This window comes from Nonomuraea sp. NPDC059007, assembly GCF_042740555.1.
Classification (GTDB): domain Bacteria; phylum Actinomycetota; class Actinomycetes; order Streptosporangiales; family Streptosporangiaceae; genus Nonomuraea.
In genome coordinates this window covers 1-41599 of sequence record NZ_JBHYJD010000073.1, presented here as the reverse complement: position 1 = coordinate 41599, position 41599 = coordinate 1, and the positions used below count along the sequence as shown (strand labels likewise).

Sequence of the window (41599 nt, the reverse complement as noted above, 5' to 3'; positions counted from 1 at the left end):
TTGCTACGAAGGATCACGCGATGGCCGTTCTCATTTCACGACGCCACACCTGTTGACCAGGTCAAACTCGTACACCACTTCCGTGGACGCAACCGCTCCGGCAAGTCTGGTCGAGCGCCTGCCCACGTGGCTCAAGACCGCCAAGAACCGTGCCGAGATCTTGCGGACGATCGAACGTATGCGCTCGACGCTGCCGGGTGGCGGGATCCCGCAGCCGTAGTGGGGCGCCTACGACAGGAGTGGTAGACCCCTCACGCTCCGCCGCACCACTCCGCTCACCGAACACGAGACAGACCCCAGTCGTATCATCGATGGTGTGACTCAGCAGGTGTGGACTGTAGCGTGGTGGCGCTCCGGTTGGGGCGTCTGGCCAGGCGAAGAACCCGACATCACCACCGAGCCCGCATACACCACCCTCAACCTTCCGCACAGCGCATCAGAGGCAGCCGGACACTGGGCACTCGGCGTGATCCCCCACGGTTCAGGATCGGTTCGTTGCCAATTCGGCGGAGACCCCGACGGCGCAGCCAGATGGCAAACCTGGATCGAGGACCAACGCGCGATCCGCCGCCGACGCCGCCGCCGACTCTGGCTCTTCTAGACCGCCTACGTGATGTCCCGGGCGTTCTCGCAATCCACCGACTTGGTCTGTTGGTCGGTGGCCCGGAACTCCTTGCCCGTGTCGAACGTGCCCGCCTGCGACACCTCCGCCTTGTACCGCCCTGACTTGCACGGCGACAGCGCATACGAATAGACGTGCTCACGTCCTGGCAGCTCGTGGAACTGCTCGTAACCGGCCTTGAACCACTCCCCGCCGAACCGACCTTCCCGGTATTACACCTGGATGTCGGTGAGTTGAGTGGCGATGACGTCCGGCTTCGAGCACTTCTGATGAACCTGCACCCGTATCCGGGGAGCCGCACTGCCGAAGCGGACCGCCTCTATGGCCACCTCCTGAAAGCAGCCGACCGCCGTAGCCGGACGCGGCGGAGGCGGATCAGTCGTGCTACCAGCGCAGCTTTCCGGGGCCACGCCAACAGCGGCAACCGCCAGCACCAAGAACTTGAACCTTGCAACGGGCACAGTTCGCTCCCTTCCTGGGCTCAATGCCACCCCACGACTTCGCCGGGCAGGCCGCCAGGGCAATCCCCGGCCCGTGCACTCCCGCCTCTGCCGAACGTGACAGCGGCCCCGATGACGACCCCTGATCCAGCACCACCACAACCACCGACACCCGCCCAAGGCAGACCCGGCAGGGTCAGCTACATCAGCCGCGCGCAGCACTACCGAACTGGACGGCACTATCACGCCACCCGCTCAAGACGACCATCATCGCGTTGACGTCGAAGGCCCTCACTCCCAAGTCCGCGCTAGGACTCCAGGTGAATCACCGTTTCTTCACTGGATAGAGCGACCTTGACGCGCCGGTTGCTGCTCACACCGGGAGCTGTGAGGGTACGCCGCATGTTCCCGCGGGTGCACACTGAACCCGACGCCCAGCGCCTGGGGATCCAGCCCAAGACGACCTCATAGAGAAAGTGATGACCGAGCAATGGGCCTGACCAACGCTCAATGGCGCAAGGCCCGTCGCAGCGCCGACAACGGCGGCAACCGCGACGAGGTTGCCGTGATGAGTGGGGCCAAGGAAGGCCACACCGTTAGAACCCTGGCCCCGACAAGGTGCTGTTCTTCACCCCCGCCGGGTGGGACGCCTTCCGGCTTGGCGAGGGCGAATTCGACGACCTGAGCTGATCTCCCAGCTCAGTCGCCACCTTCCTCAAGAGATACTTGCGTCCTTTATTGGAGCCCTGAGACACCGACGGGGCTCTCGCATTGCGAGAACATCCCCACCGGGAGGTGTCACACGCGCCAGGGCCTACGGTGTTGAAGGAGCGATGCTGCCTGGGCACCTATACGCCCTGGCCGCGACCCTGCTGCTGTCGGTAGCGGTTCTTCCTGGCCGAGCCTCCTGACACACCGGGTGCCGAGGCCACTTCCTCAGGGATCGCCCGCCCCGGCGCAACAACAGGACGCCGGCCACGCGGGGAGCGCGAGGGTTCTCCCTCGCCCGGGGTGTGGGGCAGAGCCCCACTGTCACAGCCCGACCTCCAAAGCGCGAAGCGCTCCGAAGGGGAGGACCGCGCCCTCAGCCGGGCCCGAAGGCCCGAGCCTTTCAGCGACGCCGCCGGCGCCACAGCATGATGGCCGCCCCCACCACCAGTACCGCCCCCACCCCGATCAACACCGGCGCCAAGCTAGGCGGCTCGTCGTCCCACAGGTGGTCCGGGTCGTCCTCGATGCGGACCGGCCGGGCCGTGAAGCCGAGGGCGTCGCCGACGGACGTGGCGATGTGCCCGGCTCTGCTCCGAACGTCGGCCACCGTGCGTTCGGCGACGCGCTTGGGGCTTACCCGGTCGGCGATGGCGTCGACCGTACGCGCGAGCTCCGTGCGCGTTTGCGCGATCCGCCGCTCCATCTCGTCCGGGTCGGTGTCAGCCATGGCTCTCCTCTCGCAGGCGATCAGTCTGTCAGGTCAGGTCACCGTACGGCACGCCGGGCAGGCCGGTAGGTTCTGGGTCATGACCGAAACCAAGCTGGCAGCTGGTGACGCCGCGCCGGAGTTCGACCTTCCCGCCGCCGACGGCAGCACCGTCTCGCTCGACTCGCTGCGCGGCAAGCGGGTGATCCTCTATTTCTACCCTGCCGCGATGACTCCGGGCTGCACGAAGCAGGCCTGCGATTTCCGCGACAATCTGGGGCAGCTGACCGCGGAGGGCTTCGTGGTCCTCGGCGTGTCCAAGGACAAGACCGACAAGCTGGTCAAGTTCACGGAGCGGGACGCGTTGACGTTCCCGCTGTTGTCGGACCCTGAGCTCGCGGTGCACAAGGCTTACGGCGCGTACGGCACGAAGAAGCTGTACGGCAAGGAGGTCGTGGGCGTGATCCGCTCGACCTTCGTGATCGACGCCGACGGCAAGATCGAACAGGCCCTCTACAACGTGAAGGCCACCGGCCACGTGGCGAGCCTGAAGAAGAAGCTGGGCCTGGACTGAGGGGCGCGGAAAACCCGTGCTTCCGGTCGCCTTGGGGCAGCTAGAATACGGGAGTTCCGCTACTGCAGCAGGGACGCGGGCGTGGCGAAATCGGCATACGCGGCAGGTTTAGGTCCTGTTGGTGGAGACACTGTGGGGGTTCGAGTCCCCCCGCCCGCACACCCCACCACGGACAAAGATCGGGCCGGGTGGCGCTTCCTCTTCGCCACCCGGCCCGACGTCGTGATCATGATCGACCATCACGATCTCCCTTTACCCGCCTCTGAAAGGCGCTCCCAGGAAGAATCCTGCCGGAAGGCCGGTAAGGCGGGTGTTAAGAGCCGTTCATGTCAGACCTGGGTCGTACGGCGTGTTCCACCTCCAGGCGGACAGAGCGCCTGCGGGTGGTACGTATCGTGAGGATGTGTTCGGCAGGTTTCGCGCGTGGTCGCAGCGCCACGACAAGCTGGTCGATGCCCTGTGGGTGTCGCCTCTTATTGGCCTGTGTCTGTTGACGGCGGTGCCGTACAGCAATCTCAGACCTGAGGACCCTGGCGCCTACATCTCGATGGGCGGCTATGTGGGGCTGTCGGCGATCCTGCTGCTGCCGCTGCTCTGGCGCAGCTCGCGGCCGGTTCCGGCGTTCGCGGTGATCGCGTCGATCAGTTTCGCGCAGTGGCTGCTGAAGCTCGATCCGATCCCGGCCAACCTCGCGGTGCTGGTGGCGTTGTTCTCGGTCGCCTACCGGGCGCGTTTCCTGTGGGCGGCCCTGGCCGGGCTGGTGGCCGAGCTGGGGATCTTTCTGGCGCTGGTGCACTGGGACAGTCCGTCGCTGGGGATGTTCACCACCGGGACGATCTTCGTGGCGACGATCTGGCTCACCGGCATCTACGCCAACACCCGGCGGCGCTACCTCGTCAGCCTGGAGGAACGGGCCGAGCGGGCCGAGCGGGAGCGTGACCAGCAGGCCAGGATCGCGGCGGCGGCCGAGCGCACGCGGATCGCGCGGGAACTGCACGACGTCGTGGCGCACAACGTGAGCGTCATGGTGGTTCAGGCGGACGGCGCCGGGTTCGCGATCGACGCCGATCCTGAGCAGGCGCGGCTGGCCGTACAGAACATCTCCAGGACCGGGCGTGAGGCGCTCGCGGAGATGCGCAGGCTGGTGGGGGTGTTGCGGCAGGACGACGCGGCCGGCACCGACTACCTGCCCCAGCCGGGTCTCAACCAGCTCGAGGAGCTGGTCAGGGGCGCGGGCGTACCGGCTGAGCTGCAGGTTTCCGGCGCGCCCGGCGAACTGCCCGAGGGGCAGCAACTCGCGGTCTACCGGATCATCCAGGAGGCGCTCACGAACGCGCTCAAGCACGGCGGCCCGGCCGCCAAGGCGCTGGTCGAGCTGAGGTACGGCAGAGCCGAACTCGTGGTCAAGGTCACCGACGACGGCAGGGGCGCGGCGGCACCGGCGCGCGCGGGCGGCCACGGCCTGGTCGGCATGCGCGAACGCGTCACCATGTACGGCGGCGCCGTCACGGCCGCACCCAGGCCGGGCGGCGGCTTCGAGGTGCTCGCCCGGCTCCCGATCCAGACCCAGAGGGCGGCCTGAAGCATGATCCGGGTGATGCTGGTGGACGACCAGCAGTTGCTGCGCACGGGCTTCAAGATGGTGCTGTCGGCCCAGCCCGACATCGAGGTCGTGGCCGAGGCGGGGAACGGCGCGCAGGCGCTGGAGGTCCTGGAGCACACCGAGGTGGACGTGGTGCTCATGGACGTACGCATGCCGACCATGGACGGCGTCGAGGCGACGGCCAGGATCAGCGGCCCGAAGGTGTTGATGCTGACCACGTTCGACCTGGACGAGTACGCGTTCGCGGCGCTGAAGGCGGGCGCGGCGGGGTTCCTGCTGAAGGACGTGCCTCCGGCGGACCTGGTGACGGCGATCCGGCAGGTGCACGCGGGCGACGCGGCGATGGCGCCGAGCACGTTGCGGCGCGTGCTGGACAGGTTCGCCGCGCATCTGCCGTCGGGCGAGGTGGCGGCGGTGAAGGAGCTGACGCCGCGTGAGCACGAGGTGCTGCTGATGGTGGGGCGCGGCCTGTCGAACCTGGAGATCGCCGCCCGACTGGACGTGGCGGAGGCCACGGTGAAGACGCATCTCGGCCGCATCCTGGCGAAACTGGGGCTGCGGGATCGCGCGCAGGTGGTGGTGTACGCCTACGAGGCCGGCCTGATCGTGCCCTCGAATCGGCCAAAAGGCTGACCGCGGTCATCTCAGGGGGCACATGAAGTCCCTCCTCAGGGGTCATGGATCTCGAAATTTCCGCCCATAGCGTGGGTCGAGTTCGAAGAACCACGACCCAGGAGTGAACGTGACCCTCACGGAGACACGGCGCCAGGCCCCGCCGGCGGTGGTGGCCAGAGCCCTGACCAAGGTGTACGGCCAGGGCGACGCCCAGGTGCACGCCCTGAGCGGCGTCGACGTGTCGTTCGCGACCGGCGCGTTCACCGCGATCATGGGCCCGTCCGGCTCGGGCAAGTCCACGCTGATGCACTGCCTGGCCGGTCTGGACAGCGCGACCAGCGGCACCGTGCACATCGGTGACGTGGAGCTGACCGGACTCAGCGACAAGCAGCTGACGTTGCTGCGCCGCGAGCGCATCGGCTTCATCTTCCAGGCGTTCAACCTGCTCCCGACGCTGACCGCGGAGCAGAACATCCGGCTGCCGCTGGAGATCGCCGGCCGCCTGGCCGACCAGCAGTTGTTCGACCGCGTGATCGCGACCGTCGGGCTGAAGGACCGGCTGTCGCACAAGCCGAGCGAGCTGTCCGGCGGCCAGCAGCAGCGTGTGGCGGTGGCCCGCGCCCTCATCAGCAAGCCTCAGGTGATCTTCGCTGACGAGCCGACCGGCAACCTCGACTCGCGCAGCGGCGCCGAGGTGCTGTCGTTCCTGCGGACGAGCGTGCGCGAGCTGGGCCAGACGATCGTCATGGTCACCCACGATCCGGTGGCCGCCTCCTACGCCGACCGCGTGGTGTTCCTGCGCGACGGCGCCCTGATCTCGGAGCTGGCGCAGCCGTCCCCGCAGACGGTGCTCGACACCCTGATGAAGCTGGAAGGGTGAGCGGGGTGCTCAAAACGGCTCTGGCCGGCCTGCGCGCGCACAAGCTGAGACTGCTCCTGACCTCGCTGGCGATCACCCTCGGCGTGGGGTTCATCGCGGGCACGTTCGTCCTCACCGACACCGTCGACGCGGGCTTCTCGCAGAAGGTCACCGCGGAGGCCGACAAGGTCGCGGTCGCCGTACAGTCCAAGGACTCCGAGAAGCCGCTGCCCGCCGCGCTGCTCGGCAAGATCAAGGAGGTCCCCGGCGTCCGGGACGCGCAGGGTCTCATCCGTGGCTCCGCTCCCCTGCTCGGCAAGGACGGCAAGGCCGTCGGCGACCTGCCGACCACCGCCATCTCGATCCCGACCGGCGAGCTGGCCCGCGCCACGATCGTCAGCGGCACCGGCCCGGGCAACGACGACCACGCGGCCGTCGTGGACAAGAACACCGCCAAGGCGCAGGGCATCAAGCCCGGCGACACCGTCACCGTGCTCGACCACCGCCAGGCCAGGCACGACTTCAAGGTCATCGGCATCCTGGACCCCGGCCTCGACCAGGAGCTGGGCTTCACCGGCGCGGTCGGATTCACCACGGCGACGGCGGAGCGGATGACCGGCGCCAAGGGCTTCACGGAGATCGACGTGGCCGGGGAAGACCCCGCGGCGCTGAAGAAGGCGGTCGCCGCGGTGGCCGGCGGCGCCGTGGTCATGACCGGGCAGGAGCTGGCCGACCAGATGGCGAAGGCCGCGGGCGTGTCGACCGACATGATCACCGCGGGCCTGCTGCTGTTCGGCCTGATCGCCATGCTGGTGGCGGCTCTGGTCATCTACAACACCTTCAACATCCTCATCGCCCAGCGCACCCGCGAGATGGCGCTGCTGCGCTGCATCGGCGCCACCCGGCAGCAGGTGTTCGGCTCGGTGCTGTTCGAGTCGGTGATCGTCGGCGTGGTCTCCTCGGCGCTCGGCCTGCTGGCCGGCTACGGGCTCGGCGCGCTGGCGATGACGCTGCTGGCCGCCTTCGACGCGCCGCTGCCGACCGGCGCGGGCGTGTCGCTGGCGCCGAAGACGATCGCGATCGGCCTGGCGGTCGGCATCGTGGTCACCGTGGGCGCGGCGCTGCTGCCGGCCCGAGGGGCGACCAAGGTGGCCCCGATCGCCGCGCTGGGCTCGCAGGTGGAGGAGCAGACGTTCCGCGCCGGGGCGCTGCGCATGGTCTTCGCCGGGCTGTTCCTGCTGGCGGGGGCGGGTACGACCGCGGCCGGGGTGATGATGAAGCCCGGCGAGATGGTCTCGCTGTTCGTCGTCATGGGCGGCGGCGCGCTGACGTTCCTGGCGGTGCTGATCCTGGGACCGGTGCTGGTCAAGCCGCTCAGCGCGCTGGTCGGCTGGGTGCCGGGCAAGCTGTTCGGGGTGCCGGGCAGGCTCGCCGTGGACAACTCGGGCCGCAACCCCAAGCGCGCCGCCACCACGACGGTCGCGCTGACGATCGGGGTGACACTGATGACGCTCATCTCGGTGATCACCGCGTCCACGCGGGTGACGATGGACGCCAAGCTCGACAACCAGTTCCCCGTCGACTACATGATCATGACGCAGTCGCGCGAACCCACCGTCCCCCGGGAGGTCGCCGAGAAGCTGCGCGCCCTGCCCGAGCTGAGCGCGGTGGTCTCGATCCGCGAGGACACGACCAAGGTCGGCGGCAAGAAGTTCGACGTCGGAACCTGGTCGGGCCCGCTCAAGCCGGTCGTCAAGAGCGGCACCATGGACGGCTTCGGGCCGGGCCAGGTGGCCCTGACCGACTATCTGGCCACGGACCTCGGGGTGAAGACCGGCGGCACGATCACGGTGAAGGGCGAGCGGCTCAAGGTGGTGGCCCTCCTCGACGGCGAGGAGACGCCGCTGCCGAGCGTCACGCTGCCGGAGGCGTCCTTCGACAAGCAGTTCACCGGCGCGCTCGACTCCCGTGTGATGGTCAACATCAAGGACGGCGTCGCGCCCGAGCAGGCCCGCAAGCTCGTCGAGGCGGCCACCGCCGCCTACCCGACGGTCCAGGTGCAGAGCTCCACCGACGTGCGCGGGCAGTTCGACGACGCGCTCGACATGGTGTTGATGATCATCACGGCGCTGCTGGGGCTGGCCATCCTCATCTCGCTGCTCGGCATCGCCAACACGCTCTCGCTGTCGGTGCACGAGCGCACCCGCGAGTCGGCCCTGCTGCGGGCGCTCGGCCTGACCCGGCCGCAGCTGCGCCGGATGCTCTCGGTCGAGGCGCTGGTGCTCGGGCTCATCGGGGCGCTGGTCGGGGTGGTGCTCGGCGCCGTCTTCGGCTGGGCCGCGGTCAAGGCCATGATCGACGGCGCGGTCTACCAGCTGCCGATCGGGCAGGTGCTGCTGTTCGTGGCGCTGTCGGGGGTGGCGGGCGTGCTCGCCGCGGTCCTGCCCGCGCGCCGCGCCGCCCGCGCCTCGATCGTCGGCTCGCTGGCCGCCGGCTAGCTCATCGGGGGGTACGGCCCGGCCACTGCTCGGCGACCGTTTCCGGGTCGAGCAGTGGCCGGATCGCCACCTCTCCGGTGGCCCCGTCGATGACGATGCAGCCGCCGCCGACGCTCTCGGGCAGTTGGACGGGGTCGGCGGGTTCGAGCTCCCTGACCCAGGCCACATACCCCTCGCGGAAGGCGTGGAGCCCGACCGAGACCGCCTCGTCGGCCGGGCGGACGCCGTTGAAGTACTCCTCCGCGACCGCGCGGGCCTGGTCGAGGTTCACCGCGGCAGCCCCTGCCGGTCGACGACCACGCAGAACACGCCCGTCACCGTCGTGTACGGCGGCTCGACCGCCATGTGCCCACGCTGCGCGTCCACCCAGATCACCTCTCCCGACATGTTGACGGCGTTCCAGGCGTGGGCGCCGCCGCCCGGCCAGCGCACCACCAGCACCGCCGCCGCCCCGTGCCCGGCTTCCACCAGCCGCCGCGCGATCAGCGGGTAGGCGTGCCGTCCCTGTCCCGCGCACTCGAATCGCTGGCCGACCCAGCGCTCCATCCTGGCGATGCCGCCGTCCTCGCCGGTGAGCAGCGGACGGCCGACCTTGTCGTACTCGGGCAGCCGGGGCGCGGCCGCCGCGGGCTCGCCGTGCCAGGTGGACAGCACCGCCAGCGCGCAGTCCACGGCGTTGCCGGCGCGGAACGGGTCGTCGGCCGGGCCCTCGCCGTTGATCAGCCGGATCCAGGTGCCGCGCGGATCGGGGAACCGGCTGCCGGACGGGAGCGCCCGCATCAGGTCCTGCTCGACCTGCGGGTCGGGGTGCGCCAGCCCGCCCGGCATCCCGTACGGCCGGCACTCGGCCAGCTTGGGCGGCCGGTCGGGCAGGTCGAACCAGTCCTCCCCGGTGAAGTCGTCAACGCTGCCGGGCAGCGCCGCGTCGGCGGCCAGCTCGTAGTCGCGCCAGCGCACGCCGTCGGCGACCAGCGGGTTGTAGTGCCCGCCGGGAAGGCTCCACCGGTTGCCGGACTTTCGGTCGCGGAACACGACGCCCGATCGTAGAGGCCCGGTCGCTCTGAGTCAGCGAGTTGCCCGATTCTCTCGAACCCAGCTCGCCGGCAGCACGGCGCCGACCGGGCGCCCGGCGAGGAGTTCACCGTCCCGGACGAAGCCCTCGGGACGGCCGCGCAGCCGTTCCACCAGCATGCCCCGCCACGGCCCGCCGACCGGCAGCTCGCGCAGCTCGTCCGGGTCCTCGGCCAGGTCGAACAGCTGCTCGCGCCCGTCACCGCTGCGCCAGAGGTACTTCCATCGCCCGTCGGTCAGCCAGTGCACGCTCCCGGCCCGCGCGGAGATCACGTGCTCCCCGTGCAGGACCGGGCGGGGCGGCCCGGACACCGCGTCGCGCCCCTCCACCCCGGCCGGGACGGGCAGCCCGGCGGCGGTCAGCAGGGTCGGCATGACGTCGCGCAGTTCCACCACCCGCGTGTCCACTCCGGGCGCGATGCCGGGCCCGCCCAGGATGAACGGGATGCGCGCCGAACCCTCGTAGGGCAGCGACTTGCGGTAGAGGTGGTGGTCGCCCATCAGCTCCCCGTGGTCGGAGGTGAACAGCACGATCGTGTTGTCGGCCCCCTCCTCGGCGAGCACTTCGAGGATGCGGTTCACCTGCTGGTCGATGTGCGACATGTGCCCGTAGTAGCCGGCTCTGGCCCGCTGATGCCGTACGGCCGGCAGCTCCAGGTACGGCGAGGCCGGATCATACGGATTCCCGCTGTCGCCCCACATGTCCCGGGCCCACTCCCCCACCGGAACCGGCGGCATCTCGCGCCCCAGATACTGCTCGAAGGCCCAGGCGGGCGGGTCGTACGGCGGATGCGGCCGGTGGAAGCTGGCAAAGAGGAAGAACGGCCGCGAACGATCCCGGGTCCGCAGGAAGTCCACGGTCCGCTGGGTGACCCAGTTGGTCGGGTGCTGCCACTCGGGCTTGTCCCAGGGCCTGGCCACGGTGCTGTTGCAGTCGACGCCGTGCTCGGCGTAGTCCGCGTCGGCCCGGCCGGTGGCCGCGCGCAGCCAGGGCACGTAGTCATCGATGTTGGCCAGGTCGTCGGCGTGCCGGCGGGCGTGGTGGAGGTAGCCGTCGTGGAGTTCGACGCTTTCGAAGCCGAGGGTGTGCCGCTCGGGGTGGACGTGCATCTTGCCGATGGCGTGGGTGCGGTAGCCGTACTCGGTGAAGGCGCCCGCCAGGGTGGTCTCGTAGTCCCAGGGGACGCCGTCGGCGTACCCGACGCGGCCGTGGGTGGTGGCGCGCTGGCCGGTCATGAGGGAGGCGCGGGCCGGGACGCAGGTGGGGTTGGCGGAGTAGGCCCTGGTGAAGCGGCGGGCGCCGGAGGCCCAGCGGTCGATGAAGGGCGTCTCGACGACGGGGTGGCCGTCGATCGACAGGCAGTCGCCCCGCCACTGGTCGGTGAAGATCACCAGGATGTCAGGCTGTGCCACGGTGGACGAGACTCCAGTTCTGGAACAGGACCCGGCCGGGGCCGGGGTCGCTCAGGCGGTCGAAGAGCAGGTCGGCGGCGGGGGTGAAGTCCATACGATCGGGTTCGACGAACGTCACCCGGGTGTCCGGTTCGTGCACGCCGCCGACGGCGACGATCGCCACGTCGTCGGGCACGCGCAGGCCGAGGCTGCGCGCCGCCCAGCAGGCGGCGACCCCGGCCGAGTCGCTCAGCGCGAACACGGCGGTGGGCCGGTCGGGCCGGTCGAGGAGCGCGAGCGCGGCGTCGTGCCCGCGTTCCCAGGAATTGTCCGTGTACGGCATGAGCCACTCCTCGGGCAGCTCCCCCAGCACATTCCGATAGGCCTCGAAGCGCACCGCCCGATAGTCGTCCTGTCCCTCGCCCGGCCAGCGGCGCAGGCAGGCGATGCGCCGATGCCCGGCCCCGGCCAGGTAGCGCATGGCCTCCTCGCAGGCCTCCAGCTCGTTGCTGCGGACCACGTCGAAGCCGTCGGGTTCGATCCCGTTGCCGAACACCAGCAGCGCCAGGCCCATCCCGACGAGCGGTTCGAGCCTGGCCTGGTCGAAGCCGCGCCGGTGCCACAGGTCGATCGCGGCCCCGTCGGCGACGTGCCGGCGCAGGTAGCCCTCCCAGTCGCCTTGAACGAACATCGCGGTCGCGTACCCGTGGCGCTCGGCCACCGCCGACAGGTCGCGGGCCAGCGCGGCGGCGAAGGGCGAGCCCGGCCGCCGCGGCACGACGTACACCTGCTCGGTCCGCCCCCGCCGCAGCCCGCGGGCGGCGAAGCTGGGTGAGTAGCCGAGTTTCGCCGCGGCGGCGAGCACGCGCTCGCGGGTCTCCGGCCTGGCGCGGCCGTCGTCGCGTTTGTTGAGCACGTAGGAGACGGTCGCCACCGAGACCCCGGCCAGGCGAGCGACGTCACGGACGGTCGGTTTGGGCGGCACACCCCATTGTTAAACGTTTAACGCCAGGCCGTCAACGGCCCTCTCTCAGCCCACGCGCACGGAGATCGTGTGCCACCCGCTCGCGCCGTCCGGCGCCACCGGCGCCTTCTGTTCGGTCTGCGTACGGCCCGCCGCGTCGGTGGCCCGCACCTGGATCGTGTGCTCACCCGGCGTGGCCTGCCAGTCAAGCGCCCACTGCCGCCAGGTGTCGGCGGTCGGCGCCTGCGCCAGCCGCGCCTGCTGCCACGCGCCGCCGTCCACCCGCACCTCGACGGCGTCCACGCCGGTGTGCTGCGCCCACGCCACCCCCGCGATGGTCGTACGGCCCGCCGCCACCTTGGCCCGGTCCCTCGGCAGGTCGATACGCGACTGCGTCTTGATGGGCCCCTTGGCCGCCCAGCCGCGCGGCGTCCAGTACGCCTCGTCCCGGTCGAAGCGGGTGACCTTGATGTCGACCACCCATTTGGTGGCCGAGACGTACCCGTACAGGCCGGGCACGACCTGCCGGACCGGGAAGCCGTGCGTCAGCGGGAGCGGCTCGCCGTTCATGCCGACGGCCAGCAGCGCGTTTCTGCCGTCCATGACCACGTCCACGGGAGTTCCGCAGGTCCAGCCGTCGTCGGAGGTGGACAGCAGCATGTCGGCGGCGCTCTGGACACCCGCCTCGCGCAGGATCGCGGCCAGGGGCACGCCGAGCCAGCGGGCGTTGCCGGCCAGGTCGCCGCCGACCTCGTTGGAGACGCAGGTGAGCGTGACGTCGGCCTCGGTGAGGGGGCGTTTGAGCAGGTCGGCGTAGGTCAGCTCGATGGGGCGGTCGACCATGCCGTGGATGCGCAGCCGCCACTCCTTGGGGTCGATCCTGGGCAGGATCAGGGCGGTGTCGACCCTATAGAAGTCCCGATTTTTCGTGACAAAGGGGGTGAGGCCGTTGAGCCGGAAGTCCACGCCCTGCGGGAGCGGCGCGGCGGGTGTGGCCGCCTTCGGCAGGACGAGGCCGCCGCGGGCGGCGTCGATCGCCTCGGACCCGGACCAGGCCCGGCCCAGGAAGGTGGAGGCGCCCGCGACCACCACCCCACCGGCCGCCCCGACCAGCAGCCGCCGCCGGTCGAAAGCCATCTCCGGCCCATGAACAGTAGGCCACTCGGACGGCCCGTCACCTGCCGGTCCATCCCCCGCCGGCCCGCCACCTTCCGGTCCGTCCCCGGCCGGCCCGCTACCGGCTGACCTGATACCGGTCGCTCCGGAGCGGGCCGGGTCCCGTGCGGGCGCGGGGGCCATCGTGTAGGCCCGCCGTACCAGAAGGCCGAGTGCCCAGATCCCCACCCCGAGCCCGGCAACGGTCGGCAGCACGTCGGCCGGACCGGCGTCGGGACGGGTCAGCACCGCCCACACCCCGACGACGGCGAAGGCGGCCAGCCCCGCCTGGCCGTACCCGATCCGCCGGGTCGCCAGCACGCCGAGACCGGCGGCGGCCGCCGCGAGCAGCACGAGCACCCCCGCGACCAGGACGGTCTTGTCGTTCTCGCCGAACGTCGCGATCGCCCAGTCCTTGACCGGAGCGGGCGACAGGTCCACGACCGCGTCGCCCACGGCCACCACGGGAAAGGCCTCGGGCCGCACGACGGCCGCGACGAGCTGGGCCACGCCCAGCGCCACGGCCCCGGCGACGAGCCCGGCCAGCGCTCCCGCCCACGCGGGAACCACATTTCTACGCACACCCCGACGCTACGCCAGCGCGGGGGTGGCGGATCTTACGCCCTGGTTACGAGGAGTTCGCGGACGATCGGGTCGAGGGCGCGGAACGCGCGGCCCCGGTGGCTGATGGCGTCCTTCTCCTCGGGCGAGAGCTCGGCCGCGGTACGGCTGCCGCCGTCCGGCACGAAGATCGGGTCGTAGCCGAAGCCGTGGGACCCGCGGCGCTCGCGGATCAGCCGGCCGGGCAGCGTGCCCTCGACCGCGCGCGTCTCCCCGGTGGGCAGCGCGAGCGCCGCCGAGCAGGCGAAGTGCGCGGTCAGCAGCGGGTCGGGCACGTCGCCCACCTGGGCGAGCAGCAGGTCGATGTTGGCCTCGTCGTCGCCGTGCCGGCCCGCCCAGCGGGCCGAGAAGACGCCGGGCATGCCGTTGAGCACGTCGACGCAGAGCCCGGAGTCGTCGGCGACCGCGGGCAGCCCCGAGCCCTGGGCGACCGCGACGGCCTTGAGCAGGGCGTTCTCCTCGAAGGTGACGCCGGTCTCCACGACGTCCTCGATCTCGGGGAACTCCTCAAGACCGACGATGTCGAAGCCGGCGAGGATACGCCGCAGCTCGGCGATCTTGCCCTTGTTGCGGGTGGCCAGGATGATCTTCACGCGCGCAGTGCCTCCTGCTGGTGGAGCGTCAGCTCCTCGCAGCCGGTGACGGCCAGGTCGAGGAGCTGGTTGAGGGCGTCGCGGTCGAAGGGCACGCCCTCGGCGGTGCCCTGCACCTCGACAAAGCTGCCCTCGCCGGTCATGACGACGTTCATGTCGGTCTCGGCGGCGACGTCCTCGGTGTAGCAGAGGTCGAGCATCGGCACCGTGCCCACGACGCCCACCGAGACCGCGGCGACCGAGCCGACCAGCGGGTCTCCCGGGCACATCTTGCGCTTGCGCATCCACGCGACCGCGTCGGCCAGCGCCACGTACGCGCCGGTGATGGCGGCGGTACGGGTGCCGCCGTCGGCCTGCAGCACGTCGCAGTCGATCAGCACCGAGTTCTCGCCCAGCGCCTTGTAGTCGACGCAGGCGCGCAGCGAGCGGCCGATCAGGCGGGAGATCTCATGGGTGCGCCCGCCGATCTTGCCGCGGACCGACTCGCGGTCGTTGCGGGTGTTGGTCGCGCGGGGCAGCATCGCGTACTCGGCGGTGACCCAGCCCTGCCCGCTGCCGCGCCGCCAGCGCGGCACGCTGTCCTGGACGGAGGCGGCGCACAGGACCCTGGTGCCGCCGAACTCCACCAGCACGGAGCCCTCCGCGTGGGTGAGCCAATCGCGGGTGATCGTGATCGGGCGGAGCTGGTCGGGAGTACGGCCATCCTGTCGAGACATGCAGATCACCCTATCTCCGTGGGCGTATACCCTTGACCGCCCCCGGCCTAGACATAGATCCTTACCCAATGACAACGGGGGTGTTACGAAACCCGGACTTCCTCCGATTCATGGGCTCACATCTGGCCAACGAGTTCGGAGCCAACATCGCACGGGTGGCCCTCCCCCTGGTCGCCGTGCTGTCGTTGCACGCGTCACCGCTTGAGGTGGGCGCGCTCGCAGCGCTGCAGTCCGCCGCGTTTCTGATCGTCGGTCTGCCCGCGGGGGTGTGGGTGGACCGCCTGCGCAAGCGCAGGGTGATGATGCTCGCCGACGCCGGCCGGTTCCTGCTGCTGAGCAGCATTCCGCTGGCCTCCGCGCTGGGCGTGCTGAGCATGCCGGTCCTCTACGCGGTCGCCCTGCTCGCCGGGCTGGCCCAGGTCTTCAACGACATCGCCGACCCGACGTACCTGCCGGCGCTGGTCGGCAAGGAAGAGCTCACCGACGGCAACGCCAAGCTGGAGGTCGTGCGCAACGGGGGCGCGCTGGCCGGTCCGAGCCTGGGGGGCGCGCTGGTGCAGTTGCTGGGGGCTCCGCGCACCATGCTGGCCACCGCTCTGGCCGCGCTGGCCTCCGTCGTCTTCCTGGGCACGATCAAGAAACCGGATGCGGCGCCCGTACGATCGGAACGTTCCCGGCTCCTGCCGGACATCGCCGCGGGGATGCGGGCCGTATGGAGTGACCAGGTGTTACGCGCGTTCCTCGCCGCGACAGCCGCGACCAACGTCTGCGTGAGCGCCGTGCTCAGCCTGTCGGTGTTGTTCCTGGCCACGGTGGTGCACCTGCCGCCCGGGTTCATCGGCGTGCTGCTCATGTCGGGCGCGGTGGGCGGTCTGCTCGGCGGCGTGCTCGGCGCCTGGCTGTTCAGGAGGTACGGCCAGGCCAGGGTCACCTGGCTGGCCCTCGCCCTCAGCTCGCCCTTCGGCCTGCTGCTGCCGATGACCGAGGCCGACTGGCGCGTCTCCTTCTTCGCGCTGACCTCGGTCGCCCTGTCCTTCGGCGGCATCCTCTACAACATCGGCGTGATCACCTACCGGCAGACGGTCATGCCGGAGAACATGCTCGGCCGCGTCAACGCCACGGTCAGGTTCATCGTCTGGGGCACGATGCCGGTCGGCGCGCTGCTCGGCGGCATCGTGGCCCATGAGATCGGCGTGCGCGAGGCGCTGTGGGTGTTCATGGCGGGGCGGCTGGTCTCGTTCGCGCCCCTGCTGTTCTCCCGGCTGCCGCGCATGCGGGACTTCGTGAAGGTTCAGGCCAGCTCGTAGACCGCCCCGCTGCGGGCCAGCTCGATCGGGCCGGCGAATCCGCCGGTCGAGGCCTCGTCGAGCACCCGCAGGCGGTCGTGCCACGGCACGAGATGGGTCAGCACGAGCCGGCCCACGCCCGCCTTGGCCGCGTGCTCGGCGGCCTGGCGGCCGGTCAGGTGCAGGCCTTTCGGCAGGTCGGGGCCCTCCAGGAAGGAGGCTTCGCACAGGAGCAGGTCGGCGCCGTCGGCCAGCCGTACCAGCTCCTCGGACTCGCCCGTGTCTCCGGAGTAGGCGACGCTGCGCCCGCCGTGGGCGGCGCGGAAGCCGTACGTCTCGACAGGATGGTTGACGCGCCCGGCCGTCACCGTGAACGGCCCGATCTCGAAGTTGCCCGGCGCCAGCGCGACGAAGTCGAAGGCGGTCTCCAGGCCCGGCTCCTCGGGCATGCCGTAGGCGGCGGCCAGCCGCCGCGACGCGTCCTTCGGCGCGTAGACGGGCACTCTCGGGTACGGCGCGGCCGGCCCGTAGGTGCGTGCCACGTGGTATCCGCACAGGTCGAGGCAGTGGTCGGCGTGCAGATGGGTGAGGCAGATGGCATCGACGTCATAGAGGTCGATGTGGCGTTGGAGCGCTCCCAGCGCTCCACTGCCGAAGTCGAGCAGCAACCTGAACCCCTCGGCCTCCAGCAGGTAACAGGAAGCGGGGCTGTCCGGGCCCGGGAAACTACCCGAGCAGCCGACGATGGTCACCTTCATGTGGGCCTCCCATAAGAGGTACTACCCCCCACGGGTGCGAGGTCGACCGCGTCGATCTCCGGCCCCAGGAAGCGCCGCCCGAGCTGGGCGAACAGGGTCGAGTCGCCGGTGGCGAGGAAGCGGTGCCGGGGGGTGGCGCCGTTCCCGGCCGCCAGGCCGCGGTCGTGCAGGATCCGGTAGACGTCCTTGGCCGTCTCGTCGGCGCTGGAGACCAGCGTGACGCCGTCACCGGCGACGTAGGAGATCGCGCCGGTCAGGAGCGGATAATGGGTACAGCCCAGGATCAGCGTGTCGCATCCGTCGTCCTGGACGGGCGCCAGGTAGCCGCGGAGCACCGCGATGAGCTCGTCGCTCATCGTCTCGCCGCGTTCGACGTACTCGACCAGGCGTGGGGCGGCCACTCCGGTCAGGCGCATGTCGGGTGCGGCGGTGAAGGCGTCGTTGTAGGCCATCGACTCGATGGTCGCTCGGGTGGCGATCACGCCGACCCGGCCGTTGCGGGTGGCCCGCACGGCCCGGCGGGTGGCCGGCTGGATCACCTCGACGACCGGGACGTCGTAACGCTCGCGAGCGTCGCGCAGCACGGCGGCGCTGGCGCTGTTGCAGGCGATCACGAGCATCTTGACGCCGGTCTCGACGAGGTGGTCCATCACCTCCAGGGCGTACTTGCGCAGCTCCGCGATGCGTTTGGGACCATACGGCTGGTTGGCCGTGTCGGCGACGTAGGTGACGGACTCGTGAGGCAGTTGGTCGATGATCGCCCTGGCGACCGTCAGGCCGCCCACCCCGCTGTCGAAGATCCCGATGCTCGCGTCTGGCACGCATTCGAGGGTAGGCGACCTGCCACGACTTCACCGCGTAAGAATGCTCACACTGTCACCCGCGTCCCACCCTGGCCAGTTGCCTCGACTGCGCCACCAGGCGGCCGGCCGAGTCCCAGACCTCGACCTCCTCGTCGAACCAGCCGTCGGAGATGAGGCGGCCGCTGCCGGCCACCGTCAGCCACCCAGGGGCGGGGACGGCGCGAAGGTGCCAGGTCAGGTCCACGGTGGGCGCCCAGCCGCGGTACCCGGCCGAGAAGACCACGGGCGGCAGCACGTCCACGGCCAGCGCCAGCACGTACGGGTCGGGGTCCTGCTCCTCGGCCATCCGGAAGTAGGCGCGCGACTCGGGGCGGCCGCTCGGCCGGCCGGACAGCCAGCCGATCGTGGGCGGGTCGAAGCGCAGGTCGAGCTGGGCGTTGAGCGTCATGCCCGACTCGGGCTTGGGATCGGGCAGCTTCCCGCAGTCCTCGATCGGGGGCAGCACGGGCGGCTTCTCACTGAAGCCGGGGTCGGCGCCCGCCAGCGTGGCCGTGGTGATCAGGGCCTCGATCTGCGGCACGTCGTTCTGGATCAGCCGCGCGCGGGCGAATCCCACGGTACGGCCGGCCTTGAGCGGTTCCACCAGAACCCGCGCCGGCCCCGGCACCGGAGCCTTGTGAAACTGCGCCGAGGTGCTCACCGGGTGCTCGAACGGCGAGGCGTCCACCGCGGCCCGCAGGATCACCGCCATCAGGTAGCCCCCGTTGAGCGGTCCCCCGATCGCGTAGCCGGGGTCGAGGCAGACGTCGTAGGTCTGGTCGTCGACTTTGATCGCCTGGGTCGCCTCGTCGAACTTGGTCATCCCGTTGCCACCTCAAGTCCGGAACTAAATTCTAGTAAACCCATACTCTAGGGCATCCCGCCTATCAGCGCGCCTACCTGCGTAAACGTGATTCTGGTGCGAGGGTCGCGCGCATGGCACTCACCGAGCTCATGGGGCAGTCGGTCTGGGATTCCCAGGGCATCTGGGTCGGACACGTCGTGGACGTACGCGTCGTCAAGAACAAAGGCGGCCTCCAGGAGAGCCACACGGTCTACGGGCTGGTGGTCTCGGCCATCCGCGGGCCGGTCTTCTTCGGACTGACCCGCGATCGCGAGGGGCGGTTCGGGTGGGTGTCCGAGGCGGTGGCCAAGGTCGTCTACACGGGGTGCACGTTCGTGCCGTGGGAGACCGTCGAGGACTACGGGGACGGTGAGGTGATCCTCAAGGCCCAGAAGAAGGAGCTTTCACGGGTGTAACACGATTTAGTCCATTGCAAGCGATCCGCTAGAGACATCCGATAACTTCCATGTGGTCAAAAATCCACCTTGTGAGTTGAGTGATGTCTGCGAATAATCCCCCGAGTGGCCAGGATCCGGATCGGACCACGGCATACCGCTGGAACGAGGAGCAGCAGCCGTACCCGCCGCAGCAGCCCTACCAGCAGCAGCCCCAGTACGGCCAGCAGCAGCCCTACGGTCAGCAGGCCGCTTACGGGCAGCAGCAGCCGTCCCAAGGCCAGCCCAACTACGGCCAGCCTGCCTACGGCCAGCCCTCATATGACCAGCCTTCATATGACCAGCAGCAACAGTACGGCCAGCAGCCCTACGGCGGCCAGCAGCCCTACAACCAGCAACAACAGCAGTACGGCGGCCAGCCCCAGCAGGGCGGCTGGCAGCAGGAGGGCCCCGAAGGTTTCGGCCCCTCGGAGCCGCCGGTCAAGCAGGGCGGCGGCAACCGCAAGGGCTGGATCATCGCCGGCATCGCGGCGCTGGCCGTCATCCTGTTCGGCGGCGGCACCGTCTACGCGCTGAGCGCCCTGGGCGGTGGTGGCACGCAGCCGCACGAGGTGCTGCCCGTCGAGTCCATCGCGTACATGCGACTGGACCTCGACCCCGCCGCCAACCAGAAGGTGGCGTTGTTCCAGCTGGCCAGGAAGTTCACCGTCACCAAGGACTCCTTCAAGGGCGAGGACCCGCGCCAGGCGCTGTTCGACGCGGCCAAGAAGGACGACGAGCGGCTGTCCAAGCTGGACTTCGCCAAGGACATCGACCCCTGGCTCGGCAGCCGGATCGGCGTCGGCGTCCTGCCGCCCGCCGCCGGCAAGAAGGACCCCGGCTTCGCCGTCGCCGTCCAGGTCAAGGACGAGGAGCAGGCCAAGGCGGGCATCGCCAAGCTCATGGGCGAGGAGAAGTACGGCCTGGCCTTCCGCGAGGACTACGCCATCCTGACCGAGAAGCAGGCCGACGCCGACAAGTACGCCACCGGCTCGACCAGCCTCGCCGACAACAGCGACTTCGGCGGTGACCTCGACGCCGTGGGCGAGCAGGGCGTCCTGTCCTTCTGGGGTCACGTGGGCAAGATCGCCCAGCTGGCCAAGCCGGACATGTCCCCTGAAGAGACGAAGGCGTTCGAGCAGGTCAAGAACGCCCGCTTCGCCGGCGCCCTCCGCTTCGACGCCGCCTACGCCGAACTGGCCGGCATCGTCAGAGGCGCCGACGGCCTGGTGAGCAGCGACCCCGAGTCGGCCAACCTCGCCACGCTGCCCGCCAGCACCGCAGGGGCGTTCTCCATCTCGGGCCTCGACCAGCTCATCACCAAGAAGTGGGCCGAGATCGAACAGTCCATGTCCGCCACACCCGGCGGCGCCCAGATGAAGCAGTTCGTGGAGCAGGCCAAGACCCAGTACGGCCTCGCCCTGCCCGACGACCTGGCCACCATCCTGGGCAAGAACCTGACCTTCGCGGTGGACGGCGAGGGCCTCGACGCCCAGCAGTTCAAGGCCGGCGTCCGCATCGTCACGGACCCCGCCAAGGCACAGGCCATCGTCGACAAGGTGGAAAAGGCGATCACCTCCCAGGGCCAGCCGGCTCCCAAGATCGCCAAGGTCCCCGGCGACGGCACCTTCACCCTGGCCACCACGGACGAGTACGCCAAGAAACTCGCCGAGGAAGGCGCCCTGGGCGACAGCGAAACCTTCAAAACCGCCATCCCAGACGCCGGCTCAACCAGCTACGCGATCTTCGTGGACCTGGACAAGGTAGAAAAGTTCTACCTGGAGTCCATGCAGGGCGACGACAAGGCCAACCTCCAGGTCCTGCGAGCCGTGGGCCTGAGCGGCAAACAAACCACCACCGAGGCCACCTTCTCCCTCCGCCTCCTGTTCAACTAGCAACCCAACCCAAGAAGGGGCAGCCACCCACCAAGGGTGCTGCCCCTTCCCCACACCCACATACGCATCACCCACACCCGACACCGACGCACACGCGACACCGCCCCGTCGCGTTTCAGCGCCGCAACGGCGAGACGGTGCACGACGCAGCCCGGCGCAACGCGCACGACGGCACCCCGCGCAGGACCCCACGCCCCGCACCACAGCACCACCCCGTCGCTCTTCAGCGCCGCAACGGCGAGACGGTGCACGGCGGAGACCGGCGCAACGCGCACGACGGAGACCGGCGCAGGACCCCACGCCCCGCACACACAGCACCACCCCGTCGCTTTTCAGCGCCGCAACGGCGAGACGGTGTACGGCGGAGCCCGGCGCAACGCGCACGGCGACCAAGCGACAGGACCTCAGGCACGACCCAAGCGACAGGACCACCGGCACGAAGCGACGCACACGCCCGCGCCCCACGAGGCGGCCACAACGCGGAACCCGCCCACAGCGCACCACCCCCACGCTTGTCAGCGCCGCAACGGCGAGACGGTGCACGGTGAGACCGGCGCCATGTGGGCGGTCGGCAAGGTGGGAAGCACGGTCCCGGTCAAGGGTGGCTTGTGGCGGCGGGGACCACGTGCGACGTGAGAAGCGCCCGACGATCGGCGCCGACCCGCGTCGGCGGGAGGCGCCCACGTGGCCCCGCCGTAAACTCACAAAAAGCTTGTGACTGAGAGAAAGATCAGGCCCACAACTGCCCGTCGAGGCGTTCCTCGGCCTCGTCGAGCGTGCCCTCGTACGCGCCGGTAGACAGGTACTTCCACCCGCCATCCGCCACCACGAACACCACGTCCGCCCGTTCCCCCGCCTTGACCGCCTTCCCGGCGACCCCGAGCGCCGCGTGCAAAGCCGCCCCGGTGGAAACCCCAGCGAAAATACCCTCCCCGGCCAGCAACTCCCGGGTACGCCGCAAAGCGTCCCCCGACCCCACCGAGAACCGCGTGGTCAGCACAGACTCGTCATAAAGCTCAGGAATGAACCCTTCGTCCACATTCCGCAGCCCATACACCAGCTCCCCATAACGGGGCTCGGCAGCGACGATCTGCACCCCCGGCACCCGCTCCCGCAGGAATCGCCCCACCCCCATCAACGTCCCGGTAGTCCCCAGCCCGGCAACGAAGTGCGTCACCGTGGGCAGGTCGGCGAGGATCTCCGGCCCTGTCGACTCGTAGTGGGAGCGCCAGTTGGCCGGGTTCCCGTACTGGTACAACATCACCCAGTCCGGATGCTCAGCCGCCAGCCCCTTGGCCACCCGGACGGCCTCGTTCGAGCCGCCGGCCGCGGGCGAGGAGATGATCTCCGCGCCCCACATCCGCAGCAACTGCCGCCGCTCGTCCGAGGTGTTCTCCGGCATGACGCAGATCAGCCGGTACCCCTTCAGCTTCGCCGACATCGCCAGCGAGATGCCGGTGTTTCCGCTGGTCGGCTCCAGGATCGTGCAGCCGGGCGTGAGCAGGCCGTCCTTCTCCGCCTGCTCGATCATCCACAGCGCGGGACGGTCCTTGATGGAGCCGGTGGGGTTACGGTCCTCGAGTTTGGCCCACACGCGCACCTCCGCGGAGGGCGAGAGCCGGGGCAGCCCGACGAGCGGCGTGCGGCCGACGGAGTCGATCAAAGATTCAAAGCGCATCGTGTACGGCTTCCGCCTCGGGCGCGCCCCCGGAAGGGGCGGCGCTAAAGGGATCTAGCTCGCGCCGCCGGCGACGGCGGGCAGGACGGTCACCGTGTCACCGTCGGACACGGGCGTGCCGAGACCGCCGAGGAAACGTACGTCCTCGTCGTTCAGGTAGACGTTCACGAACCGGCGCAGGGCGCCCTGGTCGACCAGGCGGTCCTTGATGCCGGGGTGCCGGGACTCCAGGTTGGCGATCAGCTCGTCGAGCGTGGCGCCCTCGGCGTCGACGGCCTTGGCGCCGTCGGTGTAGTTGCGCAGGATGGTCGGGATGCGTACCTCAATGGCCATCGCTGATCAGGTCTCCTCATGTCGGGATATGTCGGGGTGAGCGGGGGACCGTTCAGCGACAGTCGTAGACGACGACAGAGGGCGTGTGCGCGAAGAGGAAGCTCTGGACATGACGCACCCGCGCGGCGGCGGTGGCGGCGGTCCTCATGGGATAAACCTTACCTCTTCTTCGCTGATCTCCCCGTCGAGGATGCGGTAGGAGCGGAATTCCGTCTCGTCCTCTTCCCGGGTTGAGACCAGCACGTAATGGGCGTTCGGCTCGGCGGCGTAGCTCACGTCGGTACGTGAGGGGTAGGCCTCGGTGGCGGTGTGGGAGTGGTAGATCACGACGGGTTCCTCGTCGTTGTCGTCCATCTCCCGCCAGACGCGCAGCTGCTCCAGCGAGTCGAAACGGTAGAAGGTGGGCGAGCGCTCGGCGTTCTCCATGGGGATGAACCGCTCGGGTACCCCATTTCGCCCCGCGATGACCCCACACGCCTCGTCGGGGTGGTCGGCCCGCGCGTGGGCCACGATCCTGTCCACCAGTTCCTGCGAGATCGTCAGCATGGGGCGGAAACTACCAGAGTGCGCGAACCAGGCTGTCCTGCAGGTAGGTCAGCCAGTCGTAGGTGACGTAGGCCGGGTAGCGCGGGTCGTCCTCGGACATCATCGCGATCTCGTCGTGCACCTCTTCGGTGACCTCCAGCCGCGTGCCCAGCGCGAGCCGTACGTCGTTGAGCGAGCGCAGCCACGCCTGCGCCTGCTCGGGCGTGAGCTCGCTGCGGCCGGGCTTGGCCGTGTCCAGCATCGTCTGCGCGTCGGCGCGCTTGCCCTCGCGCAGCGTCGCCTCGGTGTAGCGGCGGAAGTCGGCCGCGTCCTCGTCGTCCTCGTAGGCGCTCGGGAACAGCCGCTTCAGCACCGGGTCCGAGGGCGCCTGCGCGGCGCCGATGCCGAGCGCCCGCTCCAGCGGGTCGTCGCTGGTGAGCCCCGGCTCGACCAGCCCGAGCACCTGGGAGACCAGCGACTTGAGTATCGAGACCTCGGCGGGCTCGAACTCGGCGATCACGCCGTCCTTGTGCGCGCTGAAGCCAGAGCTCACCGGTTCCGCCTCACTTCGCCGAGTCCGGCTGGAGCGTCGCCCACAGGCCGTAGGAGTGAAGAATCTGCACATCGCGTTCCATTTCTTCACGCGTGCCGCTGGAGACGACGGCCTTGCCCTTGTGGTGGACGTCCTTCATGAGCTTCTCGGCTTTTTCCTTCGAGTAGCCGAAGACGGTCTGGAAGACATAGGTCACGTACGACATCAGGTTGACCGGGTCATTCCAGACGATCGTCACCCATGGCAGATCGGGCCGAACGTCCGTTGACGGACGCTCGACGGCGATTGGAGCGGTGCTACCCACATCCCCGAGTCTGCCCTATCTGGGCCGTAGTCTTCGAGTCGTGACTATGACCATGAGCACTGCGTTGCTCACAGATCACTATGAGCTGACAATGTTGCAGGCCGCGCTACGCAGCGGCGCCGCCCATCGACGCGCCGTGTTCGAGGTCTTCGCCCGCCACCTGCCGGGCGGGCGTCGCTACGGTGTGGTCGCGGGCATCGGACGGGTGCTGGAGGAGCTGGAGCGCTTCCGTTTCGGCGAGGAAGAACTGGCCTACCTGCGCGACAAGCGGGTGGTGGACGAGTCGACTTTGGCGTTTCTCGCCGATTACCGATTTTCCGGGAGCGTGTGCGGTTATCGCGAGGGCGATCTGTACTTTCCGGCTTCGCCCATTCTCGTGGTCGAGGGCACGTTCGCGGAAGCCGTACTTCTTGAGACCCTGATCCTTTCGATTCTCAACCACGACTGCGCCATCGCCTCGGCCGCCTCGCGGATGGCCAACGCGGCCGGGGGCCGGCCGCTCATCGAGATGGGCTCGCGCCGCACGCACGAACGGGCCGCCGTCGCCGCCGCCCGCGCCGCCTATCTCGCCGGGTTCACCGCGACCTCCAACCTCATGGCCGGCCACGCCTACGGCGTCCCCACAGCCGGTACGGCCGCGCACGCGTTCATCCTCCTGCACGACTCGGAGAAGTCCGCCTTCGAAGCCCAGATCGCCTCCTTCGGCGCCTCGACCACGCTGCTGGTGGACACCTACGACGTGCCCGAGGCGGTCAGGACCGCGGTCGAGCTGGCAGGCAGCGACCTGGGCGCGGTCAGGATCGACTCCGGCGACCTGGCCGCCGCCGCCCAGGAGGTACGCGAGCAGCTCGACGCGCTGGGCGCCTTCAAGACCCGCATCCTGGTCACCTCCGACCTCGACGAGTACGCGATCGCCGCCCTGGCAGCGGCCCCCGTGGACGCCTACGGCGTGGGCACCTCGCTGGTGACCGGGTCGGGGGTGCCGACGGCGGCGCTGGTGTACAAGCTCGTGGCCAGGGAGACCGCGAGCGGCAAGCTGGAGCCGGTGGCCAAGCGCTCGGTGGGCAAGCCGTCGCGGGGCGGCCGCAAGCACGCCTACCGGCTGCTCGACGAGACCGGCCACTTCGAGACCGAGCTGGTCACCACGTCGGCGACGGAGGGCGCGGTGCCGGAGGGCGGCATCCCGCTGCTGCACCCGCTGGTCGAGGACGGCGCCGTCGTGGGCCGCGAGCCCCTGGACGCCGCCCGCGACCGCCATCGCGAGGCCATCGCCCGCCTGCCCCAGGATGCCCTCCACCTCGGACGGGGCTATGCGGCCATCCCCACGGAATTCGCCTGAAGTATCGTTCTTGGTATGAGCACGGCGCTGATCATCGTCGATGTGCAGAACGACTTCTGCGAGGGCGGCAGCCTCGCCGTGGCGGGCGGCTCGGAGGTCGCGGCGGCCATCACCCGCCACGTGGCCGACCACGGCTACGCCCACGTGGCGGCCACCCGCGACTACCACGTCGACCCAGGCGAGCACTTCTCCCTGTCGCCCGACTACGTGACCTCCTGGCCCGCGCACTGCGTGGCCGGCACCCCGGGCGCCGACTTCCACCCCGCCTTCGACGTGGCGGCGGTGGAGGAGGTCTTCAGCAAGGGAACGCACGAGGCGGCCTACAGCGGCTTCGAGGGCGCTTCGGGCGACGGCGTCTCGCTGGCCGACTGGCTCAACGCCCACGGCGTACACCAGGTGGACGTGGTCGGCATCGCCACCGACCACTGCGTGCGCGCCACGGCGCTGGACGCGGTCAAGCACGGGCTCGCGGTGACCGTGCTGCTCGACCTGACGGCCGGGGTGGCCCGCGCCACCACCGACAAGGCGATCGCCGACCTGACCGAGGCGGGCGCCAATCTGCGCGGGGCCCCAACGGTCCGTAGCTAGAGACTACGCAGAGTACACGTCATGTGATATCCAAGACGGCGACACCCCTCTGTCCGCGAACTCATACGGAGAGTCACCTCTCCTTGACCGTCTTGGGGTCTTTCATGCTCGCCATCTCCCTGGGCCTGGCATGGCTGGTGCTCGCGCCGCTCAGCCTCTGGGTGCTCTTCCGCGGCCGCAACCTCGCCAAGGCCGGCGCGGTGCTCACGCTCGTGCTGCTGGAGTCGGGTACGGTCGCCCTGGCCGACACCCTGGACCCGGAGCCGGTCGTGGTCTCCCACACCATGCCGCGGCCGGCGGCGTGCGCCGAGAGCACCCCGGTCCCCTCGACCGCCCGGGTGGTCGGGCGCCGCAGCCTGGAGCTGACCTGGCCGGCCTCGGCGACCGAGTGCGACACGGCGAAGGTGCTGATGCGCCCCAAGGGCCACCGGCTGCGCGTGTGGATCCACGAGGGCCCGCTGTCCGGCCGTCACCCCGGCGTCACGACCGTCCCGGTGCGCGTCGCCGACGGCGCCGCCTCCCTCAGGATCCCCCTGCCCAAGCCGGGGACCTACCGGGCCGTGGACGGCCGTACCGACAACCGCATCCCCGCCCCGGCCGCGCACTGAGCCCGACCCGCATCAAGCAGGAGGACGTTGGAGACGGGTCATTGTGTCGGGTGTCCCAAACGCCCGAAGCCGCGCGGCCCGTATCCCCCGGGCGCGCGCTGACGCGCGGGCCCGAGGCGGCGGATCAGGGCCGGTCAGCGGCGCTGGGTGGCCCAGGCGCGGATCTTGGCGATGCGTTCCTGGATCTGCTCGGCCGTGGCCTGGGCGATGGGCGGGCCGCCGCAGGCGCGGCGCAGGTCGTTGTGGATGACGCCGTGCGGCTGGCCGGTGCGGTGGTTCCAGGCGCCGACGAGGCCGTTGAGCTCGCGGCGCAGCTCGGCCATCTGCTCGTGCGGCGCCATCGCGGGCGCGGCGGTCTCGGCCTTCTTGGTCTTGGCGGCCTGCTGGTCGGACTGGCGCTTGCGCAGCAGGGTCGCGACCTGGTCGGGTTCGAGCAGGCCGGGCAGGCCGATGAAGTCTTCTTCCTCGGCCGAGCCGACCTCGGCGCCGGTGCCGAACTCGCCGCCGTCGAACAGCACGCGGTCGAAGGTGGCCGACGTCTCCATGGTCTCGAACGGCAGTTCGTCGCCCAGGACGTCGGGGTTGTCCTTCTTGCGGTTGGCATCCTGCAGGAGGGAGTCGTCGAGACCGTCCTCCGGGGGGCGCTTGTTGAGGATGTGGTCGCGTTCGAGCTCCATCTCGTTGGCCAGGCCCATGAGGGTCGGCACCGAGGGCAGGAAGACCGAGGCCATCTCGCCGCGCTTGCGGGCTCGCACGAAGCGGCCCACGGCCTGGGCGAAGAAGAGCGGGGTCGAGGTGGAGGTGGCGTAGACGCCGACGCACAGGCGCGGGATGTCGACGCCTTCGGAGACCATGCGGACCGCGATGAGCCAGCGGTCCTCCGACGCGGCGAACTGCTTGATCTTCTTGGAGGCGCCCGGGTCGTCGGAGAGCACGACGGTGGCGCCCTCGCCGCTGATGTTGCGCAGGTGGCGGGCGTAGGCGCGGGCGGCCTCGTGGTCGGTGGCGATGACCAGGCCGCCGGCGTCGGGCACGCCGCGCCGTACCTCGGTGAGGCGGCGGTCGGCCGCCTGCATCACCTGGCGGATCCAGTCGCCCTTGGGGTCGAGCGCGGCCCGCCAGGCCTGGGAGAGCTGGTCCTTGGTGAGCGGGGTGCCGAGGGTGGCGGCGATCTCGTCGCCGGCGCGGGTGCGCCACTTCATCTCGCCGGAGTAGGCGAGGAAGATCACCGGGCGGACGACGCCGTCGTCGAGGGCGGGGCCGTAGCCGTAGGAGTAGTCGGAGACGCTGCGCTTGAAGCCTTCGGCGTCCTCGGCGTACTCCACGAAGGGGATGGGGCTGTCGTCGGATCGGAACGGGGTTCCGGTCAGCTGGAGGCGGCGGGTGGCGGGCTCGAACGCCTCGCGGATGCCGTCGCCCCACGACTTGGCGTCGCCGGCGTGGTGCACCTCGTCGAAGATGATCAGCGTCTTGCGCGCCTCGGTGCGGGCGCGGTGGAGCGCCGGGTGCATGGCGACCTGGGCGTAGGTGACCGCGACGCCGATGTAGTCGCGTGAGGTGGCGCCCTGGCTGTTCTTGAACTCGGGGTCGATGTTGATGCCGACCTTGCCCGCGGCGTCGGCCCACTGGCGCTTGAGGTGCTCGGTGGGCGTGACGATGGTGATCGCCCGGATCACGCCGTTGGCCAGGAGCTCGCTGGCGATGCGCAGGGCGTAGGTCGTCTTGCCCGCGCCCGGCGTCGCCACCGTGAGGAAGTCACGGGGCTCGCGCCTGAAGTAGAGGTCGAAAGCCTCCTGCTGCCAGGCCCTCAGCTTGGGCGCGGTGCCCCATGCTGCCCTGTCGGGATAGGAGGGTGACAGATGGGATGCGGCGAACGTACTCACCGCATCACTCCTGGGGTTCGTGTGCTTCGCTCTCTCACAGTGACCCAAGAGTAATCGGGCTCACCGACAAGACGTGCCGTAGAACATGGATCCTGGCCAACCTCATCCTTGCGTGCTATTGGGCGTCACGCGGCTTATCGCACGCTCGCCATCACCGTGTCGAGGGCCTCGATTGAGGCGGTATCCGCTGGTTGGAGCAGTCCGACCAGCAGAACGGACCGCCCGGGTCGCGTGAGAAGAGTCACCCGCAAGTACGCCGGGCGGTTGACCACATCCCGATATTCGGCCCGCAGCGCGCGCGTGTATCCCTGGGGCAGGGCCCGGTCGTCGACGATGTCGACCTTGTCCCCTTTGAGGAGCAGCCGCGAGTAGAGCTGCGCGGTGTCGGCGACCATCGTGCGCGCCCCCTGCGCGGAGTGCGGTACGGCCCGCGCCATCACCACCCCCCGCTCCGACCGCGCCACCGAGGTGAACCCGGTGACCGGCGCCACGACCCCTTCCTGCCACCCCTGCGGCAACGTCAGCGTCACCTGGGCGACGGCGTCCACGAGCCGCCCCTGGACCGGCGGCGGGGTCGCCATCCTGAACACGACCACGACCAGCCCGCCGACCAGCCCAGCGGCCACCAGGAGCGCCAGCACGGCCCCCGCGCGCCTGCGCCAGAGCCGTCGGCGCACCGGGCTGGGCGTCGCCGGGCTGCCGTAGTAGCGGGCGGAGGGGGGCAGCGACTCCCACGGCGGCGGCTCGACGTCGCGGCCCGCCGTACGCCTGAGTGGGGGGTTCCACGGCTCGTCGGGATCGTCGGGCAGCGGAGGGGTGCCGCGCGGCGAGCCGGGCGGCCAGACGCGGTGATCGTCCTCCATGGCACCTCCTCGTCCCGCTGTCCTATCACTCCTCCCGCCGACGATTCCGGCGATCCGCGATCGCTGGGACGGGAGGGGAAAGTTAGGCGATTGAGGGGTACGGCGGGGCACGCGTCACCGGCGGGGGCACGATCAGTGCTTACCCGGCAACCCGCCCGCTCACTCCGCGCGATCAGGTCGCGGTGCGGGCCGAAAGGAGCGTCGCGGCCAGGGCGATGGCGGCCATGAGGCAGGAGATGACGATGAAGCCGGTCGCGATCTGTGAAGGGGCGTGGCCGATCATGTTCACCAGCGCGCCGCCCACGCCGATGGTCAGGGCGGAGCCGAGCATGTCGGTGACCGAGAGGGCGGCCGAGTTGGCGCCCTGCTCGTTGAGCGGCGACTGCTTGAGCGCGGTGACGCTGACCGTGGTCATGCCGATGCCCATGCCGAAGCCGGCGATGATCCAGGCGGGCACCGCGACCCACCCGGTGATGCCGGGGAGGACGGACAGCATGGTGAGGAGCACGCCGATCATCACGCAGAAGGCGCCCAGCCGGATGCGCCTGTGGGGCAGGGCGTCGCGGCGGCTCTGCAGGTAGGAGCCGGTCGACCAGCCGAGGGCGCCGGTGGTGAGCGCGATGCCGGCGGTGGTGGCGTCGAAGTCCTTGACCTCCTGCAACGCGAGCGGGATGTAGGCGTTGACGCCGAAGAAGGCGGCCGAGAAGAACCCGCGCATCATGACCGTGGTGGGCAGGCCCCGGCCGAAGCGCAGCGCGTGCGGCGGCAGCAGGCGGTACAGGCCGTACCCGAGCGCCGCCAGACCGGCCACGCCGATCAGGCCGCTCTCAACCGTGTGCTCCTGGATGCCGTAGAGCAGCGCGCCGGCGCCCACGGAAGCGCAGGTGGCCGCCAGCGCCATCAGGCCCGGCCGGGAGCGCGGGCCGGTCGAGGGGACGGCCTCCTCGGTGGACTTCCTGTTCAGGGCGGGGACGAGCATGACCAGCGCCGGCACGACGAGCGGGATGATGCCGTAGAAGACCCACTCCCAGCCGAACCGGTCGCCGACGAAGCCCGCGATGGCAGGTCCGACCATGGCGGGCACGACCCAGGCGGCCGACAGCCCGGCGAAGACCCTGGGACGCACCTCGGCGGGATAGACCCGGGCGATCATGACGAACAGCGCCACGATCGTGGTCCCGGCCCCCAGCCCCTGTACGGCCCGCGCCACGATGAACATCTCCTTGCTCACCGCCGCCCCGGCCAGCCCCATCCCGGCGACGAACAGCACCACGCCCACCAGGAACGGCATGGTGTAGCCGCGCCGGTCCGACCAGAGCCCCGACACCACGTTGGCGAACAGGCTGGCGATGAGGAAGGCGGAGAAGCTGATGCCGTACAGCGTCTCGGCGTGCAGGTCCTTGGAGACCTGGGGCATGACGACGCCGACGGACATGCCTTCGAAGGCGATGAGAGTGGCGACGAGGAGGATGCCGAGGGTGGCGGTGCGGTAGGCGGGCCCGAAGATACGGGGTGGGTCGACTGGAGCGTCCAGAGTCTTCGGTGCTGTCACCCCCATATCCTAGATGTCACCATTTTTCACTTCAAAGTAACCCCGGCGTTGCGGCCACAGCCCGGTAGCCAGCGAAGATGGCACCATGCGATCTTCCACCAAGCCCGAGCGGGCCGAGCCCGGCACTCTGCTGGGCGGCGGCTCGCTGCTCGCCGGACTCGCCGGCCTGGCCAGCGGCCCCGTCTGGGCCCTCGCTCCCGGCGGCTGGATGGCCGCCGGCTACGCGCCCAACCCGTTCAGCCTGATCGCCGGCCTGGTCGGCCTGCTGTTCGGACTCGGCGGGCTGCTCACGGGGCTGGCCACCTGGCGTACCGGCGGCAGCCGCGCGGGCGCGCTGCTCGCCACCGCCGGACTGGCCGTGTCCCTGCTGTCGTTCGTGTAGCCCCGTCAGGTCTCCGTGCCGCGGTAGGCCGCCCACATCTCGTGCATCCTGACCGCCTGGCCCTGCGTGAACTCCTGCATGCACCGGTCGTAGGAGTAGTCCATGAAGTTGCGGATCGGATCGGCCCCGCCCAGCGGGCAGGTGTCCTTGGCCCCCGGGCAGCCCTCGGTCGGCAGCGCCTCGGGGGGCGTGTCGTCCACGCCGTCACCGGGCTCCTCGCAGCCGTTCTCGAAGGTGTGGAACAGCCCGAGCCAGTGACCGATCTCGTGCACGCCGGTGAAGCCCAGGTCGAAGTTGCGCAGGGCGCCGCCGGGCAGGCTGCGCCAGTCGACGACGACGCCGTCCAGGCGCGGGCCGGAGGCGTACCAGAAGGGATAGGTCGAGAAGCCGAGCACGAGTTCGCTGAGCTGGCCGACGTAGAGGTTGAGCGTCTGCACGCCGCCTTTGCGCAGGTGGCCCTTCATCGCCGCCTCGTGACCCAGGGGGTCGCCGAACCAGGACGTGTTGCGGGTGAGCGTGATCCCGTCCAGGCGGAAGCGCACGCCGGTGTCGACGCCGCCGAGCCGCCCGCCGTACGCGGAGTTGAGCGCGGCGATCTGCGCGCGCACGGCGTCGTCTGGCGCCCGCCGACGGCCGTCGGTGAGCACGTGCACCCAGGTCGGGATCGTGATCGAGGTCGGCGGCTTGGTGTCGCCGAGCCGCTCGCCGAGTTCGGCGAGCACCTCACGCACCTGCCGCGGATCGGGCTCGCGCACGTGCGGCGCGCGCACGTCGGGCGGGCGCTCCCCCTTCAGCCGGGGTACGGCGGGCCGTTCGCAGGACGCGGCGGCAGCAGGGTGGTCGATCGGTGGCACGGCCGCGAGCAGGCACACCAACAGAACGGCGGTCGCACGCCGGGCCATGCACTCCCCCGATACGGCATGAGCAGGTCAGGACATCCCGACCGTAGCCCTACCGGGGGCGATCACCCGTGATCAACACTCACTGCTTGTCGTCGCCGTCGCCGCCGCCGATCGGCAGCCCCTCGTAGATCTCCTTGCACTCCGGGCAGACCGGGTACTTCTTGGGGTCACGGCTGGGCACCCACACCTTGCCGCACAGGGCACGGATCGGCGTGCCCGTCACCATGGCTTCGGTGATCTTGCGCTTGTCGGCATAGTGCGCGAACCGCTCGTGGTCCCCGTCGCCGTGCGAGGTCTGCGGCGCGGTTTTCTGCTCAGGGAGGATCTTCGTGCTCACCCCATCGAGTTTATGCCCGCGGGCAAGTGCCCACCCTCCCGGACCCGTACGGCACGCCGCCGCGGTAGCGAGGCCAGCCCGGCGATCCACCCGAGCACGATCCCCCAGAGCAGCCCGGCCACCAGCCCGCCGCCCAGATATCCCGCGTACGCGCCCAGCCCGGCCTCGGCCGAGATGGCGGAGACCGCGGCCCGCAGCAGGCCCGCCAGCGCCGTGCCCAGCACGAACGCACCCCAGGTGCCCCAGAATCCGCGCCGCGTACCGGCCACGACCGCGACCAGGACCAGTGCCGCGCCGACGTCGGTCAGAAGGAAGAGCCAGGGCGTCTCACCGACCGGCGTCACCCGCAGCCCCGGCAGCCCGTACGGCAGGCCCACGGCGGACGGCACGGCCAGATACCCGACCCGCGTCACCAGCCAGGTCCCGAACAGGCCGAAGAACAACGCGAGCAACGCGGTGACGATCGCCGGAAGGCTATTGCGACCAAAGCTCATGTTCGGCAGGCTAGCGGCCACCAAGATTGTGGCGGAAGACCCCAGACGCGGGGAACCCCTCAGATGCCGGAGTTCGATGAGATGAAGCGTGCGCGGTGGATCGCAGGTGCCGTGGTGGCCTTGGTCGTGGCCGGAGGCGGCGTCGCCGCAGCGGCGAGGGAGGCGCCGCAGCCCGCGCGGAGGTATGTGACCGACGACGCGGGACGGGCGCTGATTCTGCACGGGTTCAACACCGCCAGCAGCGCCAAGAGCACGCCGGACGGCCTGCCGAAGCTGACCGAGGCGGATGTCGAGCGCGAGTACCGGGACATGGGGACGAACTTCGTCCGCTTCCTGTTGCAGTGGCGGGCTGTGGAGCCCTCCCCCGGCACCTATGACACGAAATATCTGGACAAGGTGGCTGAGCGCATCGGCTGGTACCGCAAACGCGGCTACCACGTCATGCTCGACATGCACCAGGACCTGTGGGGCAACGGCATCACCCCCTCCAAGGTCGCCGGGAACGGCGCGCCCCAGTGGGCCACGTTCATGGACGGCCTGCCGGTCGCCACCGACCAGCCCACCTGGGAGATGTACTACCTGGAGCCCGGCGTCATCCGCGCCTTCGACCACTTCTGGAACACCACGGGCGAGCACCCCGAGCTCATGGACCGCTACGCCAAGGCCTGGAGGGCCGTCGCCGACCGCTTCAAGGACGACCCGGCCGTCATCGGCTACGACCTCATGAACGAACCCTGGGGCGGATCGGTGCAGGCCGCGGCGTTCGAGACCGGCCCGCTCGCCACCCTTTACCGCAAGTCCATCGCCGAGATCCGCAGCGTCGACCCCGACAGCTGGATCTTCCTCGAACCGCAGGCGGTCGGGGTCAACTGGGGCCTGCCCTCGGCGCTGCCCGCCTTCGACGACCCGCGCACCGGACCGCCGCGCATCGCGTTCGCGCCGCACCTCTACCCGCTCCCGCTGGACCTGGGCGACGACTACACCGCAGGGTCCAAGGAGTGGACCGACCGCACGCTCGGCTGGTGGCGCGACAACATCCTGCGCACGGCCGAGCGGATGAAGGCGCCGATCGTGCTGGGCGAGTTCGGGCTGGACATGACCAGGCCGGGCGCCACCGACCTGGTCGAGCGCATCCTCGACGTCACCGACGAGACCGCCATGGGCCGCGCCTACTGGTCGCGCGACGACGGACCCTGGGGGCCCTATGACAAGGGCAAGGCGGGGCCGCTGGTGGAGGCGTACGCGCGGCCGTACCCGAGGGCGGTGGGCGGTGTCCCGCTGCGGATCGCCTACGACGAGAAAGCGGTGAAGCTGACCCTCACCTTCGACGCCAACGAGACCGGCGCCACCGAGGTCTACCTGCCGGGCAAGGACTTCCCGAACGGCGGCAAGGCCTCCACGGGCGAGGCCACCTGGGATGCCGCCACGCGCGTGCTGACCGTCAAGACCAAGACCTCCGGCCGCCTCGACCTGGTCATCACCCCCAGATAGCGGTACGGCTCCCGCCGGGGCGGGAGCCGTACGCCGTCGATGAAGGGGTTGGTCAGCCGATGTGGACCGGCTCGCCCTCGATCTTGCGGCCCGAGCGCACGAACAACGCCAGACCGGCGGTGATCACCGCGACGATCGTGCTGACCGTGAACGCGGTGTGCATGCCGTCCATGAACGCCAGGTGCACGGCGTTGGTCAGCGCGTCGATGATCTGCTGCTCCATGCCCTGGGTCGCCTGCGGCGGGACGGTGCCGAACGCGGCGGCCTTCTCCAGGCCCTCAAGCTCCGCGGGCTTGAGCGCGGCGGCGGCCGGGCCGAGGTAGCCGGGCAGCTTGTCGGAGATGGTGCCGGCCATGACCGCGCCGAGGATCGCCGTGCCCAGCGCGCCGCCGACCTGCATGGCCGACTGCTGGATGCCGCCGGCCGCGCCGGACAGCTCCAGCGGGGCGTTGCCCACGATGATCTCGGTGGCGCCGACGAAGACCGGCGAGAGGCCGAAGGCCAGCAGCAGGAACGGCAGGCCGCTCTCGACGAACGAGGCGTCCATGCTGAGCTGCGACATCAGGAACATCGCCGAAGCGGTGATCAGCAGACCGACGGCCATGGTGATCTTCGGGCCGAGCTTGCCGATCGCCATGGCCGCCAGCGGCGAGGCGACGATCATGCCGGCGCTCATCGGCAGCATGCGCAGACCCGCGTCGAGCGGCGTCAGGCCGTGCACGCCCTGGAAGAAGAAGCCCAGGAAGAACATGGCGCCGAACATCGCGAAGGCCACCATCATCATCAGCACGGTGCCGATGGAGATGGACGGGTTCTTGAACAGCGACAGCGGGACCAGCGGCTGCTTGGCCCGGCTCTGCCAGAAGATGAAGGAGGCGGCGAACACGACGAAGACCGCGCCGAAGATCAGCGTCTTCGCGTCGGTCCAGCCCCACTCGGGAGCCTTGATGATCGCCCAGACCAGCGAGAACATCATGCCGGACAGCAGCACCACACCCGGCCAGTCGATCCTGGACAGGCTCGCGGCGCGGCTCTCCTTGATGATCACGAAGCCCATGATCAGCGCGACGATGCCGACCGGCACGTTGATGTAGAAGACCGACTGCCAGCTGACGTTCTCCACCAGCAGGCCGCCCAGGATCGGGCCGGCGGCGCTGGACAGACCGATGATCGCGCCCCACGCGCCCATGGCCTGGTTCAGCCGCTCCTTGGGGAAGGCCGAGCGCAGCAGCGCGAGCGCGGCCGGCTGCAGCAGCGCGCCGAACAGACCCTGGAGCACCCGGAAAATGATCAGCGCGGTGACCGAGCCGCTCAGCGCGATGGCCGCCGAGGTGATCGCGAATCCCGCGACGCCGAGCAGGAACACCCGCTTGTGACCGTAGATGTCACCCAGCTTGCCCGCGGTGATCAGGAAGACCGCCAGCGCGAGCAGATAGCCGTTGGTCACCCACTGCATGTCCGAGAGCGTCGCCCCCAGTTCGGCGCCCATGACCGGAGCCGCGATACCCATGACGGTGCCGTCGAGCATCACCATGATGACGCCCAGACACACCGCCAGCAGCGTCAGCCACGGATTCCCCCCGATAGCCGATTGAGCCCCGCCCGGGGGCGACGGTGCCTCCACCGTCGCCTTCGCGTGAGCCGCCATTCGAGTCCCCCTACGCTAGCCACCCCACATCGGGGCATAAGTAACCTAAGACTCAGGTAACTTATGTCATACGATGACAAATGACAAACGGGTTTTAATCGGCAGACGATGACTTATGTCATACTGTGACAGGAAGGTTTCGAGGGAGTGACGACTGTGGGACTGCGCGAACGCAAGAAGGAGAAGACGCGCCTCGCTCTTCTCGACGTGGCGCTCGACCTGTTCCTCGAACAAGGGTACGACGCCACCACCGTCGAGCAGATCGCGGGGGTCGTCGACGTCTCGCCCCGGACGTTCTTCCGCTACTTCTCCAGCAAGGAAGCCATCCCGCTGTGGTTCCACGAGCAGGGGGAGGAGACGATGACGGAGACCCTCAACGGCCGGCCGGAGGACGAACCGCCGTTCACCTCGCTGACACACGCCTTGCGTGCGGTGATTCACGACATGCAGGGCTCAACGCCCGAAGACGCCGAGCGGTTCCTCAAACTCCGCAAACTCTTCGAGAACAACCCGGCCCTCGTCGGCAAGTCCGTCGCCCGCGGCGCCGCGACCGAACTGCGCCTCACCGAGATCATCGCCCGCCGCCGCGGCGTCGACCCGGCCGACCAGCTCTCCCACCTCATCGTCGCCTGGGCCATGGCCACCATGCGGGTCGGCTTCGAGTGCCCCTATGAGCCCACGAACGTGCGCGCCATCGTCGAGCGCATGGAGCAGACGCTGGCGATCGCCGAGCGTTCGCTGAAGCCCGGCTGGGACGCCTAGTTCAGCGACGGGTCGTCCGGGCAGGTCGCCACGAACGCCAGCTCGCCCGGCTGCCGTCTGAGCACCCGCCGCCACAGCGTGCCGGGATCGTCATGGAAGGTGTCGCCGGACTCGGAGTCGACGACGTACCAGTGACCCTCGGCGATCTCCGTCTCCAGCTGGCCGGCGCTCCAGCCCGCGTAGCCGGCGAAGATCCGCATCTGCGCGATCTCGCCCTGCAGGATCTCCGGCGGCGCGTCCAGGTCCACCGTGCCGAGGCGGGAGACCGCCGGCGTGCCCGCGTGCAGGCGCCGCCAGCCCAGAGGCTCCTCCCCGCTCGGCACCGCCGCCAGCGCCAGCGCGCTGTCCGTCTGCACCGGGCCGCCCTCGAACAACACCGAAGGCCCGGTCACGAGCGGGTCCCAGACGGGTAGCACCTGCGTCACCGAGACGTCGCTCGGCCGGTTCAGCACCACGCCGAGCGTGCCGCCGTCGAGGTCGTGTTCCAAGATCAGCACGACGCTACGCCGGAAGTTCGGGTCGTCGAGCAGCGGAGTCGCCACCAACAACCCGCCCACGTAGATCGCCTCCGCCATACCTCCATCATGAGGGAGGAGTAGGCCATCCCGCTGCCCCGGGTTACTGATGTTACGCAGTGCTATCAAACGGGCACTGTAGGTAGCAAAGATCACCATGCTGGGGGAAGCTATGACCATTGGCACCCGCCTCACTCTGGCAGCACTGGCGGCCCCTCTGGGCGCATTGCTCCTCACCTCCGCGGCCTTCGCGGCCGAACGCCCGTCGCCCGACGCACCCTTCACCGTGAGCGTCAGCAGGCCGAACTGCGAGAACAGGACCGTCGAGGTCAGGCTCCGCAGCGTCACCGACTACCAGACCGACTTCCAGATCACCCGCGACGACGACACCGTCGACACCGGCACGCTCGAAGCCCGCCGCAACTACACCAAGCGCATCAAGCTCGGCCACCAGCGCCGCGTCGAGATCGAGACCTTCTACACCACCCAGGACTCGCGCGACAAACTCGTCTCCCGCGACCAGGTGAGCAACGACTGCGGCGGGAACCACCGCCGCGCCTGGGACCGCGGCCGCGAATGGGACGACTGCGATCGCGGCGAGCCCTGCTGGGACGACGAGGAGTGCGACCGGGGCGAGGACTGCTGGGACGACGAGGACTGCGATCGCGGTGAACCCTGCTGGGACGACGACGAGGACGACTGCCGCCGGGGCGACTGCGACGACGACGAACTGCCCTTCACCGGGCCGCCCGCCGACCTGATGGGCAAGCTGGCCACCGCCGGCGGGCTCGTCCTGACCGGCGGCATCGTCTGGTGGTACGGCTCGATCTGGCCCCGGCAGAACTACCGGCGCCCAGGCTCAACCCTCTAGCCCGAGGCCAGCCCATAGCCCAAGGTCAACCCCATAGCCCGGGGGCAACCCCATAGCCCGAGGCCAGCCCCTTAGCCCGACGCCCCTTAGCCAGGGGGACCCTCTGGCGGGGCCGTACCCTCACCCTCCCGTGAACGCACCCGCCCGCGCGCCCGCCAGCGCGCGGGCGGCGGCGCGCTCGGCGACCTTCTCGTCGACCGGCTCCCTGGTGACCAGCAGGCGGTAGTACAGCGGCGCGGAGACCGCCCTGATCACCTCCATCCCGTCGGTGCCCTCGGGCAGTTCGCCGCGGGCCACGGCCCGGTCCACCACCGGGGCCCAGGCGCGGATGCGGCGCAGGTAGAAGTCGCTCAGGGCCGTGGCCGCCGCCTCGTTGCCGGTCGCGGCGGCGATGACGGCCTGGAAGGTCGCGCCCAGGCGGGGGTCGGTGACCGCGCCCAGGACGTTGAGCGCGTTGGCCCGCAGGTCGCCCTCGATCCCGCCGGTGTCGGCATGCGGGGCGGAGGACTCGGCCAGCTCGGCCATCAGGTCGGTGACCAGGCCGGCGGGATCGCCCCAGCGGCGGTACACCGTCGTCTTGCCCACGCCCGCCTTGGCCGCCACGCGGTCCATGTTCAGGCCGTGGAATCCGCACTCCACCAGCTCGTCCTGGGTCGCCTCCAGTACGGCGGCGCGGGTACGCGCCGTGCGCCCGCCGGGGCGGACCGTTCCGGCCAAACGGGACTGCTGTTCCATTAAGGCTCCTTTGTGTGTTACCTTCGTGTCCATCTTAACGGAACGAATGACCCATTAAGGGGCTGAGATGACCGTACTCGCGGAGCGGACACACACGTCCGCCCGGATGACCGCCCGGCAGAAGCTGATCCTCGTGCTGCTGCTCGGCTCCCAGTTCATGCTGGCCGTCGACTTCTCCATCCTGAACGTCGCGCTGCCCGTGATCGGCTCGGGACTCGGGTTCGCGCTGGCGGACCTGCAGTGGGTGGCGACCACGTTCGCGCTGGCGGCGGCCGGATTCACCTTGTTGTTCGGGCGCATCGCCGACCTGTTCGGACGGCGGCGCCTCTTCCTGGCCGGGATGGCGCTGCTCGGGTTGTCCTCGCTGGCCGGCGGGCTGGCCACCTCGCCGGGCATGTTGCTGGCGGCCCGGGTGGCGCAGGGACTGGCCACCGCGATCGTCACGCCCGCCGGGCTCTCGCTGCTGACCACCTCCTTCCGCGAGGGGCCGCTGCGCGAGCGGGCGCTCGGGCTGAACGGCGCGCTGATGTCGGCCGGGTTCACCTCGGGCGCGATCCTCGGCGGGCTGCTGACCGACCTGCTCAGCTGGCGGTGGGCGTTCTTCATCAACGTGCCCGTGGCGCTGGCCGTGCTCCTGGCCGCCCCCGCCGTCCTGGCCGAGAGCCGCCAGGAGGAGCGGCCCAAGATCGACGTGCCCGGCGCGATCACGGTGACCGGCGGCCTCCTGGCCCTGGTGTACGGGCTGACCAGGGCTGGCGAGCACGGCTTCGCCGACCCGCTCGGGCTGGGCGCGCTGGCCGCCGGGCTGGTGTTGCTGGTGGTGTTCTGGTTCGTCGAGCGGCGCGCGGCGTACCCGCTGGTGCCGGTGTCGATCCTCGCCCGTCCCACCGTCACGTGGGGCAACCTGGCCGGGCTGCTCGCCTTCGCCACCGAGACCTCGCTGGTGTTCCTGCTCACGCTCTACCTGCAGAAGGTGCTCGGCTACTCGGCGCTGGCGACCGGGCTGGCGTTCGGGGTGCTCGGCGTCGGCACGGTCATCGGCGGTGTGGTCGCGCCCAGGGTGCTGTCCAGGGTCGGCAACCGGGGCGCGCTGCTGGCCGGGTTCGCGGTGCAGGGCGTGGCCACCGCCTCGCTCGGGCTGCTCGGCGCCTCGCAGGGCTGGATCTGGCTGCTGCTCGTGGCCACCTTCATCGGCGGCATCGGCAACATGGTGGCCATCGTCGGGTTCATGGTGACCGCCACCTCCGGCCTGCCCGACTCGGAGCAGGGCCTGGCCACCGGCCTGGCCACGATGACCCAGCAGGTCGGCATCACGATGGGCATCCCGGTGATGAGCGCCGTCGCCACCGCCGCGATGGGCACGGTCCTGCAGGGCGTGACAGTCGCCGTCCTGGTCAACGCCGCCCTGGCGCTGGCCGCCACCCTCATCCGCAGAGTCTGACGGAACGCGGCGGAACGCCGTGGCACGTACCGGAACGCCCTAGGAGCGACGGCGGGCAGCGGAGCCCGCCCGGCCTATGGAGCACGACATGCGCACTGGACCCCGACTGGCCGCCTTCTTCGCGGCCGGCGCCCTTTCCCTGGCCGCCCTCTCGGGGGCGGCCAACGCCGCGCCCGACAGCGCGGTGCTGGTCATCAGCAAGGTCACCAACGTCAAGTGCCTGGTCACCGTCAAGGGCCACGCCCACGTGGGCGCGACGGAGCGGGACAACCTGGCCATCCGCCTGTTCGGCGAGGACCTGTTCGGCGACGACGAGCTGGTCAGGGAGGGCCCCTTCTCCACCGCGCTCAACGGCGACTACTCCGCCGTGTTCACGGTGGCCTGCGCGGATCTCGACGAGGACCCGGTGGAGCCGGACAAGATCTTCGCCATCGTCCAGGTCTTCGACCGGTCCACGGGCGTCACGAAGAAGATCCGGTCGAACACGGTGACGGGCCTCTTCTAGCTGTTCTGTCCTGAGAGGTTAGGTACGCGGTTGGCGGGTGGTTGGCCGCCGAGTGCGGTGTGGCCGCGGTGGTGATTGTAGGCGTGTAGCC

43 protein-coding genes and 1 tRNA gene are annotated in these 41599 nt (G+C 70.0%); 19 read left to right on the top strand and 25 right to left on the bottom strand.

The genetic code is table 11. From position 1 onward, the window contains the following. The first annotated feature begins 82 nt into the window (after positions 1–82). Positions 83–220, top strand: coding sequence for a hypothetical protein (locus ACFWY5_RS53900; RefSeq protein WP_379639743.1), 138 nt, complete (start codon positions 83–85; stop codon positions 218–220). A 1953-nt stretch (positions 221–2173) separates the two neighbouring features. On the opposite strand, the gene ACFWY5_RS53895 is transcribed toward ACFWY5_RS53900, so the two are convergent. Next, the gene (locus tag ACFWY5_RS53895) at positions 2174–2500 is read right to left on the bottom strand and encodes a DUF3618 domain-containing protein (RefSeq protein WP_184965813.1); all 327 of its coding nucleotides are present in this window, start codon (positions 2498–2500) and stop codon (positions 2174–2176) included. A gap of 79 nt (positions 2501–2579) precedes the next feature. Here ACFWY5_RS53895 and bcp point away from each other — a divergent pair, with 79 nt between their 5' ends. From bcp to ACFWY5_RS53865, 6 genes are all read left to right on the top strand, one after another. Further along, on the top strand, positions 2580–3053 hold the full coding sequence (gene bcp / locus ACFWY5_RS53890) for a thioredoxin-dependent thiol peroxidase (protein ID WP_379609185.1): 474 nt from the start codon (positions 2580–2582) through the stop codon (positions 3051–3053). 75 nt (positions 3054–3128) lie between these two features. Continuing rightward, positions 3129–3212 (top strand) — tRNA-Leu (locus ACFWY5_RS53885). A 244-nt stretch (positions 3213–3456) separates the two neighbouring features. Next, entirely contained in the window at positions 3457–4635 is a 1179-nt protein-coding gene (locus ACFWY5_RS53880) for a sensor histidine kinase (protein WP_379639741.1), read from the top strand. Positions 4636–4638: 3 nt separating this feature from the next. Beyond that, positions 4639–5289 (top strand): response regulator, encoded by a 651-nt coding sequence (locus ACFWY5_RS53875; protein ID WP_379639740.1) that lies wholly within the window; start codon positions 4639–4641, stop codon positions 5287–5289. 109 nt (positions 5290–5398) lie between these two features. Further along, entirely contained in the window at positions 5399–6151 is a 753-nt protein-coding gene (locus tag ACFWY5_RS53870; protein ID WP_379609182.1) for an ABC transporter ATP-binding protein, read from the top strand. Positions 6152–6156: 5 nt separating this feature from the next. Then, positions 6157–8628, top strand: a complete 2472-nt coding sequence (locus ACFWY5_RS53865) for an ABC transporter permease (RefSeq protein ID WP_379639739.1) — start codon at positions 6157–6159, stop codon at positions 8626–8628. 1 nt (position 8629) lies between these two features. Here the strand turns inward: ACFWY5_RS53865 and ACFWY5_RS53860 are convergent, their stop codons facing one another. Genes ACFWY5_RS53860 through rph form a run of 7 tightly spaced genes read right to left on the bottom strand, consistent with a single transcriptional unit; the run spans position 8630 to position 15140 of the window. Next, positions 8630–8899, bottom strand: coding sequence for a hypothetical protein (locus tag ACFWY5_RS53860; protein ID WP_379609180.1), 270 nt, complete (start codon positions 8897–8899; stop codon positions 8630–8632). Further along, on the bottom strand, positions 8896–9660 hold the full coding sequence (locus ACFWY5_RS53855; protein WP_379639737.1) for a toxin glutamine deamidase domain-containing protein: 765 nt from the start codon (positions 9658–9660) through the stop codon (positions 8896–8898). Before ACFWY5_RS53855 ends, ACFWY5_RS53860 begins: the two co-directional genes overlap by 4 nt. Positions 9661–9693: 33 nt before the next feature. Continuing rightward, entirely contained in the window at positions 9694–11112 is a 1419-nt protein-coding gene (locus ACFWY5_RS53850; RefSeq protein ID WP_379639736.1) for an arylsulfatase, read from the bottom strand. Continuing rightward, the gene (locus ACFWY5_RS53845; RefSeq protein WP_379639735.1) at positions 11099–12076 is read right to left on the bottom strand and encodes a LacI family DNA-binding transcriptional regulator; all 978 of its coding nucleotides are present in this window, start codon (positions 12074–12076) and stop codon (positions 11099–11101) included. The genes ACFWY5_RS53850 and ACFWY5_RS53845 overlap by 14 nt, the downstream gene beginning before the upstream one ends. Before the next feature lie 45 nt (positions 12077–12121). Beyond that, positions 12122–13792, bottom strand: a complete 1671-nt coding sequence (locus tag ACFWY5_RS53840) for a molybdopterin-dependent oxidoreductase (protein WP_379639734.1) — start codon at positions 13790–13792, stop codon at positions 12122–12124. 35 nt (positions 13793–13827) lie between these two features. Then, a complete protein-coding gene (gene rdgB, locus ACFWY5_RS53835; RefSeq protein ID WP_379639732.1) occupies positions 13828–14424 on the bottom strand; it encodes an RdgB/HAM1 family non-canonical purine NTP pyrophosphatase in 597 nt (198 codons plus the stop codon). Beyond that, positions 14421–15140, bottom strand: a complete 720-nt coding sequence (gene rph, locus ACFWY5_RS53830) for a ribonuclease PH (RefSeq protein WP_379609173.1) — start codon at positions 15138–15140, stop codon at positions 14421–14423. Before rph ends, rdgB begins: the two co-directional genes overlap by 4 nt. 110 nt (positions 15141–15250) lie before the next feature. Between rph and ACFWY5_RS53825 the strand changes: the two genes are divergently transcribed. Continuing rightward, on the top strand, positions 15251–16447 hold the full coding sequence (locus ACFWY5_RS53825) for an MFS transporter (protein WP_379609172.1): 1197 nt from the start codon (positions 15251–15253) through the stop codon (positions 16445–16447). Here ACFWY5_RS53825 and ACFWY5_RS53820 read toward each other — a convergent pair. From ACFWY5_RS53820 to ACFWY5_RS53810, 3 genes are read right to left on the bottom strand one after another with little or no spacing between them, the layout of a single operon-like run. Continuing rightward, a complete protein-coding gene (locus ACFWY5_RS53820) occupies positions 16432–17184 on the bottom strand; it encodes an MBL fold metallo-hydrolase (RefSeq protein WP_379639731.1) in 753 nt (250 codons plus the stop codon). The genes ACFWY5_RS53825 and ACFWY5_RS53820 overlap by 16 nt on opposite strands. Further along, positions 17181–18005, bottom strand: coding sequence for a glutamate racemase (gene murI / locus ACFWY5_RS53815; RefSeq protein WP_379609169.1), 825 nt, complete (start codon positions 18003–18005; stop codon positions 17181–17183). Before murI ends, ACFWY5_RS53820 begins: the two co-directional genes overlap by 4 nt. A gap of 55 nt (positions 18006–18060) precedes the next feature. Beyond that, complete coding sequence (locus ACFWY5_RS53810) at positions 18061–18849, bottom strand: thioesterase family protein (protein WP_379639730.1); 789 nt, start codon at positions 18847–18849, stop codon at positions 18061–18063. Positions 18850–18962: 113 nt separating this feature from the next. Between ACFWY5_RS53810 and ACFWY5_RS53805 the strand changes: the two genes are divergently transcribed. Next, positions 18963–19286 carry a hypothetical protein gene (locus ACFWY5_RS53805; protein WP_379609166.1) on the top strand — a complete coding sequence of 108 codons (324 nt, stop codon included), beginning with the start codon at positions 18963–18965 and terminating at the stop codon, positions 19284–19286. Positions 19287–19369: 83 nt separating this feature from the next. Further along, positions 19370–21199 carry a DUF3352 domain-containing protein gene (locus tag ACFWY5_RS53800; protein ID WP_379639728.1) on the top strand — a complete coding sequence of 610 codons (1830 nt, stop codon included), beginning with the start codon at positions 19370–19372 and terminating at the stop codon, positions 21197–21199. Between the two features lie 730 nt (positions 21200–21929). On the opposite strand, the gene ACFWY5_RS53795 is transcribed toward ACFWY5_RS53800, so the two are convergent. The 5 genes from ACFWY5_RS53795 to clpS form a co-directional block, all read right to left on the bottom strand. Beyond that, on the bottom strand, positions 21930–22877 hold the full coding sequence (locus tag ACFWY5_RS53795; protein ID WP_379609163.1) for a PLP-dependent cysteine synthase family protein: 948 nt from the start codon (positions 22875–22877) through the stop codon (positions 21930–21932). A 54-nt stretch (positions 22878–22931) separates the two neighbouring features. After that, complete coding sequence (locus tag ACFWY5_RS53790; protein WP_157249969.1) at positions 22932–23210, bottom strand: MoaD/ThiS family protein; 279 nt, start codon at positions 23208–23210, stop codon at positions 22932–22934. 144 nt (positions 23211–23354) lie between these two features. After that, positions 23355–23756 (bottom strand): Mov34/MPN/PAD-1 family protein, encoded by a 402-nt coding sequence (locus tag ACFWY5_RS53785; protein WP_184965844.1) that lies wholly within the window; start codon positions 23754–23756, stop codon positions 23355–23357. Between the two features lie 10 nt (positions 23757–23766). Continuing rightward, a complete protein-coding gene (locus ACFWY5_RS53780; protein WP_379609162.1) occupies positions 23767–24288 on the bottom strand; it encodes a DUF2017 domain-containing protein in 522 nt (173 codons plus the stop codon). A gap of 10 nt (positions 24289–24298) precedes the next feature. Beyond that, positions 24299–24592 carry an ATP-dependent Clp protease adapter ClpS gene (clpS, locus tag ACFWY5_RS53775; protein WP_184965848.1) on the bottom strand — a complete coding sequence of 98 codons (294 nt, stop codon included), beginning with the start codon at positions 24590–24592 and terminating at the stop codon, positions 24299–24301. Positions 24593–24638: 46 nt separating this feature from the next. Between clpS and ACFWY5_RS53770 the strand changes: the two genes are divergently transcribed. The 3 genes from ACFWY5_RS53770 to ACFWY5_RS53760 all read left to right on the top strand — a co-directional run bounded on the left by ACFWY5_RS53770 (position 24639) and on the right by ACFWY5_RS53760 (position 27127). Then, complete coding sequence (locus ACFWY5_RS53770) at positions 24639–25931, top strand: nicotinate phosphoribosyltransferase (protein WP_379609161.1); 1293 nt, start codon at positions 24639–24641, stop codon at positions 25929–25931. Positions 25932–25946: 15 nt separating this feature from the next. Then, positions 25947–26519 (top strand): isochorismatase family protein, encoded by a 573-nt coding sequence (locus tag ACFWY5_RS53765; RefSeq protein WP_379639727.1) that lies wholly within the window; start codon positions 25947–25949, stop codon positions 26517–26519. Between the two features lie 104 nt (positions 26520–26623). Continuing rightward, complete coding sequence (locus ACFWY5_RS53760; RefSeq protein ID WP_379609158.1) at positions 26624–27127, top strand: hypothetical protein; 504 nt, start codon at positions 26624–26626, stop codon at positions 27125–27127. Between the two features lie 134 nt (positions 27128–27261). On the opposite strand, the gene ACFWY5_RS53755 is transcribed toward ACFWY5_RS53760, so the two are convergent. The 3 genes from ACFWY5_RS53755 to ACFWY5_RS53745 all read right to left on the bottom strand — a co-directional run bounded on the left by ACFWY5_RS53755 (position 27262) and on the right by ACFWY5_RS53745 (position 31431). Continuing rightward, on the bottom strand, positions 27262–29010 hold the full coding sequence (locus ACFWY5_RS53755) for a DEAD/DEAH box helicase (RefSeq protein ID WP_379639726.1): 1749 nt from the start codon (positions 29008–29010) through the stop codon (positions 27262–27264). Positions 29011–29144: 134 nt separating this feature from the next. Continuing rightward, a complete protein-coding gene (locus tag ACFWY5_RS53750; protein WP_379609156.1) occupies positions 29145–29873 on the bottom strand; it encodes a hypothetical protein in 729 nt (242 codons plus the stop codon). A gap of 172 nt (positions 29874–30045) precedes the next feature. Further along, positions 30046–31431 (bottom strand): MFS transporter, encoded by a 1386-nt coding sequence (locus ACFWY5_RS53745; RefSeq protein WP_379609155.1) that lies wholly within the window; start codon positions 31429–31431, stop codon positions 30046–30048. Positions 31432–31510: 79 nt separating this feature from the next. On the opposite strand from ACFWY5_RS53745, the gene ACFWY5_RS53740 reads away from it, so the two are divergent. Further along, entirely contained in the window at positions 31511–31807 is a 297-nt protein-coding gene (locus ACFWY5_RS53740) for a hypothetical protein (protein ID WP_184965858.1), read from the top strand. A gap of 5 nt (positions 31808–31812) precedes the next feature. On the opposite strand, the gene ACFWY5_RS53735 is transcribed toward ACFWY5_RS53740, so the two are convergent. The 3 genes from ACFWY5_RS53735 to ACFWY5_RS53725 form a co-directional block, all read right to left on the bottom strand. Beyond that, on the bottom strand, positions 31813–32709 hold the full coding sequence (locus ACFWY5_RS53735) for a zinc metalloprotease (RefSeq protein ID WP_379639725.1): 897 nt from the start codon (positions 32707–32709) through the stop codon (positions 31813–31815). A gap of 79 nt (positions 32710–32788) precedes the next feature. Beyond that, complete coding sequence (locus ACFWY5_RS53730; protein WP_379639724.1) at positions 32789–33046, bottom strand: DUF3039 domain-containing protein; 258 nt, start codon at positions 33044–33046, stop codon at positions 32789–32791. Next, complete coding sequence (locus ACFWY5_RS53725) at positions 33043–33540, bottom strand: hypothetical protein (protein WP_379639723.1); 498 nt, start codon at positions 33538–33540, stop codon at positions 33043–33045. Before ACFWY5_RS53725 ends, ACFWY5_RS53730 begins: the two co-directional genes overlap by 4 nt. A gap of 63 nt (positions 33541–33603) precedes the next feature. Here ACFWY5_RS53725 and ACFWY5_RS53720 point away from each other — a divergent pair, with 63 nt between their 5' ends. Next, entirely contained in the window at positions 33604–35031 is a 1428-nt protein-coding gene (locus ACFWY5_RS53720; protein WP_379609151.1) for a cellulase family glycosylhydrolase, read from the top strand. 52 nt (positions 35032–35083) lie between these two features. On the opposite strand, the gene ACFWY5_RS53715 is transcribed toward ACFWY5_RS53720, so the two are convergent. Beyond that, positions 35084–36679 (bottom strand): DHA2 family efflux MFS transporter permease subunit, encoded by a 1596-nt coding sequence (locus tag ACFWY5_RS53715; RefSeq protein WP_379609150.1) that lies wholly within the window; start codon positions 36677–36679, stop codon positions 35084–35086. Positions 36680–36826: 147 nt separating this feature from the next. Here ACFWY5_RS53715 and ACFWY5_RS53710 point away from each other — a divergent pair, with 147 nt between their 5' ends. Continuing rightward, positions 36827–37441, top strand: coding sequence for a TetR family transcriptional regulator (locus ACFWY5_RS53710; protein ID WP_379609149.1), 615 nt, complete (start codon positions 36827–36829; stop codon positions 37439–37441). On the opposite strand, the gene ACFWY5_RS53705 is transcribed toward ACFWY5_RS53710, so the two are convergent. Further along, positions 37438–38016, bottom strand: a complete 579-nt coding sequence (locus ACFWY5_RS53705) for a YqgE/AlgH family protein (RefSeq protein ID WP_379609148.1) — start codon at positions 38014–38016, stop codon at positions 37438–37440. The two genes, ACFWY5_RS53710 and ACFWY5_RS53705, sit on opposite strands and share 4 nt — an antisense overlap. A 112-nt stretch (positions 38017–38128) precedes the next feature. On the opposite strand from ACFWY5_RS53705, the gene ACFWY5_RS53700 reads away from it, so the two are divergent. Next, positions 38129–38827: a hypothetical protein gene (locus ACFWY5_RS53700; RefSeq protein ID WP_379639721.1), complete on the top strand. Its 699-nt coding sequence runs from the start codon at positions 38129–38131 to the stop codon at positions 38825–38827. Positions 38828–38947: 120 nt separating this feature from the next. Here the strand turns inward: ACFWY5_RS53700 and ACFWY5_RS53695 are convergent, their stop codons facing one another. Next, entirely contained in the window at positions 38948–39562 is a 615-nt protein-coding gene (locus tag ACFWY5_RS53695) for a TetR/AcrR family transcriptional regulator (protein WP_379609146.1), read from the bottom strand. 67 nt (positions 39563–39629) lie between these two features. Between ACFWY5_RS53695 and ACFWY5_RS53690 the strand changes: the two genes are divergently transcribed. Beyond that, a complete protein-coding gene (locus ACFWY5_RS53690) occupies positions 39630–41003 on the top strand; it encodes an MFS transporter (RefSeq protein ID WP_379609145.1) in 1374 nt (457 codons plus the stop codon). 88 nt (positions 41004–41091) lie between these two features. After that, positions 41092–41508: a hypothetical protein gene (locus tag ACFWY5_RS53685; RefSeq protein ID WP_379639720.1), complete on the top strand. Its 417-nt coding sequence runs from the start codon at positions 41092–41094 to the stop codon at positions 41506–41508. The last annotated feature ends 91 nt before the right edge of the window (positions 41509–41599 follow it).

Bases quoted from the DNA above. Each gene is read 5' to 3' on its own strand.
- ACFWY5_RS53895 (WP_184965813.1), bottom strand. From the start codon at position 2,500: ATGGCTGACACCGACCCGGACGAGATGGAGCGGCGGATCGCGCAAACG.
- bcp (WP_379609185.1), top strand. From the start codon at position 2,580: ATGACCGAAACCAAGCTGGCAGCTGGTGACGCCGCGCCGGAGTTCGAC.
- ACFWY5_RS53875 (WP_379639740.1), top strand. From the start codon at position 4,639: ATGATCCGGGTGATGCTGGTGGACGACCAGCAGTTGCTGCGCACGGGC.
- rph (WP_379609173.1), bottom strand. From the start codon at position 15,140: ATGTCTCGACAGGATGGCCGTACTCCCGACCAGCTCCGCCCGATCACG.
- ACFWY5_RS53825 (WP_379609172.1), top strand. From the start codon at position 15,251: ATGGGCTCACATCTGGCCAACGAGTTCGGAGCCAACATCGCACGGGTG.
- ACFWY5_RS53820 (WP_379639731.1), bottom strand. From the start codon at position 17,184: ATGAAGGTGACCATCGTCGGCTGCTCGGGTAGTTTCCCGGGCCCGGAC.
- ACFWY5_RS53810 (WP_379639730.1), bottom strand. From the start codon at position 18,849: ATGACCAAGTTCGACGAGGCGACCCAGGCGATCAAAGTCGACGACCAG.
- ACFWY5_RS53805 (WP_379609166.1), top strand. From the start codon at position 18,963: ATGGCACTCACCGAGCTCATGGGGCAGTCGGTCTGGGATTCCCAGGGC.
- ACFWY5_RS53800 (WP_379639728.1), top strand. From the start codon at position 19,370: ATGTCTGCGAATAATCCCCCGAGTGGCCAGGATCCGGATCGGACCACG.
- ACFWY5_RS53795 (WP_379609163.1), bottom strand. From the start codon at position 22,877: ATGCGCTTTGAATCTTTGATCGACTCCGTCGGCCGCACGCCGCTCGTC.
- ACFWY5_RS53790 (WP_157249969.1), bottom strand. From the start codon at position 23,210: ATGGCCATTGAGGTACGCATCCCGACCATCCTGCGCAACTACACCGAC.
- ACFWY5_RS53785 (WP_184965844.1), bottom strand. From the start codon at position 23,756: ATGCTGACGATCTCGCAGGAACTGGTGGACAGGATCGTGGCCCACGCG.
- ACFWY5_RS53770 (WP_379609161.1), top strand. From the start codon at position 24,639: ATGACCATGAGCACTGCGTTGCTCACAGATCACTATGAGCTGACAATG.
- ACFWY5_RS53765 (WP_379639727.1), top strand. From the start codon at position 25,947: ATGAGCACGGCGCTGATCATCGTCGATGTGCAGAACGACTTCTGCGAG.
- ACFWY5_RS53760 (WP_379609158.1), top strand. From the start codon at position 26,624: ATGCTCGCCATCTCCCTGGGCCTGGCATGGCTGGTGCTCGCGCCGCTC.
- ACFWY5_RS53750 (WP_379609156.1), bottom strand. From the start codon at position 29,873: ATGGAGGACGATCACCGCGTCTGGCCGCCCGGCTCGCCGCGCGGCACC.
- ACFWY5_RS53745 (WP_379609155.1), bottom strand. From the start codon at position 31,431: ATGGGGGTGACAGCACCGAAGACTCTGGACGCTCCAGTCGACCCACCC.
- ACFWY5_RS53740 (WP_184965858.1), top strand. From the start codon at position 31,511: ATGCGATCTTCCACCAAGCCCGAGCGGGCCGAGCCCGGCACTCTGCTG.
- ACFWY5_RS53735 (WP_379639725.1), bottom strand. From the start codon at position 32,709: ATGGCCCGGCGTGCGACCGCCGTTCTGTTGGTGTGCCTGCTCGCGGCC.
- ACFWY5_RS53725 (WP_379639723.1), bottom strand. From the start codon at position 33,540: ATGAGCTTTGGTCGCAATAGCCTTCCGGCGATCGTCACCGCGTTGCTC.
- ACFWY5_RS53720 (WP_379609151.1), top strand. From the start codon at position 33,604: ATGCCGGAGTTCGATGAGATGAAGCGTGCGCGGTGGATCGCAGGTGCC.
- ACFWY5_RS53715 (WP_379609150.1), bottom strand. From the start codon at position 36,679: ATGGCGGCTCACGCGAAGGCGACGGTGGAGGCACCGTCGCCCCCGGGC.
- ACFWY5_RS53705 (WP_379609148.1), bottom strand. From the start codon at position 38,016: ATGGCGGAGGCGATCTACGTGGGCGGGTTGTTGGTGGCGACTCCGCTG.
- ACFWY5_RS53700 (WP_379639721.1), top strand. From the start codon at position 38,129: ATGACCATTGGCACCCGCCTCACTCTGGCAGCACTGGCGGCCCCTCTG.
- ACFWY5_RS53695 (WP_379609146.1), bottom strand. From the start codon at position 39,562: ATGGAACAGCAGTCCCGTTTGGCCGGAACGGTCCGCCCCGGCGGGCGC.
- ACFWY5_RS53690 (WP_379609145.1), top strand. From the start codon at position 39,630: ATGACCGTACTCGCGGAGCGGACACACACGTCCGCCCGGATGACCGCC.
- ACFWY5_RS53685 (WP_379639720.1), top strand. From the start codon at position 41,092: ATGCGCACTGGACCCCGACTGGCCGCCTTCTTCGCGGCCGGCGCCCTT.